This is a genomic window from Nocardia sp. NPDC049149 (assembly GCF_043197455.1).
Lineage (GTDB): Bacteria > Actinomycetota > Actinomycetes > Mycobacteriales > Mycobacteriaceae > Nocardia.
The window spans coordinates 55816-113486 of record NZ_JBICTD010000011.1 but is presented as its reverse complement, the minus strand read 5'-3'; the positions used below and the strand labels follow the sequence as shown (position 1 = coordinate 113486).

Genomic DNA, 57671 nt, shown 5'->3' with positions numbered 1-57671 from the left:
GGAGGTTCCGGCCGGATGGCGCGTCGTGTTCGGCGAGGACAGCCGGGCCGCCTGCGTCGAGTACGTCGAGAAGAACTGGACCGACATGCGTCCGAAGAGCCTGCGCGATGCGATGGCCGCGGACGACGCTGCCCGCCAGGGCGCCCAGTCCTGACCCGCGGTATCTGATACTGCGCCGGGACATTCGATCGACCGCCGCTGCGTGACGCCGAAAGCCGGTGTCACGCAGTCGGCGTGCCCGGTTATGATGGGCAACGCTTTTCCCGGTGTCCCCGGACACCACCCGCCTCCTTAGCTCAGTGGTAGAGCACTCGCCTTGTAAGCGAAAGGTCGTCAGTTCAATCCTGACAGGGGGCTCAAAGCAAGAGCGCGTCCTTCGGGACGCGCTCTTTTGCGTCAATGGGTGCTGTCGTCGCGGAAGACGAGGCGGATGAAGGTTTCGGCGTGGCGACGGATGTCGTCGCTGGCCTGGGCGCGGTCGTGGGGGGTCGCGTCGGCGTGTAGGTGCAGTATTCGGGTCAGGCCGATGAAGCCGGTGAAGGTCATTGCCAGGTCTTCCGGTGTGGCGAGATCTGCCGGGATCAGGCCTGCGGTGATCCAGCGGTCGAACAGGAGGCTGACCTGGATTCGCATGGCCGACACCGCATTTCGCAGGGTGGGGCTGTGCAGCAGGCCATCACGCGCCATCACGCTGATGAGTAGCCGGTCGTCTTCGCGTTCCCATTCGTCGAGTGCCGCGCGCACGAGTTCGCGCAGGTATTGCGGTGGGTCGGTGTCCGCGAGGGACGAGTCGTAGCCTGCAACGTCGAACGGGGTCTTGGGGCCGAGCGTGGACAGCACGGCATCGAAGATCGCCTGTTTGCTGTCGAAGTGTGCGTAGAGCACGCTCTCGCTCAACCCGACCTCGCGCGCGATAGAGCGGATCGAGGTCCCCGCGTAGCCGTTGCGGGCGAAGAGCCGCAATGCGGCGCTCAGTAAAGCGGCCTTGGTGTCGCCGGCGTCCGCCTTACGCGGCCGCCCTGGTCCGCGTCGAGGTGCCGTCATGGGGTTCCCTGCCTCCCGCTCTGGGTTTAGAATTAATCGATCGATCGATTATTTTACGTTGAAAGAAGGATCACATGACCACTGACCAGCGAACCCATACCAATCCTCCCGCCCCGTACGTCGAGCCTGCCCCATACGGCTACCTCTACCTCGGATTCCGCGCCGACCCGCCGCGTCGGGTCCCGTTCGTGCTCCGCAGTTCCCGGCGTCGCGAGGTGCTGCGCCGGTGTCAGGACCTTGCGCGCCAACTGAAGGCAATGGACCAGGTGATCTCGGCCAGGGTCTATCGAGCCGTGGCGATCCAGCCATCCAGTACCAGCCCGCGGTTCGACGTGATCGTCTTGATCGAGACCGCCGCGCCGGATGCGATCGCGGCGGTGGAGGCGGCACCGGCATGCCAGCAATTCGGTGCTGACTTCGTCATGGCCGCCCGCAACATCCGGCGCATGGGCGATATAGATGCCTCGCCGTCGGGCACCTTCCTGTTCAACCACTTCACTGCCGACGACGCGGACCGCGCATTGCGGTACTTCGACTCCGTCGCCGGTTGGTTCAGTCATGACGCCAAGGTGGACGACATCGCACTCCTCGGCCCCCTCGAGGCTGGCCCATACGTCTTCGTCAATCAAGTACGGCTGCCGGGAACGCTGGCCGCTTTCGTGTCCCACCTGCTGCATCCGAACTTCCGGCGGTCGGTGTCCCACAAGATGCACGCGAACCGGGTCGGATTCGCATCGATCATCTGCAAACCCTTGTAGGAGAAGATCGTCCGCTAGAGCCGGACGGGGCCCAGCGTAAGAGCGCGCACGAGGGGGCGCGCTCTTACGTGTCAGCGGCTGACCAAAACTGTGGCCGGTGTTCTTCTTTCGAGTCCCGTACTCACTCCGGAACGTTCGACCCGTACCCGAGGTCACGCAGCGCCTGCTTGATCTTGGTTTGCGCCTCGTCCAGGGATTCCGGGCTCGGGTCGGTGTCCGCGCCCGAGATGTCGAAATCGCCCATGGTGTAGGCGGGGAAGACATGCACGTGCAGGTGCGGTACTTCGAGGCCCGCGATCAGCAGGCCGGCACGCGGTGCGTCGAACGCCTGACGCACCGCCTGGCCGATCTTCTGCGCGACACCGTTCAGGCGCGCGAAAGTGTCGGCGTCGACGTCTTGCCACTGGTCGATCTCTTTGCGGGGCACCACCAGGGTGTGACCGGTGGTGACCGGTGCGATGGTGAGGAAACCGACGAAATCGTCGTCCTCCCATACGAATCGACCGGGAAGCTGACCTGCGATGATCGCGCTGAAGACAGAAGCCATGCCTCGCAGACTAGCCGCGCGCCGGGCATAGGTGCGCGCCGGTTCCGGCGCGCACCTCGACGGCCCTACACCGCCGCGAAATGCGAAAGGATGCCCTGCACTTCGTAGATGTCGACCTGACGATTGAACCGCTTCTGCAACGGTTCGTGGCTGCCCGAGATCCAGATGGACAGCTCGGCGTCCAGGTCGAAGGTGCCTGCGGTCTCCACCGAGAAGTGCGTGATCGCCCGGTAGGGAATGCTGTGATAGCTCACTTTTCGGCCGGTCACACCCTGCTTGTCGACCAGGATCAGGCGCCGATTCGTGAACAGGATGGCGTCGCGGACCAGCAGGTACGCGGCATAGATCTGTTCACCGTTGCCCATCAGCTTCGCGTATTCCTGCTGCGCCTGGCCGGGATCGATCCGTCCGGCATTGCCCATCAGTCCATCGATCAGACCCATTGTCTGCCATCCTTTGCGCGGTCTGTGCTGGCGTGGCCGAGCTGCGGTATGCCCGAACCATCCCTTTCCATCATCCCCTTCGCCGACCGGTGTGGCTGCGCCCTTTAGGCTGTCTGCCGTGCGCGTACTCGTCATCGGTTCCGGAGCCCGTGAACATGCCCTCGTCCTGGCGCTGCGCCGGGACCCAGCGGTGACCGCGCTGGTCGCCGCACCAGGCAACGCGGGTATCGCGCAGCACGCGCGGACCAGGCCGGTCGATCCCTGCTCGGCCGAGGCGGTGGTGGCGTTGGCCATCGAGTCGGAGGCCGATCTCGTGGTGATCGGGCCGGAGGTGCCGCTGGTCCTCGGCGTCGCCGACGCGGTGCGTGCGGCCGGGATCGCCTGCTTCGGTCCGTCGGCCGCGGCCGCACGGATCGAAGGGTCGAAGGCCTTCGCCAAGGATGTGATGGCCGCCGCCGGTGTGCGGACCGCGCACAGCGAGATCGTGGACAACCCGGCTGAACTGGACGCTGCGCTGGATCGCTTCGGGCCGACCTGGGTGGTGAAGGACGACGGGCTCGCCGCAGGCAAGGGTGTTGTCGTCACCGCCGATCGGCGCGCGGCCCGCGATCACGGCGCCGAACTGCTCGAACAAGGCCATCCGGTGCTGCTGGAGTCGTTCCTGGACGGGCCGGAAGTGTCGCTGTTCTGCCTGGTCGACGGGGAGACGGTGGTGCCGCTGCTGCCCGCGCAGGACCACAAGCGAGTCGGCGACGGCGACACCGGGCCGAACACCGGCGGCATGGGCGCCTACACGCCGCTGCCGTGGTTGTCCGAGGACGCGCTGACCGCGATCGTCGAGGACGTGGTGAAACCCGTTGCCGCCGAACTGGTTCGCCGTGACAGTGGCTTCTCCGGCCTGCTCTACGCCGGTCTCGCGATGGGCGCGGCCGGTCCCGCGGTCGTCGAATTCAATTGTCGCTTCGGCGATCCCGAAACCCAGGCGGTGCTCGCGCTGCTGGACAGCCCGCTCGGCGAACTGCTCAACGCCACCGCCACCGGCACGCTCGCCCAGGTCGCCGCCCCGCGCTGGCGCGACGGCGCCGCGATCACCGTGGTGCTCGCCGCCGAAAACTACCCGGGACGCCCGCGCATCGGCGACGTGATCACCGGTGCAGGCGAAGGCGCCCTCGACGAGCCGACCGCGGTGCTGCACGCGGGCACCACGCTGCGCGAAGACAGCGCACTGGTCTCCGCGGGCGGCCGTGTCCTCAACGTCGTCGGTGTCGGCGCCGACCTCGCCGAGGCCCGCGTCAACGCCTACGAACGCATCGCCTCGATCAAACTGCCCGGCAGCCACTACCGCACCGACATCGGCCTCGCCGCCGTAGAGGATCGCATCGCCGTCCCCAGCTGACGTACTAGCCGAAGTTCAAGCCGTGTAAGGCAAGCCACTGGCGTGGGTCGACGTGCTGGCCGCCCATGATCACCTCGAAATGCAGGTGCGGGCCGGTGGAGTCGCCGCGGTTGCCCATGCGCGCGATCTGCATGCCCGCAGGGACGCGTTCGCCGCGGGAGACGAAGAAGTCGTACATGTGGCCGTACACGGTGATGGTGCCGTCGTCGTGGCGGATGCGCACCCAGAGCCCGAAACCCTCGGCGGGTCCCGCGTCGATGACGGTGCCGTTGGCGACCGCGTAGATCGGCGTGCCGATCGGGCCAGCGATGTCGATGCCGTTGTGGAAAGTGCCCCAGCGAGAACCGAATCCGGAGGTGAACGCGCCGCGCGCGGGCATGACATAACCGGTGATACCCGGCAGCACCGCGCCAGGCGTCGTCGCGCCACTCGTCATCCACGGCTGCCACTCGCCTGCGGTGGCCGCGGCGGCCTCCGCTTTGGCGCGTTCCAGCGTGGCGCGGGCCGCGGCCTGAACCACTTCCTGTTCGCGGAGCCGTTCGCCGTTGGCGATGGCATTCAGATAGCGACGCACCGACGAGGGCGCGGACTGCACCTGCGGGGGGTAGGCGACAGCGACGCGCTGCGCATGGTCTTGCCCTGGCGTGCTCGTGCTGATCGTGCCGTCGAACGAGGCATCACCCGCGGCGAAAGCCATGGTGACGGCCAGCCCGGCGAGGAGCACCCGATGTTTGCGGAGCAGGGCGAGCAGCTCGTCGCGATCCGGCCGCTTGTCCCATGTCGCACGCAACTCGGCTCGTCGCTCCCACAATTCCCGCGGATCGCGCCGCAGCGTCGCCGCCGCGGCCTTCAGTCGATCGAACACGGTACCGAAGCCGCGCGCGGGTCGTTCCCGCAACCGGGCACGCCAATCCGGCGGAATGACCCCGATGCCACCCACTCCGCGTATGCGGTCGAGCCCAGCCCGACGAGCCTTCTCGAGCATCAAGGCGACCCTAACCCCGGGACAAAGCTGGTGGTAACCCGGGCGCGACCGTATACCGTCCTTCGGGTGTCCAGAGAATCTCGCCGGTCGACCATTCCACCTTTCTACGTGATGGACGTCTGGAAAGCTGCCGCGCAACGGGCAAGGACGCACGGAGACGTGCTCGTGCTCGCCGCAGGCCAGCCGTCGACGCCTGCGCCCGTGCCCGTGCTGCGGGCCACCGAGGCCGCGATCGCCTCCGAATTGCTCGGCTACACCGAAACATTCGGCATCCTGCCGTTGCGCGAGGTCATCGCGGAGCATCACACCGCGACCTACGGCTATCCCGTCGACCCGGACGACGTGGTGGTCACGACCGGATCGTCGGGCGCGTTCTCCTTACTCTTCCTGGCCGCTTTCGACCCGGGCGACACCGTGGTGGTGGCCAGACCCGGATATCCCGCCTACCGCAATACCCTCACCGCACTCGGCTGCCGGGTCGTCGAATTGGACTGCGGCGCCGAAACCAGATTCCAGCCGACCGTTGCCATGCTGGACGCACTGCCGGAGCCGCCCGCCGGACTGGTAGTCGCGAGCCCGGCCAACCCGACCGGCACGATGATCGCCCCCGCCGAACTCGCCGCGCTGGCTCGCTGGTGCGACGCGCACGGCACGCTGCTCATCTCCGACGAGATCTACCACGGCATCACCTACGACAGCGGCCACACCGGAACTTCCTCGGCCTGGGAGACTTCGCGCGAATCGGTCGTCATCGGGTCGGTGTCCAAATACTTTTCGATGACCGGGTGGCGGCTCGGCTGGATGCTGGCGCCGAGCAGTCTGCGGCCCGCGCTGCAGCGGCTGGCCTCCAACCTCACGGTGTGCCCGCCCGCCATCTCCCAATACGCGGCGCTGCACGCCTTCGGCGCGGAGGCGAAGGCAGAGCTCGACGGCCACGTGCGCCGATACGCGGTGAATCGGCAGCTGCTGCTCGACGGTCTTCCCAAACTCGGCATCACCGAGTTGGCACCCGCCGACGGAGCCTTCTACGCTTACGCGAACATCGGGCATCTCACCGACGACGCGCGAACCTGGTGCGCGGACGTGCTTGCGAACACCGGTGTGGCACTTGCGCCTGGCATCGATTTCGACACCGTGCACGGAAATCGGACAGTCCGCTTCTCTTTTGCGGGAGCCACCGCGGATATCGAAGAGGCACTGGTCCGTCTAGGGCACTATCTGGCAGTCTGATCGTCGTGTCCGGCAACAACTTTCCGCAGTTCGGCACCGTGGCCGCGCGGATGCGGTAAAACAACGATGGTTGCTATTCCTCCCTGATTTCCCCTGGAAGAACTGATGACGACTGGCACGATGGCACGGTGATCACCGCGACGACCCCGAAAGGCGAACGGCGTCGCCAGGCTCTGGTAGCTGCTGCCGCCGAGTTGTTGCTGGAAGGCGGATTCGAGGCGGTGCGGCATCGTTCGGTCGCGACCCGGGCCGACCTACCGTTGGCGTCCACCACCTACTACTTCGAATCACTGGAAGATCTGATCGCGCGCGCGGTCGAGTTCAGCGGCAACGTGGAACTCGAGGCGATGCGCCGCCGGGTCGGCGAGGTCAGCCACCGCAGGCGGGGCGGCGAGGCGACCGTCGACCTGGTGCTCGATCTGCTGGTCGGCACCGACGGGCACGACGAGGGCGCGCGCGGGCAGTTGATCGCCCGCTACGAGCGCTCGGTCGCGTCGGCGCGGCATCCCGAATTGCGGGAGGTCCAGTTGCGGCTGCGTGCTCAGCTCGATGAGCTGCTCGCCGACGTGCTACGCCGTTCCGACCGCCTGGTGCGGCCTGAGCAGTTGCGCAGGCTGGTCGCGGTGGTCGACGGTGCGGTGGTCGCGGCGCTGACCGAACAGGAACCGGAACCGCGGCGGATGGCCCGCGGCGCGTTGCTCGAGGTGATCGATATCGTCGCACCGGCGACGCCCCAGCGAGTGGATGGTTTCCGCACACTAGACTGATACGACGTGAGCGCCGTCCCGAACGTCTTAGCCACTCGATACGCCAGCCCTGAACTGGTGCGTCTGTGGTCGCCCGAGAACAAGATCGTGCTCGAACGGCGGCTGTGGCTGGAGGTGCTCCGGGCCCAGTCCGAACTCGGAATCGACCTTCCCGCAGGCGTGCTCGCCGATTACGAGCGCGTGCTCGAACAGGTCGACCTCGCCTCCATCGCAGAGCGCGAGCGGGTCACCCGCCACGATGTGAAGGCGCGGATCGAGGAATTCAACGCGCTCGCCGGGCACGAGCATGTGCACAAAGGCATGACCAGCCGCGACCTCACCGAGAACGTGGAGCAGCTGCAGATCCGGCTCTCGCTCGAGCATGTGCACGCCCACGGCGTCGCGATCGCGGCCCGGCTGGCCGAACGTGCCGCCGAATACCAGGCGTTGGTGATGGCGGGGCGTTCGCACAATGTCGCCGCGCAGGCCACCACGCTCGGCAAGCGCTTCGCCTCGGCCGCCGACGAACTGCTCATCGCGCTCACCCGGGTGCGCGAGTTGATCGACCGCTACCCGTTGCGCGGCATCAAGGGCCCGATGGGCACCGCCCAGGACATGCTCGACCTGCTCGGCGGCGATCCGGCCAAGCTGTCGAAGCTCGAACAGCAGGTGGCCACGCACCTCGGCTTCGCGACCGTGCTCACCAGCGTCGGCCAGGTGTACCCGCGCTCGCTCGACCACGATGTGCTTTCCGCGCTGGTCCAGGTGGGGGCAGGGCCGTCCTCGTTCGCGCACACCATCCGGCTGATGGCCGGGCACGAGCTGGTCACCGAGGGCTTCCAGCCCGGCCAGGTCGGCAGTTCGGCGATGCCGCACAAGATGAACACCCGCTCGTGCGAGCGCGTCAACGGTCTGCAGGTGGTGCTGCGCGGATACGCGTCGATGGCCGCGGAACTCGCTGGCGCGCAATGGAATGAGGGCGACGTCTTCTGCTCGGTGGTGCGCCGCGTCGCGCTGCCGGACGCCTTCTTCGCGATCGACGGCATGATGGAGACCTTCCTGACCGTGCTCGCCGAATTCGGCGCCTACCCGGCCGTCATCGCCCGCGAACTCGACCGCTACCTGCCTTTCCTCGCCACCACCCGCATCTTGATGGCCGCGGTCCGCGCGGGCGTCGGCCGCGAAACCGCGCACGAGGTCATCAAGGAGCACGCCGTCGCCGTCGCACTCGCCATGCGTGAGCAGGGCCGCGAACCCGACCTGCTCGACCGCCTCGCCGCGGACGACCGTCTTCCGCTCGACCGCGCCGCCCTCGACACCGCCCTCGCCGACAAGTCGGCCTTCATCGGCGCCGCCGAAGCGCAAGTCTCCGACGTCATCGGCCAGGTCCAAAAACTCGTCGACCAGTACCCCGACGCCGCCCGCTACACCCCGTCACCAATCCTGTAGCGCCCGCTGCCATCTCGCAGCAATTCGATCGTTTGAGCGATAGCGAACGGGTATCGTCCCTCGGTGCCCTTCCACGCCTTCGTCGACGAGTCGATTCGCCGGGACCGCTACCTGTTGTGCGCTGTCATGGTGCCTTGCGATCGACTGCACCATGTTCGGACGCTGAGCCGCAGCTTCTGCCTGCCGGGCCAACGTCGATGGCACTTCAATCACGAGCCCGAGCCGCGTCGGCGGCAGATCTTGGGCGCGATGGCGCGGTCCGCCGGTGTCGGCGTAGCGATTTATGAGGGGCGCGGCACAGAAGTTGAGACGCGAGCGGACTGCCTTGTCGAGTTGGTGACGGATCTGGTCGATGCAAAAGCTTCCCGGTTGGTGATCGAGTCGAGGGAAAGTCAAGATCATCGTGATCGGCACTGCATCGCCACGGTGCTCCGGAAGGCTTCTGCTCAGCTTCCATACGTTCATCTTTTGCCGCACACTGAGCCTGCATTGTGGTGGCCGGATGCGGTGGCCTGGGCGTATGGGGCAGGCGGTGCATGGAAGACGCTGGTTATGCCCTTGGTGCGAGCAGTAATTGATGTTGATGCCCCGCCCGAAAAGCGCGAAACCCGACTGCCCACCGTCCGGTGAAGAGTCGGGTCCACTTCTTCCAGCTAGTGCCGGAAGCTGTGTTCAGGATACTGCATGCGTTGGGTGGTGACTATGCGATTGTGTTGATGCGACACAATGTGGGCGTCCGAAAAGCGCGAAACCCAGCTGCTCACCGTCCGTAGAGGAGCCGGGTCCACTTCTTCCAGCTAGTGCCGGAAGCTGACGCCCAGCATGGGGGTGGCCAGGCCTGTGCGGTACTGATTTCCCGGAGGAGGGGCGCTGGGGTCGGGATAGGGTTTCGGGGTGAATCCGTACACGATTTTTGGGGACATTGTTGCTGGGCGGGCGCCGGCGAGTGTGGTGTATGAGGACGATGATGTGTTGGCGTTCATGGATATTCGGCCGATGACGCCGGGGCATCTGTTGGTGGTGCCGAAGGTGGCGGCGCGGAGTCTCGCGGAGTTGGATCCGGCGGTCGGCGGGAAGTTGTTCCAGGTGGGGCAGCGGTTGGCCGCGGCGTTGCGGGACAGCGAGGTGGGTTGTGACGGGGTCAACTTCTTCCTGGCCGACGGGGTGACGGCGGGGCAGGAGGTTTTTCATGTGCACCTGCATGTGATTCCGCGGACGGTGGGGGACGGGTTCGGGTTGCGGGGGCGTCCGACCAGTCCGCAGCGTGCTGACCTGGACTATTTGGCAGGTTCGATCAGGGGTGCGCTCGATCGCTGATCGGCACGATTGGCTCGTTACGGGTGGGTCCGGAGTGACGCGCGGTACGGACTGGACGGTTTGCTGAAAGAGCGCCGAAGATCACTTTCTCTTCCCCGATGACGCTGGCTGGGTTACGTTGAAGGGCCATTGTCATGCGGTGATGGAGGTGGTGACGTGCGGCTTTCCTTGATTGCTGTGTCGGTGCTGACCTTTGTTGCGGTGAGCGGGCCCGCGATCGTCGGACCTGCGACGGCCGCCGCCGCGCGGCTCGAGCGGATCGACGAGCTGAGTCCAACGCGCGCAGCGGTATTCATCTATTCGCCCGCGATGGGCCGCACCGTCCAGGTGCAGGTGCTGCATCCGGCGGGCGGCGGCCAACGCCCCGCCTACTACCTGCTCGACGGGCTCGATCCCGGTGTCAGCCAGAGCACCTGGACCAATGCCACCGACGCCGAGCGGTTCTTCGCTGGCCAGCAGGTCAACGTGGTGCTGCCGGTGGGCGGGCAGGCCAGCTACTACACCGACTGGCAGCAGGACGATCCCCGATTCGGCCGCTACCGGTGGGAGACCTTCCTGACCGAGGAACTGCCGCCGCTGATCAATGCCGCGTTCAACGGCAACGGCGTCAACGCGATCGGCGGCCTCTCGATGGGCGGTAACGCGGCCTTCATCCTTGCCGCCCGCAAGCCGTGGCTCTACCGTGCCGTCGCGGGCTACAGTGCCTGCCCTGACACAGGTTTGGCGATGGGTGCGGTGTTGTTCTCCATCACCAATCGCGGCGGCAACCCGCTCAACATGTGGGGCCCGCCCGGCAGCCAGGGCTGGGCCGAGCATGATCCGGCGCAGCTGGCGGAAGCCTTGCGCGGCAAGACGATCTACCTGTCCACCGGCACCGGCATCCCCGGCCCGCACGAGACGGAGATCAAACCCCAACTGGCCGAGAACGTCTTCCTCGGCGGCCCGATCGAGCTCGGCGTCAATGGCTGCGTGATCGCCTTCGAGCAACGCCTGCGCGGGATGGGCATCCCGGCCCGAGTCGACCACAGTGCCACCGGAACTCACTCCTGGTCCTACTGGCAGGACACCCTGCACGCGTCATGGCCGACGATCTCCTCGGCCATCGGCGCCTGATTGCGCACCGGCACAGGCGATCTCGTCAGCGCTGTCCCGCGTGCAGCACAACAATCGCGATCTGGACCCGGTTTTCGGCGTCCAGCTTGAGCAGCAGCCTGGTGATATGCGACTTCACGGTCGCGACGCTGAGGTGCAACTCCTTGGCGATATCGGAGTTGGACAGGCCGCGGGCGATCGCGTCGGCGATATCGCGTTCCCGCTCGGTGAGGGTGTCGAGCGCCTCGTTGGCGCGGGCGCGGGCCTCGTCCTCCCGACTCGGCGCCGCGGTGGCGACTGAGATCAATTGCGCAGTGACGCTGGGCGAGAGCATCGGCCTGCCCGCCGCGACCTGCTTGACGGCGGCGACGATCTCGGCGGGCGGAGTGTCCTTGAGCAGGAACCCGTGCGCCCCGATCCGCAACGCCTGCAACACCATCTCGTCGGCATTGAACGTGGTGAGCACGACAACCCGTGGCGGATCGGCGCGGTCGAGCAGTTCCCTGGTGGCGTCGAGCCCGTCGCGCACCGGCATCCGGATATCCATCAGCACGATGTCGGGTGCCTGCGCACGCACCACCGCGATCGCCTCCGCGCCGTCTGCGGCCTCGCCGACCAGCTCCAATTCCGGATCGCCGCCGAGGATCAGCGTCAGCGCCGAGCGGGCCAGCGGCTCGTCGTCGACGACGACCACGCGAATGCGCGAGGTCATCGGTCGCTCGTCGTCAGCGCGGGCCACGGCAGCACGGCGCGCAATCGAAAGCCGCCGTCGGCGTCTGGACCGTAATCGAGAGTGCCGCCGACCAATTCGGCCCGCTCGGTGAGCCCGAGCAGGCCGTAGCCGGACGACGGCATCGCGAGGCCGGGTCGCCGCGGCGCCGAGTTGCCGACGTCGACGATCAAGTCCTGACCGGGCCCGCCGTCGATGCGCACCAGCACCGTGGCGCCGGGAGAGTGCTTGCGCGCGTTGGTGAGTCCCTCCTGTGCGATGCGGTACGCCGTGCGCGCGCTGGTCGCGGGCAGGTCGGCCGTGGTGGTGTTGCTGATCGACACGTCCATGCCCGCCGAGCGCGCCTCGTCGACCAGGCGAGCGAGGTCGGTGAGCGTTGGTTGCGGCGGCTCCGGGGTGTCGGTGAGCGCGGCGTCGTCGCTCGCACGCAGCACGCCGAGCACCTCACGGAGTTCCTGCAGTGCCAGATGGGCGTTCTCGGCGATGGTTTTCGCGGTCGCCGCGGTCTGTTCCCTGGTCAGGTCCGTGCGGAAACCGAGTGCGCCCGCGTGCATGGCCACCACCGAGATCCGGTGTGCCAGCACATCATGCATCTCCCGTGCGATGCGGTGCCGTTCGAGCAACCGTGCCTCGGCCGCCCGCGCGTGCTGCTCGCGTTCGGCGGTTTCGGCCCGCCAGCGCAACGACCACACCAGATCTCGCCGCGCACCGACCGCGAAGCCGATCGCGACGATGGCGGCGACGATGGCCGTGAGTATCACGACGTCCGACCAATTCGGCTGTGGGCCGGGCTGTTTCGGATAGATCAGGTTCTCGGTGAGCAGGCCCGTCGCCACCGAGACGATCGCCATAGCAATCGTCTCGGGGTAGCGCCGCCTGGTGGCCAACGAACACAGCACCAGCGCGGCCGCACCGTTGGAGGTCACCGACACGGTGGAAGCCAGTGTCACGACCGCAGCGATCGTGACCGGGTACTTGCGCCGCCACAGGGTCAGGGCGACGCAGATCACGCCGATCAACGGATCGCCGACCAGGAACCACCTCGGCAGCGCGTCGCCGATCGCCGCAAGCTCCCCCCGCGCCGTCGACCAGGCCAGCGCGCCGATGGCTGCGGCCAACGCCAGTCGCCAGGCGTGTGACCACGGCCGAAGCGGCGGCGCCGACGACAGGGGTGCTGAGGGCATGGGGCTGACTGTAAGCGCCGGTTATCGGGCGGCGCATCGGCCTGCAGGGCGAATTCGGTTCGACCAAAGGATGAACTGCCCGTCGACCGCCGACCGATGTGCGTGCACCCGCACCAGGACAACCATGGGAAATGGAGAACTACGGGGCTGGATCACGAAGGAGACGGTGATGGACAAGAACGTGTGGGTCGCGCTGCAGATTGTCGGGATGGTGGTGACGGTCGTCTCGGCGCAGGCCGTGATTCGCTTGCTCATCGACCATCGCAAGTCGCAGTTGTGGGGCCTGTTCGATTGGGTGCCCGGCGGATGGACCGGCCAGCTCGTCGCGTTTGCCGTGACGACCGTGCTCGGGATCGTCGTGGCCGGGCGCGCGAATGACAAGGTGAAGGCGCTCGAGGCCTAGCGACCGCTATTCGGGTTGTTTGCGGAGGGTGCGGACGAGCGCGAACAGCACGCAGGCCGCGGCGAGCGCCGCCGGCGCGAGGATGACCAGGCCCGCCGGCATGCCGAAGAATTGCACGTGTTCGACCAGGGTGACGCGCGCCCGGACCGGATCGTCGGTGGGTGCGGCGGCGAAGGTGACGTCGGTGGTGACGGCGGAGGGTTCCGGAACCGACACCGACATTTCGGTCAGATAGTCCTGGCCGCCAGCGGTCAGTTCCCGCAGTGTCGGATTGTCGCTGCCTGCAATGCGTCCGGCGAAGTCGACGTCGACCGTCTGCCTGTGCATATCGGCGTCGGAACGCGTGACTCGGTGTTCGCTCAGTACATACAGCCGCACTTCCTGCGGAGTGGTCGACCCGATCCGCATCGGATAGACCAGCCGATCGGTCTCGAAACTGAGCCGGATCGGGTCGAGCGGCCCGGTCAGCGAGTCGCGACGGGACAGCCGGATGGCGACGAACGACCAGCCGTCGCGACGGTACATCTCCAGTGCGGCACGGGATTCCGCGCCGACCGCATACCCGGTGCTGCCGAGCCAGGTGTGCAGATCGGTGAGTTGGTCACCGGGGAAATTGGTCAGCTCCAGCGGGCCGAGCGGCGAGGTGAGCACGGAATACCGCGCGTCGGGTGTGCCCGTAGGCTGCTCGGGCGAGCCGAACCAGCGGCGCTCGGTCGCGATCTCCGGCACGGTCAGCTGACTCAAGGCGAGGAAGGTGGTTTCCGAGACCGGTGTCAGCGTGGCTCGGGTCGGCGTCGGCACGACCAGCACGGCATTGTCGGTGTCGGCCAACAGATTCAGGTCTAGGACGAGCGTTTCCCGTCGCCCGTCCCAACTGAGCAACGCCGCCTCGTGATCGACCGATGCGTGCCTGCCCGGCGGCGCCGCAATGGCGCCCGAGCCTGCCGACGCCGGGGCCGCCGCGCCGATTCCGGCGACCGCGCACAGCATCGCCGCGGCAGCGGCCACCCGACTGCCCACGGCGATACCCATGCGTTCGAGCCTACGACACTCCGACGACACGCTGACGCGTGTCCGTTTCGCTGGCCTCCCAGCGGGGGTAGTCGCTGTAGCCCTCGGCCGTGCGGCCGTACAGCAGGTGCTCGCGGATGTCGGCGAGCGGGAGGTCGTGCGTAATGCGGTGCACCAGATCGGGATTCGAGATGAACGCGCGCCCGAACGAGACCAGGTCGGCATGGCCGCGCTCCAGCGCCGCGGTGGCGCTCGCGGCGGAGGTCGGCTCGCGGTTCTCGCCGACGTTGGCGACGAGGGTGCCGTGCCACCGCGGTCGCAGGTCGGCCAGGGCCGGATAGTCGTCGTTATCGATCAGATGCAGGTACGCGAGGCCGCGGCGATCGAGTTCGGTGACGAGCTCGCGATAGAGCGGGCCCGGATCCGCCTCGACCATGTTGAACTGCGGGTTGCCGGGGGACAGGCGAATGGCGGTGCGGTGCGCGCCGATGGCGCCGGCCACCGCATCGACGATGGCGAGCGGCAGCCGCATCCGGTTCTCGAGCGACCCGCCGAATTCGTCGGTCCGCAGATTGGTGTTGTCGGCCAGGAACTGATGGCTGAGATAGCTGTTGGCCCCGTGGATTTCGACGCCGTCGAAGCCGGCGGCGATGGCATTGTGCGCGGCCGAGGCATGGTGTTCGATCGCGGCCGCGATGGCGGCGTGGTCCATGACTTCGGGGACGATCGGTTCGGCTTTGCCGCCTGCGATCAGGTGGACCCAGTCCTCATCGAGCACCGCCGACGGACCCGCGGGCATCGAGCCATCGATGCGGCCGAGCGGATGTCCTTTGCGGCCACCGTGCATCAGCTGGGCGACGATGCGTCCGCCCGCCGCGTGCACGGCATCGGTGACGCGGCGCCATGCCTGCACGTGCTTTTCGGTCTGTATCCCCGGTGCCCATGCTTCGCTCTGTCCGCTCGAATGCGGCCAGATGCCCTCGGTCACGATGAGTCCCGCCGCTGCCCGCTGGGCGTAGTAGTCGGCGACGTCGGTGGTCGGCGACCCGTCGGGCTCGGAGCGCAGCCGGGTCATCGGTGACATGACAATCCGATTGGGCAGGGTGAGCAGTGGAGTGCGGTATTCGGTCAGCAGCGTCATTCCTGTACCGTAAAACCTGACATCAATGTCAGGTCAAGGAGCGAATCGTGCGCATCGGTGAACTGGCCGACCGGACCGGAGTCAGCGTCCGGTCGCTGCGGTACTACGAGACCAAGGGACTGCTCGCCTCCGAGCGCACCTCCGGCGGGCAGCGCGAGTACCCGGAGGCGGCCGTCGACCGGGTCAGGCGCATCCAGGAGATGTTCGCCGCAGGCCTGCACAGCGACACCGTCGGCGATCTGCTGCCCTGCATCCACGATGTGGACGGCACACCGACCGAGACCGCCACCCCCTACCTGGTGGCGAAGCTCACCGAAGAACGCGAGCGCATCGAACAGGCCATGCGCGACCTACACCGCACCCGCGACGTCCTCGACGGCGTCATCGCGGCCGCCTCGGACACCAAGACAAAAGGCTCGACCGATCACCAATGATCTTGCCGCGCTTCGCAAAAATAACTACAACGGAGCGAGTCTTACGAGCGCCCCGGTCGTGGCCCGTCTCGCGTGTCAGCACTCGAAGCGCACGCGCCGAAGGCGCAAGTCTCGAGTGCTGACACGCGAGACCAAGGGGGCCACGACCGCGCCGCGGCCACGCGGCCAAGAACACTGCCGGGTCCTGCCGGGACGGGCAGTCCGTGCGCCGCTACGGTGGAGCGCATGGCTGTGGACAGTGGTACCGGAACGATCTCCAACCTCGACGGGGTTTCGGCCCCGATCGCCAAGACGGTGCCGACCGAACGCGTGCACCACGGCGATGTGTTCGTCGACGAGTACGAATGGTTGCGGGACAAGGAGAACCAGGAGGTCATCTCCTACCTCGAGGCCGAGAACAGCTACACCGAGGCGCAGACCGCGCACCTGGCACAGCTGCGCGACACGATCTTCGACGAGATCAAGTCGCGCACCCAGGAGACGGACCTGTCGGTGCCAACCAGGATGGGCGACTACTGGTACTACTCGCGCAGTTTCGAGGGCAAGCAGTACGGCGTGCACTGCCGGTGTCCGATCGCGGCCGACGCCGACGGCATCGACGCGTGGACCCCGCCGCAGCTGGAAGCGGGCACCGAGGTGCCCGGCGAGCAGGTGCTGCTCGACAGCAACGAGGTCGCTGAGGGCCACGACTTCTTCGCGCTCGGCGCGTTCTCGCTGAGCCATGATGGCAATCTGCTGGCCTACTCGGTGGACACCGTCGGCGACGAGCGCTACGTGCTGCGTTTCAAGGATCTGCGCACCGGGCAACTGCTGCCCGACGCGATCGCCGAGACCGCGCCCGGCGCGACCTGGTCGCTGGACGGCACGCACGTCTTCTATCAGACCGTCGACGAGTCCTGGCGGCCCGACACCGTCTGGCGGCACCGCCTCGGCAGCCCGACCGTCGCCGACGTGAAGGTGTTCCACGAGCCCGACGAGCGCTACTGGGTGAGCATCACCTCGACCCGCTCGGAGAAGTATCTGATGATCTGGGTCGGCTCCAAGATCACCACCGAGGGCTGGGTGCTCGAATCCGACGACCCCGAGGGCGAATTCCGGGTCATCCTGCCGCGGCGCGAGGGCGTCGAATACTCGGCCGAGCACGCGGTGGTCGCGGGCGAGGACCGATTCCTGATCCTGCACAACGACGTTGTCGACGGCGTGAAGGCGGAGAACTTCGTGCTCGCCGACGCACCGGTCGCCGACCCGTCGGCGCTGACCCTGCTGATCGGGCACCGGGACGACGTGCGGCTCGAGGATGTCGACGCCTACGCCGATCACCTGGTGCTGAGCTACCGGCGCGAGGCGTTGACCAGGGTCGCGGTCTGGCCGTTGACTGCCAGCGGCTATGGCGAGCGCAAAGAGCTGGACTTCGACCTGGAGCTGTTCGCGGTCGGTGCCGGCGCGAACCCGGAGTGGGCGCAGCCGACCCTGCGCATCGGGTTGACCTCGTTCATCACCCCGGTCCAGGTGTTCGACTATGTGCCTGCCACCGGCGAGCTGCTGCTCCGCAAGGAGCAGCCGGTGCTCGGCGGCTATGACGCCAACGACTATGAGCAGCACCGGGATTGGGCGATCGCCGAGGACGGCACCCGGATCCCGATTTCGCTGGTGTGGAAGAAGGGCGTCGCCGCGGCCGAGTCGCCGAAACCGTTGCTGCTCTACGGATACGGCTCCTACGAGGCGAGCATGGATCCGTCGTTCTCCGTCTCGCGGCTCTCGCTGCTGGATCGCGGCATGGTGTTCGCGGTCGCGCACGTGCGCGGCGGCGGCGAGATGGGCAGGCTCTGGTACGAGAACGGCAAGACGCTCACCAAGAAGAACACCTTCACCGACTTCGTTTCGTGCGCACGGCATTTGATCGACACCGGGGTCACCGCGGCGGATCGGATCATCGCCGACGGCGGCAGCGCGGGCGGTCTGCTGATGGGCGCGGTGGCGAACCTGGCGCCGGAGCTGTTCGCGGGCATCCTGGCCAACGTCCCGTTCGTCGATCCGCTCACCTCGATCCTCGATCCGTCGTTGCCGCTCACCGTCATCGAATGGGACGAGTGGGGTAACCCGTTGGCGGACAAGGACGTCTACGACTACATGAAGTCCTACGCGCCCTACGAGAACATCGAGGCCAAGGACTACCCGGCCATCCTGGCCATCACCAGCCTCAACGACACCCGCGTCCTGTACGTCGAGCCGGCCAAGTGGGTGGCGAAGCTGCGGGCCACCAAGACCGGTGATGCTCAGCTGCTGCTGAAGACGGAGATGAGCGCAGGCCACGGCGGCGTCAGCGGGCGGTACGAGAAATGGAAGGAAGTCGCCTTCGAGTACGCCTGGGTGCTGGATCGGGTCGGTCTCGCGGAAGCGTAGGTTCCGAGATATTCGGCCCGAAATACCCGATTCGGCTGATCCGGATTTCGGCGAGAACGTGTGACAGGGTGTTCGTCGCCCGGTCATACTTCCTGCACGCCTAGTACATCTACCCCTGCCACCGTTGGTTCATGAACGCTGAGCTGATCGTATCGATTTCCGGGATCAGGGACACCACTCGGGACGCGGCGATTCAGTTCGCCGCCGAGATGGATCAGCGTGGCGTGCCACTGTCGCTGCTCGTGGCGCCCCGGTTGAAGGGCAAGTACCGGCTGGTCGAGGATGCGGCGACGCAGGCGTGGTTGCGTGGCCGCCGGGCCAAGGGCGATGCCATCGTGCTGCACGGCTACGACCAGGCGGCGACCAAGCGTCGCCGCGCCGAATTCGCCACGCTGCCAAGGCATGAGGCGCGGCTGCGGCTCACCGCGGCGGACCGGGTGATGGAGCAGGTCGAGCTGCGGACCAGGCTGTTCGCCGCCCCGCGCTGGGACGCCTCGGCGGGCGCCATCGAGGCGCTGCCCGAGGTCGGTTTCCGGGTCTCGCTCGGTCTGACTTCGCTCCTCGACCTGGAACGCAACACGGTGCAGAAGGCTCGGGTGTACGGCATCGGCGAGGGCTTCCGCGCCGAGCCGTGGTGGTGCCGGGCGCTCGTGCTCGGCGCCGCGCGCACCGCGCGGCGCGGTGGCGTACTGCGCCTTGCGGTTTCGGCCGCACAGCTGCAACGGTCCGGCCCGCGCCAGGCGATGCTCGACGCGGTCGATCTCGCCATGTTCCACGGCGCGGTCGGCGAGGTGTATCGCTGGGAGCCGCCCGCCGTCGCGCGCGCGGCCTAGTGTTCCGCGGCGCGATGAGGTCGGGCATCGCGGCGCGTGCGGCCTCGCGCATTCGCGCCTCGCAAGCGCTCCCTGAAGAGATCGGTTTCGCCGAGCGATCCGATCGGCGCCGTCGCCCGGGAATGGCGTAAATCGGGCGGCGGCGTCTGGGCAGCTCAGTCCTTGTCGTCGGTGCGGCCCGGTATCGCAGCCGTCGCAGTGTGGGTGAAGCCGCCCGCTTCCTGCCGGGTGAGTGATGTCGAAAACGGGTGCAGCGCCAGCTGTTTCATGCATCGGTCGATGTCGGCGAGCAGCAGATCGGCCATGTCCATCGTGAAGCCGTGCCGGAACACCGCCCGCATGATCGTCTCGTCCGACCGGTCCGCAGGCAGTGGATAGGCGGCGATGAGCCAGCCTCTGCTGCGCAGCCGATCGGACAGGTCGTAGAGGTTGAACCCGGGATCGTCGGTCAGCCGCCAGGCCACGGCGGTGATGCCACGGTGCGGATCGCCGTCGTGGATCATCTCGAACCCGCCGAGCTCGCGCAGGCCTGCGGCCAGGTGCCTGGCCGCGCGATAGATCGTCGATTGGACGCGGGTGTAGCCGGTCCGGCCCAGGCGGATGAACTCGTAGTACTGCGTGATGGCCTGCCCGCCCGGCCTGGAGAAGTTGAGGTTGAAGGTGCCGATGCTGCCGCCGAGGTAGTCCACCTTGAAAACCAGCTCGTCGGGCAGGTCGGTGGCCTCGCGCCAGATCGCCCAGCCGACGCCGAGCGGCGCGAGCCCGGTCTTGTGGCCGGAGACGTTGATCGACTTCACCCGCGGCAGCCGGAAATCCCAGACCAGCTCCGGTGCCGTGAACGGTGCCAGGAAGCCGCCGCTCGCCGCGTCCACGTGGATCGGGATGTCCAAGCCGCGCTCCGCGTGCACCCGGTCGAGGGCCTGGCTGATTCCGGCGACATCCTCGAACAGTCCGGTGAAGGTCTGTCCAAAAGTGGGCACCACCATGATGGTTCGCTCGTCGCAGTAGGCCGCGACGTCGTCCGGGTGCATGGTGAGCCGGTCGCCGCGCAGCGGGATCTGCCGGATCTCCACATCGAAATAACGAGCAAACTTTTCCCAACAGACCTGGACAGATCCACACACGAAGTTGGGTGTTCCGGTGCCGCCGCGCTGCCGCCAGCGGAACTTGGCGGCCAGGCCGCCGAGCATCGCGGCCTCGCTGGAACCGGTGGTCGAGGTGCCCCTCGTCGCGGCGGAGTCGGGTGCGTGCCACAGGTCGGCGATCATCTGGACGCAGCGCCGCTCCAGCTCCGCGGTCTGTGGGTACTCGTCCTTGTCGACGATGTTCTTGTCCAGCGATTCGGCCATCAGCCTGCGCGCCTTGTCGTCCACCCAGGTGGTGCAGAAGGTCGCCAGGTTCATCCGGGAGACGCCGTCGAGCATGAGCTCGTCGTGCACGATCTCGTAGGCGACCTCGGAAAAGAGCTCGTGCTGCGGGAATCCGTGCCGCGGTGCGACGCGGTTCATTCCGGGTAGGGCGTACAGGTCGTCGGAGTCTGCGCTGTGGGACATCGGATGGCCTCCGGAGTCGCGTCGTGTTACCGAACTGCGGTCATCCAACACAATCACACAACCGCCCGCTCGGGTTCGCACCGCAACGTGTCGACTCGGGTCACGCCGACGGTCGAGATCGGATAAATTCGACTTTTCGTACTGATCAGTTCGTGCCATGGTGGATGAGCTGTGTTGTCGGACCGGGAGCGCGACATCGAGCGCGCCGAGACGAAGAAGTGAGGCGCTGGCAATGGGCGAAGACCCCCGTACCGCCGAGTTGCGCGCGGCGGTCGCCGCGCTCATGCCGCAGGCGAAAACCGATCTGGCACAGCTTGTTTCGTTCAAGTCGGTGGCCGATCCGCGCCAGTTCCCGGCATCGGAATGCGACCTGGCCGCACAGTGGGTCGCCGACGCCTTCGCCGCGGTCGGGCTCACCGACGTCGGCCTGCACGAGACGCCGGACGGCAGCAAGGCGGTGATCGCCACCCGCCCCGCGCCGGCCGGCGCACCGACGGTGCTGCTGTACTGCCACTACGACGTGCAGCCGCCGCTGGACGGCGCCGCATGGCGCACGCCGGTGTGGGAACTGACCGAGCGAGACGGCCGCTGGTACGGCCGAGGCAGCGCCGACTGCAAGGGCAACATCGTCATGCACCTGACCGCGCTGCGCGCGCTCGGCGCCGACCTGCCGCTCGGCGTCACGCTGGTCGCCGAGGGCTCCGAGGAGCAGGGCACCGGCGGGCTGGAGCGTTTCGTCGAGGCCAACCCCGAGTTGTTGCGCGCCGACGCGATCGTGATCGGTGACTGCGGAAACTTCGCCGCGGGCGTTCCGACGCTCACGGAAACCTTGCGCGGCAGCGTCAATGTCGTCGTCACCATCCAAACACTTTCCGGCCCTTTGCATTCCGGCATGTTCGGCGGACCGGCGCCGGACGCGCTCGCCGCCCTGATCCACGTGCTCGCCACGCTGCGCGACGAGCACGGCAACACAACGGTGGCCGGGCTGCCGAACGATCAGCGGTGGTCGGGTGTGCAGTACCCCGAGGAGCAGTTCCGCAGGGACGCAGGCGTATTGCGCGGCGTCGAGTTCACCGGTGACGGCACGGTGGCCGACATGCTCTGGGCGCGACCGGCTTTGACGGTGCTCGGCATCGACGCACCGCCGGTGGTCGGCTCGGCGGGCGCCATCCAGCCCGCGGCGCGGGCCAGGCTCAACCTGCGCATCCCGCCGGGCACCGACCCGGACCAGGCGCACAAGGCGTTGGTCGCGCACCTGCAGGCGAACACGCCGTGGAACGCGGAGCTCACCATCGAACCGGAGGGCAAGGGCGCACCGTTCCGGTCCGGCAGCGGCGGCCCGGCCCGCGAGGCGATGGAGGCGGCGCTGGCCGCCGCCTACGGACGCGCGGCCACGACACAGGGGCAGGGCGGTTCGATTCCGCTGTGCAACGTCTTCGCCGACACCTACCCGGAGGCCGAGATCATGCTGCTCGGCGTCGAGGAACCCGCGTGCCTGATCCACGCCCCCAACGAGAGCGTGGATCCGGCCGAGATCGAGCGGATGGCATTGGCCGAGGCGCTGTTCCTGGCCACCTACGCCGACGGGCTGTAGTGCCCCGTCCAGGAACCTCGGCACGACCTTCCTGGACGACGCACTAGAACTCGCGCTGGTCTTCCGGTGCCACGACAGTGAATTCCGTACCGGCAGGCCCCATTTCGGCCAGCCTGCCGAAGTAGATGCCCTGCGCTTCCTGCGCGATGATGCCGTAGTGGATGGGCAGCGCGGTGCGTGGCGCGACCGCGCGCAGATAGTCGACCGCCTCGCTGATCCGCATCCACGGTGCGGCGGCAGGCAGGGCGAGCACACCGACCTGGACGGGCGGCACCCACAGCGAATCGCCGGGGTGCACCAGCTGTGCGGGGTCGTCCGGAGTGCCGAGCTGGAAGACGGTGTTGTCGATCACCGGCAGCTCGGGATGGATCACCGCGTGCCTGCCGCCACCGCCGGTGATCTGGAGCTCGCCGAGCGCGAGCACGTTGCCCGCGTGCACCGCCTCCCACCGCCCGCCGCGCTGCTGCGCGGTCTGCGGATCGGCGAGCAGCCTGGCGCCGGGATTCGCCTCGACCAGCGCATCGATCCGGTTCGGATCGATGTGGTCGGGGTGCTGATGGGTGATCGCGATCGCGTCCAGATCGGTGAGGCCCTCGAAGCCGTGCGCGAAGGTGCCTGGATCGAACAGCACCTTTTTGCCGTGTAGCTCGACGAGGAGACAGGAGTGGCCGAAGTGAGCTATGCGCATTCCGCCATGGTATTTGGCCCACCCCGCGGATGCCGTGGCCGAGCAGCACAACTACGCTGCTCAGGTAACCCCCCACCACCACATGAGGAGCAACGCGTGGCACGAGTCGTGGTCGAGGTGATGCCGAAGGCCGAAATCCTGGACCCCCAGGGACAGGCCATCGTCGGCGCGCTCCCGCGCCTGGGATTCGAGGGCATCTCGGATGTACGGCAGGGCAAGCGATTCGAACTCGACGTCGATGACAATGTCGGGGACGCCGAGCTCGAGCAGATCGCAGAATCGCTGCTGTGCAACACGGTGATCGAGGAGTGGAAGGTGGTTCGCCTCCCATGACCGCCCGCATCGGGGTCATCACTTTTCCCGGCACACTCGACGATGTCGACGCGGCACGGGCAGCGCGGCTTGCCGGTGCCGAGGCGGTCAGCCTGTGGCATGCCGACGCCGATCTGAAGCAGGTCGACGCGGTCATCGTGCCCGGCGGATTCTCCTACGGCGACTACTTGCGGGCCGGCGCGATCGCCCGGTTCGCGCCGGTGATGGGCGAGGTCGTGCGTGCAGCGAAGACCGGACTCCCGGTCCTCGGCATCTGCAACGGCTTTCAGGTGCTGTGCGAGGCCGGTCTGCTGCCCGGCGCGCTGACCGGCAACGTCGGCCGGCATTTCATCTGCCGTGACGAGTGGCTGCGGGTCGAATCGACCGCTACCGCCTGGACTTCACGCTATGAGGTCGGCGCTCAGCTGCTGATCCCGCTGAAGTCCCAGGACGGCCGGTTCCAGGCGTCCACCGCCGTGCTCGACGAACTCGAAGGTGAAGGCCGAGTGGTCTTCCGCTACGCGGGCGAGAACCCGAACGGTTCGCAGCGCGGCATCGCGGGCATCGCCTCGGCCAACGGTCGCATCGTCGGCCTGATGCCGCACCCCGAGCACGCGACCGAGCCACTGACCGGTCCGAGCGACGACGGCCTCGGCATGTTCCTTTCGGTGCTGGACACTTTGGTCTCGGCCTGACCGAGCCGATCACTCGGTTCGCAACCACGACAGCGCGAGTTTTGCGAGCGCCGTTCGCGGCCCGCAAGACTAGGGGGCCGCGAACAACTCAGGTGATTCGGGCGACGATGTCGAACTCGACGCCGTTCGCGCGGGCGATGTAGCCGTGCTGGATGGCCTGGTTGCCCTGGAAGGCCCGCGGGCCGCTCGGGGTTTCCAGCAGCACGCCGTGGTCGAGCGCGCCGAGCACATCGGGCACGCGCAGTGATCCGACCGCGTGCGCGATCCCGGCCAGCGTGTGGATGGCCTCGTAGGTCATGTTGCTGAAGCTGGTGAGCGCGGGCGCGAATTCGCCGTGCAGCCTGCGATAGCCGGCCACCCGCTCGCGACCGTCGGAGGTCTGCTGGTCGATGAAGAAGCTGGAGGCCACGTAGAAGTTGTGGTTGGCGCCGGGACCGGCGGCCAGCAGCACGTTCTCGTCGGCGGCAGGGCTCATTCGCAGCTGTGCACCCGCGCGTCCGGTCGCGGCGAACTGCCGGTTGAATCGGGACACGTCCGCGCCGACCATCAGGATCACCACCCCGTCGGCCTTGTCGAGCGCGGGATGGGACAGGAAGTCGCCGAAGTCCGGCGAGCCGAGCGGCACGAACCGCTCGAGCACGATGGCGCCGGGATCGGTCAGGCTTTGGCGGATCGCCTTGGCCGACTCTCGCGGCCAGATGTAGTCGTTGCCGATGATGGCCCAGCGCCGCACCCCGTGCTCGCGTTCCAGCCAGCGCACCGCGGGCAACGTCTGTCCCGCCGGGTGTTCGCCGAGCATCAGCACCCCTGGCCGCTCGTTCGGCAGGCCCTCGTGCCCGGTGGCGAACAGATAGGGCACTCGGCTCTCGGTCGCCCGCGAGACGGCCAGCCGCACCGCGGAGGTGTGCCAGCCGGTGATCGCATCCACCATGCCGGTCGCGAGCAACGCGGAAACCTCACGCGCCACCTCGTGTGGCGCCCGCCCGCCATCGATATTCGTAGTACGAATTTCCCTGCCCAGAATTCCTGTGCCACGGTTGATTTCGTCGACGGCAAGGGAAATCGCCGCGTCGCAGGAGGGGGCCACGATACCGCCTGGTCCCTGCATCGGAACAATGTTCAAGATCTCGATAGTGCCCTCTGGGCTCTCGCCGAACGCTGACATTCGGTACTCTTCTTCTCGTTCGAGCGAAATTCATGGCAGGCAGGAATAACAATGACGACCATTGTAAGCGGATACTCGACGCTGCATGGTGCGCTGCGTGCCGCGGAACGCGGTTGGCTGCGTCACTTGGACGCGGCATTGTGTGCCAGGCAGCTCACGGCCGATCAGTGGTCGATGCTCTCGAATCTCTCCAGTGAGACGGGCATCACCATGAGCGAGCTGGCGGCCAGGTCGCAACTCGCGCCGTCCTCGGCGACCAGGCACGCGGACTACCTGGCCGAACGCGGCCTGATCTTCCGGCTCGCCGCACAGGACGACCGTCGCCGGATCCTGATCGGGTTGAGCAGGCTCGGCTCCGAGCTCGTCGCCTCGGTGCGGGCCGAGGAGGCGCGGGCGGAACAGGAACTGCGGGGGCGGATCGGTGCACGGCGTTATGCCGAACTGATGCGGCTGCTCGAGTTGGTTTCCACCAATCCGGAGTAGTCACGGCAATTCGTCCTACGAATATGCTGGACGTCTGATATTTTTCTTCTCGCGCTCCGCTGAGTGAGAAGCGGTAAAGCGCTGTGCGACACACCACGGCAGGAACCGGTATCAATTCCTGACCTGCGTAGAATCGTGCCGCTCGGAACTAACATCTCGAAAACATTGCACCGTCACGCGCGCTCGTCTCTGCCGAAACGGAAAGTGGTGTCCGATGCGATCGTTCGGTTCCTGGCGGCGCTTGGCCGTCGCTGCCGCAGTGTCGGCATCCTTCGCAATCGGGATGACCGTGGCACCGGCGAGCGCGGCGAGCGTGCCGGGAACCGTGATCGACGTGCTGCCCCAAGCCGACGGGTGGCGTGGCACCAACGGCAGTTCGGTCGTCGAGTACTGGACGACCGGCTCGGACGGCACCGCGCAACCGGTCAGCGGCGCGGTGCTCATGCCGGACGGACCCGCGCCCGCAGGTGGATGGCCGGTGCTCGCCTTCGCGCACGGCAGCTTCGGCCTCGGCGCCGGATGTGGCGGCCAGTCCGATCCGACGCGCGGCCCGTGGCCTGAGCGCAGGGCCATCGAGGACGGGTTTCTCCGCAGCTTTCTCGGCAAGGGCTTCGCCGTGCTCGCGACCGACTATCTCGGGCTCGGCCGGTTCGACACCGGGACGCATCCCTATCTGGAATTGAAGACCGAGGCCGCCGCGATCATCGACTTGGTGAAGGCGGCCAGGTCGCGCATCCCCGCGTTGTCCAAGACCTGGATGGTGTTCGGCGGCTCGCAAGGCGGGCAAGCGGCGCTCGGCGCGGCCTATCTGCAGCGCACCTATGCGCCGGAACTCGACTTCCGCGGCTCGATCGCGATCGACCCGGAATCCGAGGCGGAGAACCTCCTGCCGATGGCAGGGCCGTGGGGACCCGATCTACCCAGCTTCATCGGCGACGCACTCAACGTCTTCTTCACGAGCGTGCTCGCAGGCGTCCGCGTTGCGCGGCCGGACGCGGACATCGACAGCTTCCTCACGCCGCGCGGGCGGGAGATCCTCCACGCCATCGCCAGCCTCTGCCAGGACCAGATCGCCGAGGTGGTGCAAGGGGTCCGGGTCAGCGAGCTGCTGGCCAAGCCGCTGCTCGACGAGCGCCTGCACGCGGTGCTCACCGAGTACATGGGTGTGCCGACCCGCGACTACACCGATCCAATCCTGTTGCTGTTCAACGTCACTGACATCGCGGTGCCCGCGCCGCTGCACGCGGCCCTCGTCGGCAGGCTCACCGCGAGCAGGGTCGAGTTCAAGACGGTCGTCGGCACCGGCCAGCACCTCCAGATCAACCATGACATGCGGGTGGCCATCGATACCTTTCTGGCGCGCGTCCGTTCCGCGGCCGCTGGGTCGAATTAGCTTTTCGGATCGAGAGCGGTTAAGGTGCTCCGCGCGCCACTGAACTGTTGTACGGCAACAGATAGGCGGCGCGAATTCTCGGCCCGAATGCGCGACTTTCCAGTGAATGTCAAATCAGCGAAACCTCCAGAAGCAGAAGGGTTCCCGTTGTGCGTAGTCAGTGCCATATAAGTGCGTGTCGCTGCGTCGATAGACAACCGCAATGCTCGAAGCTGGACGCTATGAAATCGACCTTCCCAAGCGTAGTGAAACCTGTGTTCTCGCGCAGTACTGTCGCGGTCGGCACCGCGGTAGCTGGGCTGCTTGTCGGTGTTATGACTGGATTCGGCGCTGTTTCAGTTTCTGCTGAGCCGCTCACGCCCGTGCGTATCGCCACCAATGCGGTATCCGCGGACGGCTCGCGAATCGAAGGTGTCGAACAGATCGATGACCGTAATGTCCGGCTGCAGGTGCATTCCGCGGCGATGGACAAGACTTTCCCGGTCGAGGTGCAACTCCCCGCGAATGCCTCGAAGCCGCGGCCTGCTCTTTATCTGCTGAATGGCGCCGACGGCGGCGAGGGTCTCGCCTCGTGGCAGGTGCAGACCGACATTCGTCAGTTCATGGCGGACAAGGACGTCAACCTGGTCATGCCGATCGGCGGGCCGTTCAGTTACTACGCCGACTGGATCAACGACGATCCGGTACTCGGCCGCAACAAATGGAAGACCTACCTCACCGAGGAACTGCCGCCGCTGATCGACTCGGCGTTCAACACCAACGGCACCAACGGCATCGCGGGCATCTCCACCGCGGGAACCACCGTGCTGACGATGCCGATCGCCAAGCCCGGCCTCTACAAGGCCGTCGCTGCCTACAGCGGTTGCGCCCAGACCAGCGACAATCTCGGCACCGCCTTTGTCAGGGCAGTGGTCGGCATGGGCGGCGGCAACACCGACAACATGTGGGGCCCGACGGGCTCGCCCGAATGGGCGGCCAACGATGCGCTGGTGCACGCCGACAAGTTGCGTGGACTGGAAATGTACTTCTCGTCGGGCGACGGTAGCCCCGGCAAGTACGACACGATCAATGGTCGTAACGAGCAGCTCGGTGGAAACCGGACTCAGGTCGACAACGACGACAACCAGATCGGGCCGGAAGCGTTGGCCGGGCAAATGGCTGTCGGTGGCTTGATCGAGGCGGCCACCAACTACTGCACGCGCAATATGCAGCAGAAGCTGGAGTCGCTGGGTATCCCCGCGACCTTCCACTTCACCTCGGGTACGCATTCCTGGGGTTACTGGCAGGACGAGTTCAAGCGGTCGTGGCCGGTGCTCGCGCGCGGCATGGGATTGTCGGAGAAGTAGTTCCAACGCAAGAGAGTTGAACTGCCGGGAATTTACGGTGCGTGGCCGATAGCTAGCACAGGTATAGCGATCGGCCACGCGCCTACTCCGGGCGCGGCGTGCGTATTTCGACGCACGTCGATTTTGTGTACGTGTAATGCGAATTGGCTCAGCAACATTTGCGCCGCGTGCTGCCTGCGCTGACACGCCGAGCTGATCGGCATACCTGAGCTGTGCGCCCGTATATCCTGCCTGCATGGTATCTACAGAGCCCTTGATTACCGATGTTTCCGACACCGCGCGATGGGCAGCTGCATATCGGGCGATCGAATCTTCCCGAAAAGACGCACTATTCTGTGATCCATTTGCCGACCGCATGGCAGGCCCGAGCGGCTACGAGATCATCAACGCCGCGCCACGCAAAATGCGAACCGGATTGGGCGTCGTCGTTCGAACCAAGATCATCGATGATCTGATTCAGGACGCGCTTGCGCACGGGTGCCGGAAGGTGCTGAACCTGGCGGCAGGCCTCGATACGCGGCCCTACCGGCTCGACCTGTCGCCGGAGCTGCTCTGGGTCGAGGCCGACCTGCCTCGGCTGCTCGCCGAGAAGGAGCGGCTGCTTGCCGATGAGGTGCCGACCTGCCGCCTGCAGCGGCACACGGTCGACCTCTCCGATGCCGAGACGATGCGGGCGTTCCTGGCCGCGGAGGTCACCAGCCCGGCGAACACGTTGGTCATCACCGAAGGACTCGTCCAGTACCTGGACGACGATCAGGTCGGCGAGTTGTCCAGCGCGCTGCGCAAGGCGAACGTCAACTGGTGGATCGTCGACGTCATGAACGCGACGATGCAGAACGCCATGGAGAAGAGCTGCGGCACCCTCTTCGCGAACGCGCCGTTCCGGTTCGTGTCCGACGATCCGATCGCGTTTTTCGAAGAACGTGGTTGGACCGCAACGGATGTGGAGTCGGTGTACATGACCGCGCGCAAGGCCAACCGCCTGCCGTGGCATCTGAAGGCTCTTGCCCCGCTGCTCGAGCCGGACCCACGCAACACCGGGGGACGGCCATGGGGCGGCGTGCTTCGCCTGTCTCCCTCGTAACGTAGCGACACCACTGCGGCGGCCTGCCGGTCGGAAACGATCGGCGCGGCCGCCGTTTTCTATTTACCGGAAATCTCGTCGTTGCGACGTGCTCGACCTACGGCAAAATAGCTGCGAACCCGACTGCACATACTCCGGACATACGAAAAGCGGGCTCGAGCGCCTGCAGACGCTCGAACCCGCTTTTTCGTTAAAAGGCTTTGGTTACAGCAAGCCGAGCGCGGTGACAGCCAAAGCGACAACGGCAGCCAGGCCGGCGCCAAGGGGCAGAGTCACAGACAGCAGCACGATTTACTCCTTTGGTAGGTCGATCAGTGTGGGTGTAGCAACAGAACCTGAATCGGATTCGAACCAGATTCTAGTAATCAGAAATCGGGGCCAAGCGTCCCTCCTGCCGACGCTTGACCCCGAGTCCCGGAGGCTGTTACAGCAGGCCGAGAGCGGCCACAACCAGGCCGAGGGTAGCAGCGACACCGAGACCGAGGGGGAGAGTCACAGACAGAAGCACGAGTTACTCCTTTTCGTCAGTTGAGTGTGGTCTAGCAAGAGAGATCATGCCAAGTGTCACGTTGTTGACGTTGAACTGTCGCGGCGTGTCGGAAATTTCGCGACGACTTACTTTCTGGACATCTGCTCAATTGACCTGAATGTCGGCGATATTGCCGCCTTCGTGGGTCTGAGCGATGGAAAGACGCCGCCCCCAATGCTGATTTGACTTTACTGCATCGGGTAGATATAGCGATTGCGATCGTCTAACTCCGCGGTACTCGGCATCTCGAAAAGCTGGGCATAGCAACGAATGTGCCTGTCCAGGCACAGTCGATGTCTGCGCAGGTCAGAAGGTGTGGCAGGTGGCCGCGGCCTGGCGCATGACCGGACCGGCTTCGGGATTGAAGCCGTCCATCGTGCTGACCTGGTTCCCGTTGTCGGCCAGCATCTTGTACATTGCCGCGCGCTGTTCGGCCGGCTGCGAGATGGTCATTTCCAGTGCGGCTTTCTGGATCGGCGCCGCGTCGAGCCGTGCTGCCGCCTCCGGTGCCACCTGGTGAATTGCGGCGTCGATCTGACTGAATGAGCATGTCGTCGTCAGCAGCGGCGCCATGTCGTCGACCAGGCTCGCGGAAGCGGCGCCCGATCCGAACAGTGCGGCGGCCGTTGAGAATCCGCCGATCGCCAGTGCGGCGATGGTGTACCTGGTTTTGCGCATCGTCATGTAGCACCCTTCATGTAGTTCGTTCGACTATGTGGGTCAGCGACCCGGCGTGATGGTACTCAACAAAGCACTTGCGGTATGGGAAGACAGCGCAGATATCTGTCAGCGGGTTGTCGCGAAAGCTGTTGCGTCGTGCCCGAATGCGGTCGGTTCGTCGAATCCGCATCGGTCGTCGTCACCGTGACGATTAGAATGGTTCATCGGAGTACGGCCGGTTCTCGGAGTCGTGAACGGCAGGGCCGGTATTTAGGCGGAAGGTTGTGCGGTATAAACGTATTCGACCGCGCAATCATGCAAACGCCATAAGGTGACGAGCAGTGATTCACATTCGGCGATGGCCGAGCATTTCGGTGTGTTGAACGGGCGGAATACGTTGTTTCTGGCATGGTGTCGCCGTGCCCCGCAGCGGCGCTCGCCGGTGGAGTTCACGGCGACGGCGCGCCCGCGTGGACGCGAAGACAGTCGTGCGACGAACGGAAGGTAGCGAAGTTCGCGTGTTGGAGATTGCAGGTTTGAGCAAGCGGTACGGAGACTTTGTCGCGTTGTCCGACATGACATTCGATGTGCGCCCCGGTGAGCTCTTCGGGTTCGTCGGCTCCAATGGGGCAGGCAAGACGACGACGATGCGGCTCATCATGGGCGTGATGGCCGCCGACGCCGGCGAGGTCAGGTGGGAGGGGAAACCCGTGGATCTGGCCGCGCGGCGGCGCATCGGCTACATGCCGGAGGAGCGCGGGCTGTACCCGAGGATGAAGGTGGGCGCGCAACTGCAGTACTTCGCTCGGCTGCACGGTCTTTCGCAGTTCGAGGCGTCGTCGGCGGCGGAGCTGTGGATGATGCGACTCGGCATCGAAAAGCGGGCCGAGGACGATGTTTTGAAACTCAGCCTCGGCAATCAGCAACGGGTGCAACTGGCCACGGCGCTCGTGCACAATCCGGACATCCTGGTGCTGGACGAGCCGTTCTCCGGGCTGGATCCCGTTGCGGTGGACGTGATGAGCGCGGTGCTGCGCGAACGCAGCGTGGAACGTGGTAGCCCCGTGCTGTTCTCGTCGCATCAGCTCGATCTGGTCGAACGGATCTGTGACCGAGTCGGCATCGTCCGCAACGGCACCATGGTGGCGTGCGGGACTGTGGACGAACTGCGCAGCCGTGGCCCGGCGCGGGTCGTGATCGACGCACCCGGCCTCGACGACGACCTGATCACCCGCATGCCAGGCGTCTCCGTGGACGAGCGCGAGGCGTCCCGCTGGATCCTGCGTCTCGATGACCACGCCGAAGACCACTACATCCTCGCGACCGCGATGGCCGCCGGACCGGTGCGCGAATTCGGCCGAGTATTGCCCACTTTGACCGATTTGTTCCGGGACGCGACGGTGGACCCGAAGGTGGAGGCGGCGGCATGAGCAGTGCGCACGTTTCGTCGGTGCAGGCGATCCAGATCGTCGCAACGCGGGAGATCAACACCAGGGTCCGGTCGAAAGCCTTTGCCGCGATCACGGCGGTGCTGGTGCTCGCCGTCGTCGGCACGGTGCTGGTGTTCCACTTCCTCGGTCAGGGCAACGCCGCTGCGCCGGAAAAGGTTGGTATGACGGCGGATACGGCGCAGTTCCAGCCGTTACTCGCCGCCGCGGGTCAGGCGTCGGGGCAGCCGATCGAGACCGTGGTGATCGACCGCGATCCCGGCGAGCAGCAGGTGCGCGCAGGCGACCTTGCGGCGTTGCTCGTCGGCACGTCGAACGGGCAGCTGCAGGTGGTGGTGAAATCGTCGCTGCCGGACGGACTTCGGACCGCGTTCGGCCTGGTCGTGCGGCAGGCCGCGCTGCATCAGGAAATCAGTTGGCTCGGTGGGGATCCGGTGACGGTCGAGCAGGCGATCGCCGAGGCGAAGGTCGCCGTGCAGCCGCTGGAATCGGGCGAGGAGCATCAGGGCGCGCGAGTGGGTGTTTCGGCGGTGGTCGGCATTCTCACCTACGTGATGCTGCTGATCAGCATTCAGCTGACCGGACAGGGCGTGGTGGAGGAGAAGGCCAATCGCATTGTGGAGCTGTTGCTTGCGACGATCCGGCCGTGGGAACTGTTGGCCGGCAAGGTGCTCGGCATCGGGATCGTGACCATCATCCAGGTGGCGGTGCTCGCGGCGGTCGGTCTCGGCACCGCCTTCGCCACTGGCGTGCTTGATCTTTCGGCGACGGTGATCGGCGGCGTCGTCGGCTGGGCGGTGCTGTGGTACCTGCTCGGCTACTTCCTCTATGCCCTGGTGATCGCGGCGGCCGCGTCGCTGGTGTCGCGGCAGGAGGATCTCGCGGCGGTGGCGGTTCCGGTGTCGGTGTTGGTGATCGCGGCGTATCTGATCGGGCAGACGATGGTTCCGGCGGATCCGCACGGCACGTCGCTGACGGTGCTGTCGATGATTCCGCTGTTCTCTCCGGTGCTGATGCCGATGCGGGCGGCCTACGAGGTGCCCGGCTGGCAGGTGCTGTGCGCGCTGGGTCTGATGGTGCTCACCATCGCGCTGGTCGCGCGGCTCGCAGGCCGGATCTACGGCAATGCCGTGCTGCTCACCGGCGGCCGGGTGTCGTTGCGCACCGCGCTGGCCGCCCCCGCATAACAGCGACCGGTTCCGCCGACACGCGACGGGACCGTTTGGTCCGTTTTGTGACTGGTGTGACTATAGCATCAGCGGCTGTCCCACTGTCGTGTTCGTCAGGAGGCAGCTCGAATGGAGTTCGGTACCCGTGCGCGCCGTGCGGCGCTGGGTTGCTGTGTCGCACTAGCCGTGGCCGGATCGGTCGGATACCCCGCTTCGGCGGTCCCGGAACCCGATTCGGCCACGCTGCCACAGGGTCTGATCGACGCCGTGAAACGGGACCTCGGCATCGACCCCGCCGAATACCTGCAACGGGTCGACATCACCCAGCGACTTGCCGAGTTCGCCAAGACCGCCCGGCTCGCGCACCCGGCCGCCTTCGCCGGAATCCGGATGGACGGCGGCCGTCCGGTCGTCTCGCTCACCGACGGGGTGAGCGCGGAGAACGCGCGGGCGGCCGCGGAGGCGGCGGGATTCGCGGTGGAGTCGGTGGCCGACAGCGAGGCCACCCTGCGTAACCGCCGCAGCACCTTCGAGCGCTGGCTCGGCACGCAGTCCACCACCGTCGCCGCATCGATTGCCGGATACGGCATCGACGTGGCCGCCAACAGTCTCGCGGTGCGCCTGGCCAAAGACGTGCAGTTTCCGGCCGAGGTGGGACCGGTCCGGTCGGTGAACGCGCTGCCGCTGGAAGCTCGGCCGGACAACACACCACTCACGGCGCAGGCCATCGCAGGCCAGGAACTGGCGGGCGGCGACATCGTCGGCGGCCAGTCCTACGCCATCGTGGTCGGCAGCGAAACCCATCGCTGCTCCTACGGTTTCAACGGCACCGATGCCGACGGCAACACGGTGAACATCACCGCGGGACATTGCGATCCGAACAACCTCGTCGAAGAGGCCGACCGGACGAAGGAAGCCCAGCGGGTCTTCGCCACCTTCGCCACGCAGGACGGCATGAAATTGCCGCAGGGTGAGAAGGTCAAGCACGGCGCCGAGCTCGGTCATTTCGAGAGTTCCAGCTTCGCCCCGCACGACTACGGGATCCTGCGCATCAACAAGGAGTCCGCGAAGCGGTTCCAGAACAACCTGGTCTCGGCGGGCCAGCTCTCGCCTGCCACGCCGTCGGTCGCCACCGGAAGCAGCAACGAGGAGCTGGAGGCGGGCAGCAGCGGCAGGCCGCGCTCGCCGGTCAGCGTCGGCGCCGACGGGCGACAGGTCGTGCACATCGACGGCACGACCGAACCGATCGCGGGCAGCGCCATCTGCAAGTCCGGATTCCGGTCCGGGTACTCCTGCGGCATTGTGATCGCCGCCAACCAGACCGCCATGCTGCGCGGCATCCCCGGCCACGACGCCGAAGTGGTCCGGGTGGAGGACATGTTCTACACCACCCTGTGTGGTCATCAGGGCGACAGCGGCGGGCCGATCATGGCAGGCACCAAGGCGGTCGGGATCAACAGCGCCATCATCACGCACATCACGCCGCTGGACGGCAGCTGTGGTCACCTCCCCGTGCTGCTCGGCCAGCCGATCAGCACTGTGCTGCGGGACAATCCGGGCCTCACCCTCCGCACCAAGTGAGCACGCGCCGACGGGTAGCGAGACCCGTCGGTGCCTAGGATTCAGGGATGCCCGTTTCCGCTACCGCCGCCACCGCCGCCGGACTCTGCGCCTTCATCGATGCCTCGCCCTCGCCGTTCCACGTCTGCCAGACGGTGGCGGGCGAGCTGGCGGCGCACGGATTCACCGAGCTCGCCGAGGGGCAGCAGTGGCCGTCGGACGGCCCGAGCAAACACTTTGTGGTGCGCGGTGGCTCGCTGATCGCCTGGGCGACGGCGGACGCGGCGGGACCGACCCCGTTCCGCGTGGTCGGCGCGCACACCGACAGCCCGAACCTGCGCGTCAAGCAGTATCCCGACCTGGCATCGGCCGGCTGGCAGCTGGTCGGTCTCGAGCCGTACGGCGGCGCCTGGCTCAATTCCTGGCTGGACCGGGAGCTCGGCATCTCCGGGCGGTTGAGCGTGCGCGACGGAGACACGGTGAGCGAGCGGCTCGTTCGCATCGATGAGCCGATCCTGCGGGTGCCGCAGCTGGCCATCCATCTGTCCGACGACCGCAAGGGCGTCACGCTGGATCCGCAGCGGCACGTCAACGCGGTGTGGGGAGTCGGCCGCGAACCGCGCTCGTTCCTGCGGTTCGTCGCCGAGCACGCCGAGGTCGATCCGGCGGCGGTGCTCGGCTGGGAACTGATGACCCACGATCTGACGCCGAGCGCGATCGTCGGGCGCGACCGCGATCTGGTCAGCGCGCCGCGACTGGACAACCAGGGCACCTGCTACGCAGGCCTGCATGCCTTCCTCGCCGCGATCGACGAGCCGGGCGCGGCCATTCCCGTGCTCGCCATGTTCGACCACGAGGAGGTCGGCAGCCAGTCCGATCGCGGCGCCCAATCCGATCTGTTGTCGACGGTGCTGGAACGGATCGTGCTCGCGCGCGGTGGCGGCCGCGCCGAATTCCTTGCCGCGCTGGCCGGTTCGGTCTGCGCGTCCGGCGACATGGCGCATGCGACGCACCCCAACTACGCGGACCGGCACGAGCCCGCGCATCGCATCGCGGTGAACGGCGGACCGGTGCTCAAGGTCAATCAGAACCTGCGTTACGCCACCGACGCGGCGGGGGCAGGCGCGTTCGCGCTGGCCTGCGCGCAGGCCGGAGTTTCGTTGCAGCGCTACGTGCATCGCGCCGATCTGCCCTGCGGATCGACCATCGGCCCGATGACCGCGGCAGGCACCGGCATGACGACCGTCGACGTGGGCGCGGCCCAGCTGGCCATGCACTCGGCGCGCGAAATGATGGGCGCCGCAGACGTTCCGGCCTATGCGGCGGCGCTGGCCGCCTTCCTCACCCCGGCGGTCGCCGGGCGATAGGTGGCGACGGCGACGACGAACACCGCGAGGGTCGCGAGCACATAGCTGCTGCCGATGAGCTGCTGCCACCACGCCCAGTCGAGCTCCTTGTCGCCGGCGTGCGGCAGCAGCCACTGCGGCCCGATGATGAACATCACCGTCATCGCCCCGACCGCCCAGAGCAGTCGCGGGTTGCGCCTGCCGCGCACGATCGCGTCCGCCGTCACCACGAGCGCAGGTGCGATCCACACCCAGTGGTGCGACCAGGAGATCGGCGAAACCAGCAGCACCGCCGCGGCATTCACCATCAGCGCGGCCACCGTCGCGCCCGCGCCGATCAGCCGGTGCATCCATACCGCCGCGAGCGCGACGGCCACCAGCGACAGCGCGATCCACAGCAGGGTGGCCAGCGAGTCGTCGAGGCCGAGGCGGAACACCATGCCCTTGATCGACTGGTTGCCCGCGAAATAGGGCGGGCCGATCCGCCCGGTGTCGGCGAGCGTGTGGAACCAGTACTCGGCCGAATCCTTGGGAAACAGCAGGAATCCGAGGCCGATCGCGGCGATCGCGGACCCGATCAGCGTGCCAGCCGCCTTCCAATCCCTGCGCAGCAGGAAGTACAGCAGATACCCACCGGGAATCAGCTTCACCGACACCGCGATGCCGATCAGCATGCCGCGCGGCCAGAACGGCTTGCGCACCAGGCAATCCAGGGTGATCGCGGCCATCAGCACCAGGTTGATCTGGCCGAAGCCGAAGGTCTGACGCAGCGGCTCGAAGGTCTGCAGCACCGCGATCGCGCCGATGACGATGGTCATGGTGCTGACGCGGGACAGTTCGGGCCGGATCCTGGCCAGCACCAACCACAGGGTGACGCCGAGGCTCACCAGTGAGGTCACCAACACCAGCACCTCGGCCACGGCCAGCGGTATCAGCGCGAGCGGCGCGAAGAACAAGGCGGCCAGTGGGGGATAGGTGAACGGCAGCCCGATCCCGGCGACCGGCGGCATCGGCCCGTACAGCTCGCCGTCGTCGAGCCAGACGCGGGCGCCGTTGCGGTACACCTGGAGATCGATGTAGCCCGACCACCAGTGGGCAAGTAGCGAGACGACCGCAGACACCGCGAACAGGCCGATCGCGACGAGCAGCCAGCGCAGCTGTTCGCGCGACATCGGAACGCGCGGCGGCGCGGCAGGCTCGGAGGTCGCGGCGGGCCGCTCGTCCTTCGAGACAACCGGCTCAGCGGAATCCGCAATCCCCGATCGTTCGTTCACGGGCCCAGGGTATCTGTGACCGGTGGTGTGATCGCCGTCGGCGCGCGATTCTACCCGCGCCATCTGTGACCTGAGGCACAGGAATCCGGCGAACCGGGCGTGAGTCCGATCCGGCCCGGTGATCGTCAACGGTCACAGCTAGACTTCCAGGCGAATCCCCAGCTTCGCGCTCCCGGCCCGAGAGGACCCTGACACGATCGGGTCGAGCGTGGAGGCGGCAGCGCAGCGTAACCACGTAGCGCTCCCGATCATGTCGAAAGGACACTGCACCCCGTGACTCCGCAGGTCGACACCGTCAGCGCAGCCGCAGCATCTCCCGACGTGCCGCAACCCTATAAAGAGCTGGGTCTGAAGGACGACGAGTACGCGCGCATCAAGGAAATCCTCGGCCGCCGCCCGACCGACGCCGAACTGGCGATGTATTCGGTGATGTGGAGCGAGCACTGCTCCTACAAGTCGTCGAAGGTGCACCTGCGCTACTTCGGGCAGACCACCACCGAGGAGATGCGGGCCTCGATGCTCGCAGGCATCGGCGAGAACGCGGGCGTCGTCGACGTCGGCGACGGCTGGGCGGTCACCTTCAAGGTCGAGAGCCACAACCACCCGTCTTATGTGGAGCCCTACCAGGGTGCGGCCACCGGCGTCGGCGGCATCGTGCGCGACATCATGGCGATGGGCGCCAGGCCGATCGCGGTGATGGACCAGCTGCGCTTCGGCGCGGCGGATGCGCCCGACACCCGGCGCGTGGTGGACGGCGTTGTCCGCGGTGTCGGCGGGTACGGCAACTCGCTCGGCCTGCCGAATATCGGCGGCGAGACTGTGTTCGACGCGTCCTACCAAGGCAACCCGTTGGTGAACGCGCTGTGCGCCGGCGTGATGCGGGTGGAGGACCTGCACCTCGCCTTCGCCTCCGGCACCGGCAACAAGATCATCCTGTTCGGCGCGCGCACCGGCCTCGACGGCATCGGCGGCGTCTCCGTGCTCGCTTCGGACACCTTCTCCGGCGACGAGTCGGGCACCGGGCGCAAGAAGCTGCCGAGCGTGCAGGTCGGCGACCCGTTCACCGAGAAGGTGCTCATCGAGTGCTGTCTCGAGCTGTACGCGGCCAAGCTGGTGGTCGGCATCCAGGACCTCGGCGGCGCCGGGCTGTCCTGCGCCACTTCGGAACTGGCGGCCGCGGGCGACGGCGGCATGCACATCGCGCTGGACCGGGTTCCGCTGCGCGCCGAGGGCATGACCCCGGCCGAGGTGCTCTCCAGCGAATCGCAGGAGCGCATGTGCGCGGTCGTCACCCCGGAGAACGTGGACGCGTTCATGGCGGTCTGCCGCAAGTGGGATGTGATCGCCACCGACATCGGTGAGGTCACCGACGGCGACCGGCTGGTCATCACCTGGCACGGCGAGACCGTCGTCGACGTGCCGCCGCGCACCGTCGCCCACGAGGGCCCGGTGTACGAGCGCCCGGTGCGGCGTCCGGACGAGCAGGACGCGCTGATCGCCGACAGCACAGCCGCATTGACCCGCCCGAAGACCGGCGACGAACTGCGCGCGACCCTGCTGCAGCTGCTGGCCAGCCCGCAGCTGTGCAGCCGCAAGTGGATCACCGAGCAGTACGACCGCTACGTGCGCGGCAACACCGTGCTCGCCGAGCACGCCGACGCGGGCGTCATCCGGATCGACGAGCAGACCGGCCGCGGCATCGCGCTGGCCACCGACGCGTCCGGCCGCTACACCAAGCTGGATCCCTACACCGGCGCGCAACTGGCGTTGGCCGAGGCCTACCGCAATGTCGCCACCACCGGCGCCACCCCGAAGGCCGTCACCAACTGCCTGAACTTCGGTTCCCCCGAGGATCCCGGCGTGATGTGGCAGTTCCAGCAGGCCGTCCGCGGCCTCGCGGACGGCTGTGTCGCCCTTGGCATTCCGGTCACCGGCGGCAACGTGAGCTTCTACAACCAGACCGGGCAGACCGCCATCCTGCCGACCCCGGTGGTCGGTGTGCTCGGCGTCATCGACGACGTGCACCGGCGCATCCCGACCGGCCTCGGGCTCGAGCCGGGCGAGACGCTGATCCTGCTCGGCGACACCGCCGACGAGTTCGACGGCTCCATCTGGTCCCAGGTCGTGCACGATCACCTCGGCGGCGTGCCGCCGAAGGTCGACTTCGCGCGCGAGCAGCTGCTCGCCGAGGTGCTCACCGCTGGCTCGCGCGACGGCATGATCAGTGCCGCACACGACCTTTCGGAGGGCGGGCTGATCCAGGCCGTCGTCGAGGCCGCGCTGGCGGGCGAAACCGGGTGTCGGGTGCTGCTTCCCGAGGGCGCCGATCCGTTCGTCGCGTTGTTCTCCGAGTCGGCGGGTCGCGTGCTCGTCGCGGTGCCGCGTTCGGAGGAGACCCGGTTCACCAAGATGTGCACCGCGCGCGAACTGCCGTGGACGCGCATCGGCGTTGTCGACCAGGGCGCGGATTCCATTGAGGTGCAAGGGCAGTTCTCCGTCCCCATGGACGAGCTGCGTGCCGCGCACGAGGGCACGCTGCCGAAGTTGTTCGGGGCAAGTGTGGCGTGACAGGCGCTGAGGCTCAGCAGGTCTCAGTGCGCGAGGGCGCCGGCCGGGTGGTCGGCGCCGTCGAGCGTTTCTTTCGCCCGAACTATGTCGGGGTGGTCGGCGCGACGCTGTTCTTCGCGTTGTCGCTGACTCCCTCGCTGCTGCCGCGGGATTGGTTGTTCGAAGGCCTCATCGGCGGCGTCAACGCCGCGATCGGCTACGGCGTCGGCTGTCTGCTGGAGTGGTTGTTCCGCCGGTGGATTCGGCCGCGGATACCGGTGCCCGCCGGCGCCGCACAGGTATTCGCCGAGCTGCCCCGCTGGCTGCCCACCGCGGGCAAGGTCGCCGTGCTGATCGGCTGCGTGGTCACGGTGCTCGTCATGCTGGTGCAGTCGGCGCGGTGGCAGCGCGAGATCACCACGCTGATGGGGATGGACGACATCACCACCTCCGGCTTCCTGCGCACCGGTGCGCTCAGTGTCGCGGTGATCGCCTTGGTGATCGGGGTATTTCGCGGCGTCCGCTGGTTGGTCCGGTGGGTGGCAGGCGAACTCACCGAGTGGGTGCATATTCCGCGCCGATTCGCCTTGCCGATCGGCTTCCTCGTCGTGGCCGTCCTCGCGGTAACGCTCTTCAACGGCGTGCTGGCCAAAGGCTTTTTCGCCGTGGCGAATTCGGCGTTCAGCGTGCGCAACAGCCACACCTCGCCCAACGCCGCCCAGCCGCAGCTGCCGGAACGCTCGGGCAGCCCGGCCTCGCTGGCGAAGTGGGAGACGCTCGGCTCGGAAGGCCGCTGGTTCGTCTCCTACGTGCCGAGCGCCGCCGACATCGCAAGGGTCACCGGCAAACCCGCGCGCGAGCCGATCCGGGTGTACACCGGATTGGAATCGGCCGACGGCCCGCAAGCCCAGGCCGAGCTCGCCGTCGCGGAACTGGAACGCACCGGCGCCTTCGACCGCAAGGCGCTGGTCGTGGTGACGACGACCGGCACCGGCTGGGTCGATTCCACCAGCGCCGAATCCGTCGAGATGATGTACGGCGGCGACACCGCGATCGTCGCCACCCAGTATTCGTATCTGCCCAGCGTGCTTTCGTTCCTTTCGGACAAGGCGAAGGCGACCCGGATGGGAAAGCTGGTGTTCGACAAGGTGTATGAGCACTGGTCGGCGCGCCCCGCCGAGGCCCGCCCGAAGCTGCTCGTCTACGGCGAGAGCCTCGGCTCGCAGGGCTCCGAGGGCGCGTTCACCGGGTTGGCCGATCTGCGCGCGAAATCCGACGGGGTGCTGTGGGTCGGGCCGCCCAACTCGAATCGACTGTGGGGCGAATTCACCGCCCGCCGCGATCCCGGCTCCCCCGAGGTGCTGCCGACCTACGCCGACGGGCTGGTTGTTCGCTTCGCCGACAGCCGCGGCGACCTGTGGCAGCCGGGCAGCACCTGGCTCACCCCGCGCATCGCGTATCTGCAGCACGCGTCCGATCCGGTGGTCTGGTGGTCGCCGGATCTGCTGTTCAGCGAACCGGATTGGCTGCGGGAGCGCCGCGGCGCCGACGTGTCGCCGACCATGGCGTGGTATCCGATCGTCACGTTCTGGCAGGTCGCCGCGGATCTGCCGAATGCGCAGGGCGTCAACGACGGGCACGGGCATCGGTACGGCACGCTGGTGCTCGATGCATGGGCCGCGCTCGCCGAGCCACCGGAGTGGTCCGCCGACCTTTCGGATCGAATCCGAAACTACTTGGCGGAGTCGGCGATTCGCGAACGCTCACTCAAGTGAGTGCCGAAACTGAGCGGGCCGGGACCCCTCGTGCACCAGGCCCGCCCAGCTGGCGTCAGGCGACGGTGTTGAACGGATCGTGCTCGGCGAGCAGCTTTTCCATCCGTGCCTGATCGATGCGACCGTGCACGGTCGCAGCCTCGTGCTGGTCACGCACCACCTTCGCCAGGGTGAAGGTGCTGGTTACCAGGAAGAGCAAAGACATTGCGAGGAACCCGCGCTGCCAGATGTCCAGTGGCAGATAGCAGAGGCCGATGCCGGTCCCGATGAAGCTGGCGCCGAACGCGATCGCCGACTGCACGATGAAAGCCGACGTGGTCTTCGACTGGCCGTTGCTGGTACTCATGGCAAGAATTCTGCTGACATCCGTTCGCGGGCAACCGCGTACAACTACTCGAGCGCCGTGGGTAGTTGCCGACGCCGTCAACGTGGGTTTCGGCCCGGGCGCCGCGTGGTCGGTGACCGCGAACACGCATGGCGCAGGGCGCTGGAAAACGACCACAACCGCCATACTGTTCGGGTGATGATCACCGACCCGCCGCCAGCGCCCGAACCCCGCGCGCGCTGAGCTCTCGTGTTCGACACCGCATCCACCCTGACGAAGCTGCGTGCGCGCGGCGTCGTCCTCGTGCGGCGCGTGGAAGACATCATCGATCTGAACTACGTCGGCCTGGTCGTCGCGACCGTGTTCTTCGCGCTGTCGGTGACGCCGTCGCTGCTGCCGCGGGACTGGCTGTTCCAAGGATTGATCAGCGGGATCAACGCCGCACTCGGCTACGGGGTCGGCTGCGTGCTCGAATGGCTGTTCCGGCTGTGGGTGCGGCCGCGGCTGAAGATCACGCCGCCGCCGACCTGGGTGCGCTACTCGGTGAAATCCGCGATCCTGCTCACCGCCGCGGTGAGTGCGGCGTTGATGCTGGTGCAGTCGGCGCGCTGGCAGCGCGAGATCACCGCGCTGATGGGCATGGCGGGCACCACCACCCCGGCGTACCTGCGCACCGGGCTGCTGAGCATGGCGGTCGGCGCGGCGGTGGTCGCCTCGTATCGGACGGTGCGCGAGATCATTCTGTTCCTGGCCAGGTTGCTCAACCGCTGGGTGCGGGTGCCGAGGGAGCTGGCGCCCGCCGCCGGACTGCTCGTGCTCATCGTGCTGACCGTGACGGTCTTCAACGGTGTGGCCTCGCGGGCCTTCTTCGCCGTCGCCAACTCGGCGTTCAGCGTGCGCAACGATCACACATCGATGAACGCGGTGCAGCCGGTGCAGCCGGAACGGTCCGGTAGTCCCGGGTCGCTGGCGAAGTGGGAGACGCTGGGTTACGAAGGGCGGTGGTTCGTTTCGCACGGACCCACCGCGAGCAAGATCGGCGAGGTGACCGGCAAGCCCGCCAAGGAGCCGATCCGCGCGTACGTCGGCCTGGAATCGGCTGAAGGAGAGCAGGATCCGGCCGAACTCGCGGCGGCCGAGCTCGAGCGCACCGGAGCCTTCGACCGCAAGGTGCTGGTGGTGATCACCACCACCGGCACCGGCTGGGTGAATGCGATGGCGGCCGGGGCGATCGAGTACATGTATGGGGGCGACAGCGCGATCGTCGCCTCGCAGTACTCGTATCTCCCGAGCGTGCTGTCGTTCCTCGCGGACCGAGGCAAGGCGACGACCGCGGGGCGCAACCTGTTCGACGCGGTGTACCGGCACTGGAGCGTGCGGCCGCGGGATCAGCGGCCGAAGCTGCTGGTGTACGGGGAGAGCCTCGGCTCGCAGGGTTCCGAGGCGGCCTTCGACGGGCTCGCCGACCTGCGCACCAAGGTGGACGGCGCGCTGTGGGTCGGCCCGCCGAACTCGAATCGACTATGGGAGCAGTTCGTTTCGCGTCGCGACCCGGGCTCGCGGGAGGTCGCGCCGGTGTATGCCGACGGTCTGGTCGTGCGATTCGCTTCGGACAGCGCCGATCTCGCGCGGCCATCCACCGAGTGGCGGCCGCCACGAATCGCCTACCTGCAGCACGCATCGGACCCGATCGTCTGGTGGTCGACCGATCTCATCTTCTCGCAACCGGATTGGCTGTCCGAGCCGCGCGGCGCCGACGTGTCCTCGCAGATGCGCTGGTGGCCGTTCGTCACCTTCTGGCAGGTCGCCGCCGATCTCACCAATGCCCAGGCGGTCACCGACGGGCACGGGCACCGCTACGGCAACCTGGTCCTCGACGGCTGGGCTGCCATCGCCGCGCCGCCGGATTGGACGGCGGACATGTCCGACCGGATCCGGACGGAGATCGAGGCGGCCGAGGATTTCGAACGGAAGATCAAGTGAGCCGAGTCCCGCAAGTCGTTGCCGCCGTTGGTATTCCGATGGTGTGGAGCAATTGGGCGCTGCCTGCCCTCGGCCTCGGGGTGCGGGGCAGGACCGTCGTCAATGCGGGTTTCGCGACCGCCTACGGCTTCGCCTTTCGTGGCGAGCCGAACTGGTTCTCCGCAAAGGGATTTCGCTTCGGCACTGGGTCGGCCGCGCTCGTCGTCGCCGGTTACGCGGCAGCACTCGCGATCCCCTCTGTGCGAAAGGGCTTGCGGGACTACACCGATCGCGGCCCCGACGTCTCCACCACCGAGTGGGTCGCAGTGCACATCCCGATCGGCACCGTCTACAGCGAAGAACTGATCTTCCGCGCCACCCTCGACCCTGTGCTGGACAATGCTTTCGGCTCCCGCATCGGCTCCGTTCTCAGCGCGCTCACCTTCGGCCTCTGGCACATCACCCCGGCCCGTTCGGTTGGCGACAGCGTCCCGGTGGCGGTCGCCGCCACCGCCGCGGGCGGCTTCGCGCTCGGCTGGCTGCGCCGCCGCACCGCGAGTGCCACTGCCCCGGCCCTGCTCCACCTGGCCATTAATGCGGGTGGTGCCATCGCGCCCCGGCTGGCCCGCAGCCTCCCGACCGCGCGATAACTCCGCAGCGCTCTAGAACCAACTCTTCCAGGCAAAACAGCAGGTTCGCTCGCGCACTTGCGCACACCGTTCCCAAATGAGTACAGTGTTCGCATAACGAGAACGGCGTACGCGCCAACGGATCTTCAGCGGGAGAACGAGATGTCGAACAACGTGAACTGGGACGCCACCGGCGAGTGGAAGGCGCAGGGGGAGTGGGGCAGCGCCACGACGGGCCGGACGTTCTCCGTGGCCAAGTGGCGGCAGCGGCTCGATGAGCTCCGTGCGACCCACCACGTGCCAGGGGCATCGCTGGCGATCCTGGTCGACGGTCAGGTGTACGAAATCGCCAGTGGCGTACTGCATCGCGGCACCGGGGTCGCGGTCACCACCGATTCGGTGTTCCTGTGCGGCTCGACCGCCAAGGTCTATACCGCGACGATGATCATGCGGCTCGTCGACCAGGGCAAGATCGACCTCGACGGCGCCGTCGTCGACATGCTGCCCGAGTTCGCGACGCCGGATCCGGAAGCTACCGCGCAGATCACGGTCCGGCAGCTGCTCAGCCACACCGGCGGCGTGACCAACGACTTCAACTACGACGCAGGCCGCGGTGACGACTGCCTCGCCGAATTCGTCAAGGCGGCAAGGGAAGTCGCGCTCGACTGCAAGCCGGGAACGGGCACCTCGTACGGCGGTCTCGGCTTCGTTGTGCTCGGTCGTCTCATCGAGGTGGTGACCGGCACGACGTGGGACCAGGCCGTGCAGGACCTGCTCGCTACCCCGCTCGGTCTCGACCACCTGGTCACGCTGCCGGAACAGGCGCTGCGGTTCCGGGTCGCGATGAGCCACCTGGGCGATCCGGGACAGTATCCGGACCCGGCGCCCGCCTGGGACATCATGCCGCGCGCGGTCGCGCCCGCGGCCAGGGTCATCAGCACGGCGGGCGACATGGTTCGCTTCGCCAAGATGCACCTCGATGGCGGCCGCGCCGCCGACGGCACCTCGGTGCTGTCCGCGGAAACCGTTGCGGCAATGCAGCATCAGGAGATCGAGGTGCCCGACAAGTGGACCGTCAGCGGCGACGGCTGGGGTCTCGGCTGGACCTTGTACAACTGGGACGGCATCAAGGGCTTCGGTCATGACGGAGCCGCCATCGGGCAATACGCCTACCTGCGCGCCATTCCCGAGGCCGGCGTCGCGGTCGCGCTGCTCACCAATGGTGGTGGCGCCCGCCAGCTTTACGCGGCGCTGTTCCGTGAACTGCTCGCCGAGTTGGCAGGCGTGCGCATGCCGGAGCCTTTCGCCCCTGCTGACCCGCCCATCGAGGTCGACATCGAACCGTTCGTCGGCACGTACAGTCGCGCGGGCGTCGTCATCACCGTCAGCAAGCGCGACGACGGCTCCGCCCACATGCTCTACGAATTCGTCGACGAGATGAAGGACATGTCCCCGCCGCTCAGCATGGACCTGACTCCCGTGTCCGACACTGTCTTCGCCGCCTCCGGTGCGGGCCCGTCCTTCAGCGAGGACTACATGCCCGTGGTCTTCACCACCCTCACCGACGGCACCCAAGCCTGCTATGTCGGCATGCGCACCACGCCGAAGCGGCCGGTGGCCGCCCACTGATTGCTTGCGAAACCATAGGGCCGAGCGACAACTCGGCCCTATCGGCGTTTCTGCGTGTCTACGCCATGCGACTCGGCGAACCTCCCGAAGTCGCAGGCCGGGCCGTCGGCGAATAGCCCTGTCCGACCACCCCGGTAACCTCGCCGAGGTGGCACGACAATCGGTGAGTGCGGCCGAACTCCGATCGGCGGTCGACGCGGTCAGCGCGTGGTTGAGCGACGAGTCGCTGCCGGCGCCCGGCCGCACCGAGCTCGCGGCAGCGGTCCGGGCCACCGCCCGCGCCCTGGCCGCCTCGGCCCCGGGCCATTCGGTGGAGGTGCGAGTGCCGCCGTTCGTCGCGGTCCAATGCATCGAGGGCCCGCGTCACACGCGAGGCACCCCGCCCAACGTGGTGGAGACCGACCCGCGCACCTGGCTGCTGCTGGCCACCGGCCTCCTCGACTTCGAGACCGCCATGCACTCCGGCGCACTCACCGCCTCCGGCAGCCGCGCCCCCGAAGTCGCCCACTGGCTCCCCATCGCCCGCCCGGCCACGGACTGACCCGACTTCACGCCACGGTCATCGGTACGGGCACCTGGCCTGCTCGTCCCCGAATTCCGCGCTGGTTCTGAGAATCCGCACTAGTTCTGTGGATCCGCACTCTCTCTGGACGCCCGGAACGAGTGCGGATCCACAGAACGGGTGCGAATCCTGGCGCGAGCCAACGTCAGTGCGCGACGGCAGGGCCTGCCAGCCGGTCGAGTAGGGCGCTCTTGATCGTCGGACGTGAACCGAACACGAGCGTGAACGCGGCTTCGCGCAGCGACCGTTCGGCGAGGGTGCCGCGGGTGATCGCGGCGCTGCCGGTGGCGGTGACGAGTGCGGAGGCGGCGCGCATCGCGAGCTCGGAGGCGCGGGCCCGCGCGAGGTAGACATCGGACTGTCCGAGCAGCGCGGCGTCCAATTCCTTACGGATCGCCGCGGATTCGTCGGCGAGCGCGGCGGGGTCGACACCCAATCGGCCCAGTTCGGCGAGGCAGCGGCGCACGATGCCGAGCGCAAGCGAGCCGTTGCGCCATGCCGCGATGATGTAGGACGCGTGGAACGACTTCATCGAAACCCGGTTGTCCACCGCGGCGTCGGCGACCCGCACCCCGTCGAAGGTCGCGGTGACGGTCCGGCTCGCGTCGGCGGCGGTCAGCGGTATCGGCCGGACCCGGAGCGCCGCGCTCTCCTCGGCGGGCACGATCACGCTGATCAGCGATCCGTCGTCGTCGGCATCCCGCGCCATCACGCCGACGATGTCGACCAGCCCCCATCCGGTGATGAACGGCGCTGTGCCCTCGAGCAGGTAGCCGCCGTCGGTCCGGCGGGCGATCAGCGCGGGCTGGTCGGCGGCGCCCGCGTACGAGACGCCCGACCGCACGCGCCCGGTGCGCAGATCCTCGGTGAACCGCTCGCGCAGTTCATGATTCGGCGAGGTAGCGACGCGCCTGGCGACACCGTGGTGCTGTGCCCAGACGAAGGAGGTGGCCAGGCAGCCCGCGATGAGAATCTCGCCGACCTCGGTGAAGGCGGCCAGATCGATGTCGTCGCCCATCGCGGCGCCGTAGAAACCGGCCTCGGCGAGCTGATCGAAATGCTCGCGAGGTATGTCACCGCTGCTGTCGACGGCGCTCGCGTGCGGCGCGAGCACCTCCTCGGCCAATCGTTGCGCGCTCTCGATCCACGAAGTCACCCGACCATCATCGCGGTCGATGCCGGGCGTGCGGTGTTCAGGCTGCGACGCGGTTGGTCCGGTGCAGACCCTTGTAGTCGTAGAAGCGGGAGACGACCGCGCCGACGAGCAGACCGATCGCCACACCGACTACCGCCATCCAGACGCCGCGGGCCAGGCCCGCCTCGAAACTGGCGTCGAAGTAGAGGATGGCGCGGATGCCGAGGAACACCTGGTGCATCGGCTCGAAGGAGGCAAGCCAGCCGAAGTACTTCGGAGTGGCCTCGATCGGCACGGTGCCGCCGGAGGACGGCAAGCCGAGGACGATGAACAGGATCAGGTTGACCAGCAGACCCGCCGAGCCGATCGCGGCCAGCGTGGACAGACAGGTGACGCCGACGGCGATGATGGCGAGCGCGCTGTAGAGGAAAAGCGCGAGCGGATGGTCGATCGGCATGTCGAGGATCGTGGCAACGCTGAGATAGACCGCGGAGACGATGTTCGCGGTCACCGCCATGACGCCCCATTTGATCAGCAAGGTGCTGAAGCGGGAGATCGGCGTCGGCGGGTAGTGCACGTACCACGGCCCGTACTCGGTGGGCACGAAGCCGAGCTGGGCGTCGATCATGGTGTGGATGACCATCGCGCCGACCACCCCGGCCAGCAGCAGCAACAGCGCGTAGAAGAACGCGCTGAGTCCTTGCCCGGTGCCGTCGGGCAGCGGGTGATACTGCTGCACCACCACATTCACCGGATCGGCGAGCGCGACCCTGGTCGCGCCGGACAACTCGGGCGCGGGCGGCCCGCCCGGCTGCGGCTTCAGCTGCTCGGTCACCTGATCCGTGAGCTGCTTGCCGACCTGCTTGTTCACCTCGGTGAGCGCCTGATCGCCGACCCGGAGCACGATCTGGGTGCCGAACGCGCCGGTGCGCGGATTGGTCTGCAGGGTGATGATCGGGCGTTCCATCTCGCCGGGAACCACGCTGCCGACGCCGAGGATGCCGAGCCGCTTGCTGAAATCGCCGGGAATGACGATCGCGCCGTACACCGCGCCGGACTGCAGCTGCCGTTCGGCCTCGCTGATGCTGATCACCCGCAGATCGACTTTGTCCGCAGGCACACCCTTTTCGAGCGCCTCGGTGATCTGGTTTCCGAAGTTCACCTGCCGCTGCTGACCGCCGGTGGCAATGACATCGCCCACATCTTGGTTCACCAGCGCGATCGGAAAGTCGTGCAGGTTCTTCTCCGGATCGACGACGTAATCCAGATACATGATGCCGAGCAGTGCGGTGAGCAAGGTCAGCACCGCGATGGGAAACAGCAGCATACGAGCCCAAGGCCGGCGCTGCGGCGCCGATGCCTGCGTGTTCGATCCCGCTTCGCTGCCGTGATCCGCGCTGTCGGTAGTCGTCACGGCTTCGCACGGTAACAGCTACCGATGCCGAATTCGCCGGACTCGCGCCGGGCCGGATTGCTACTCGTATGCGGTGGCGGTGATCGCGATCGAACATTCACCCGTAGAATGAGACCTGCCCCCAGCCCGCCCGAACAGGGAGCAAACGGTGACCAACGCCGAACTGCCGGTCGAAAGCACATCCGCCACCACCGATCAGGTCGAGAACGAGCCGCGCGAAGAGTGCGGCGTGTTCGGAGTCTGGGCGCCGAGCGAGGACGTGGCGAAGCTCACGTACTACGGCTTGTATGCGCTGCAGCACCGCGGGCAGGAGGCGGCGGGTATCGCGGTTTCCGACGGTTCGCAGATCTTGGTCTTCAAGGACCTCGGGTTGGTCAGTCAGGTATTCGACGAGCAGACCTTGGCCGCCATGCCGGGCCACATTGCCGTCGGCCACTGCCGCTACTCCACCACCGGCGGCGTGACCTGGGAAAATGCCCAACCCATCTTTCGAACCACCTCGGTCGGCTCCGGACTTGCCTTGGGGCACAACGGCAATCTGGTGAACACCGCCGAATTGGCGGGCCGGGCACGGGAACTCGGGCTCATCGGCGCGACGGTGGCCAACGGCCGCCCGCAGCCGATCGCCGCGACCTCCGACTCCGACGTGATCACCGCGCTGCTCGCACACGCCTCCGCCGACTCGAGCATCGAGCAGGCGGCGATGGAGTTGCTCCCGACGCTGCGCGGCGCGTTCTGCCTCACCTTCATGGACGAGCACACCCTCTACGCCGCGCGTGATCCGCACGGCGTGCGCCCGCTCTGCCTCGGCAGGCTGGACCGTGGCTGGGTTGTTGCCAGCGAAACCGCGGCGCTGGACATCGTCGGCGCCGCCTTCGTCCGCGAGATCGAGCCCGGCGAACTGCTGGCGATCGATGCCGACGGCGTGCGGTCGATGCGCTTCGCCAACCCCGAGCCCAAGGGCTGCGTCTTCGAATACGTCTATCTGGCCAGGCCGGACAGCACCATCTCCGGTCGCTCGGTGCACGCCACCCGGGTCGAGATCGGCCGCCGCCTGGCCAAGGAACATCCGGTGGAGGCGGACCTGGTCATCCCGGTGCCCGAATCCGGCACCCCCGCCGCGGTCGGCTACGCGCAAGGCTCGGGTGTGCCGTACGGCCAGGGTCTGATGAAGAACGCCTACGTCGGCCGCACCTTCATTCAGCCGAGTCAGACCATCCGCCAGCTGGGTATTCGACTGAAGCTCAACCCGCTGCGTGAGGTCATCCGCGGCAAGCGGCTCATCGTCGTCGACGACTCCATCGTTCGCGGCAACACCCAGCGCGCGCTGATCCGGATGCTCCGCGAAGCAGGCGCCTTGGAGATCCACGTCCGGATCGCGTCGCCGCCGGTGAAGTGGCCGTGCTTCTACGGCATCGACTTCGCCTCGCCCGCCGAGTTGATCGCCAACGGATCCGGTGCGGAAGGCAGCTTCGACGAGATGGTCGAGGGGGTGCGCCGCTCGATCGGCGCCGACACGCTCGGCTATATCTCCACCGAAGGCATGATCGCCGCCACCGAGCAGCCGCGGTCGCGGCTGTGCTGCGCGTGCTTCGACGGGGAATACCCGATCGCGCTGCCGACGGAAGCTGCCATTGGTAAGAACGTGCTCGAAGGCATGCTCACGGGTAAGTCGGAGGCAATCCTGTTGGCCGACAATGCGAATGCGAGCGCGCTGAGCCGTCCGTAGGGGGCGGCCTTCCTGTTCGGGGAAAAAGCCGTGCTGGCAGGGACGGGGTAGTCAAAGAGCCCGGCCATGCCGAGAAGAGCAAAGAACCCGGCCACGCCGGGAAAAGCAGAGAGCCCGGCCACGCCGAGAGGGCCCGGCCACGCAGGAAGCGAGAGGCCCGGCCACGCCGGGAAAGAGCCCTGCTACGCAGGGAAAAGTGGGGTCCGGCCACGCCGAGAGGGCCCGGCCACGCAGGAAGTGCACGGCCGGCCACGCCGAGACGGGCAACCGCCGCACCTTTTCGAAACCGCACCCTTTCCGTGGATCCGCACCCTTTCCGTGGATCCGCACCCTTTCCGTGGATCCGCACCCTTTCCGTGGATCCGCACCCACTGTGGGCTGCTAGAACGGGTGCGGATTCGCACAAGGAGTGCGGATCCGGAGGACGTGTGGTCCTCGTCGCTGATCCGTCCGCGACCATGTCCCGTTCGGCGCTCGTAGCTACGTCGAACGGGGACATGAGAGAGCTCTGACCGGCGTTTTGCCGCGGCTATGTCCCGGTCGCGCGCTGAGTTCAGCGGGTGGGACGTGGTCGAGGGCTGGGGCTGATCTTGGTGGGGGTTCGGTCGTTGGCTGTCGCATTCGTCGGATAGGTCCGATTCTGCTGTCGTCTTCGGGGCGACACGGCATGGCGACTTCTCATTGATTGGGAGTGTCGAGGTTAATGTCTGTGTCTGTGCCATGGCTTCCTCGAGACACCTCATGTCGTCAGCTAGTGCCTTGCTGGACATTCGTCCGGTGATCAGGCCTTGGTGCTGCGCTATTTGCAACGTCTGGGCGCACCGTGAAGTTTTTTTCTCTGAAAACGCAACGTGCCGGAAATGGTTCGTGGGTACGGTGCCCGTCAGATCGGAAGTTCATTGTGTCCGCACCACGCCTGCGATCCAGGCGAACGCGGTGCGGCGCTCGAGAAGTAGTGGGGCCCTGATGTTGGTTTCAAGAGCACCTGGGGGCCGGACCCGGACGCGAGCTATCGCGGCCGTCGGCCTGGCGACGCTGGTGGCGTCGGCATTGGCTGGTTGTGGTTCCGGCCGAACCGGTGATGGTGGTACTGGTGGCGGTTTGTTGGCCGGCACCACAGACAAGATCTTTTCGCTCGACCCGGCGGCTGCCTACGACAACGGCTCGCTGGTCGCGGAAACGCAGTTCTACCAGTACCTACTGAACTTCGCGCCGGGTGACGCGACGCCGAAGCCGGACGCCGCGGAGAAGTGCGAGTTCACCTCGCCGACGGTGTACACCTGCACGTTGAAGCCGGGCCTCAAGTTCGCCAACGGCAACCCGTTGACCTCCAAGAGCGTCAAGTTCTCCTTCGACCGGATGGTCAAGATCAACGACCCCAACGGTCCCGCCTCGCTGCTCGGCAACCTCGAGAAGACGGATGCACCCGACGACAAGACGGTGCAGTTCACGCTGAAGGTCGCCAACGACCAGACCTTCCCGGCGATCCTGCCGACCCAGGCCGGTCCGATCGTCGACGAGAAGGTGTACTCGCCGGACAAGGTGATGGCCGACGAGGAAGTCGTCAAGAACAAGGGTTACTCGGGCCCGTACACGATCGCGAGCTACGACAAGAACAAGCTGGTCGAGTACAAGGCGTTCCCGGACTACAACGGCATCCTCGGCAAGCCGAAGACCGAGACGGTGTCGACGAAGTACTACGCGACCACCGACAACATGAAGCTGGACCTGCAGAACGGTTCGCTCGACGTCGCCTACCGGTCGCTGACCCCCACCGACATCGAATCCCTGCGTGGTGACAGCAAGGTCACCGTGCACGAGGGCCCCGGTGGCGAGCTGCGCTACATCGTCTTCAACATGAACACCATGCCCGGCGGCACGCCGGAGCAGAAGCTCGCCGTGCGCAAGGCACTCGCGTCGACGGTCGACCGGGCCGCGCTGGCCAAGAGCGTCTACAAGGGCACCTACACCCCGGCGTACTCGTCTGTGCCGCAAGGCGTTCCGGGCGCGGCGGAGCCGTTCAAGGAGATCTACGGCGCCGACCCGAGCAAGGACAAGGCCGCCAAGTTCCTCTCCGATGCGGGCGTTGCCACCCCGGTCGAGCTGAACCTGCAGTACAACCCGGACCACTACGGTTCGAGCAGCTCCGAGGAATACGCGGCGATCAAGTCGCAGCTGGAGGCCAGCGGCCTGTTCCGAGTGAACCTGCAGTCCACCGAATGGGTGAGCTACCAGCGGGAACGCGCGCGTGACTCCTACCCGATGTACCAATTCGGCTGGTTCCCGGACTTTCCGGACCCGGACAACTACCTGACCCCGTTCTTCGCGCCGAACAACTTCCTGCAGTCACACTTCGAAAACCCCGGCATCAGCGCACAACTGGTCGCCGAGGCCACCGAGGGTGACAAGACCAAGCGGCTCGAGATCATCAAGGCCGTGCAGAAGGACCTCGCACAGAACTTCCTGCCGATCGTTCCGCTGTTGGCGGGCAAGCAGATTGCCGTCGCCGGTAAGGGCGTGCAGGGCGTCGAGCAGACGTTGGACGCGTCCTTCAAGTTCCGCTACACGGTGCTGAGCAAGTGACATCCGGCAAAGCCGGGCCCGGAACGATTGCTGCGCCAGAAACGAAGCCAGCGCCGGTCCGGGCCCGGCGCTTCGGCGTGCCACGAATAAGGAAGGGCGGGAGCGATTCTCGTCAGCTGGCGCTGCTCCGCTACCTGGGCGTTCGGCTGCTGTTGATCCCGGTGACCGCATGGATTCTGGTCACCGTCGTGTTCTTCCTGATGCGCGTGGCCGGTGACCCGATCAGCGCGGCCATGGGTGGCCGAATGACCCAGGAGCAGATCGAGATCCGCAAGGAGGCGGCCGGGCTGAACCGGCCGATCCTGTCGCAGTACTGGGATTACATCTCCGGTCTCGCGACCGGGGATTTCGGTCGCTCGCAAGACAATCGGCAGATCAGCGAGGTGGTGACCACCTACGGCGCCGCCTCGCTGGAGCTGATGTTCTGGGCACTCATCGTGGCCTTCGCGATCGGCATCCCGCTGGGCAGATACGCAGCGACACACCGTGATTCGGTGCAGGACACCGGCCTGCGGTTGTTCGCGATCCTGGCCTACGCGGCACCGGTGTTCTTCGTCGGTCTGTTGCTCAAGCTGATCTTCGCGGTGAAGCTCGGCTGGCTGCCGGTGGCAGGCAGGGCAAGCACGAATGTCGAACTGCAGCTGCAGCATGTGTCGCCGAAGACCAACATCATGTTGATCGACGGCATCCTGTACGGCGATCCCGGCTACATCGTCGACGTGCTCGAACACGCGGTGCTGCCTGCGATCGCGCTCGGGTTGCTGACCGCGGGCATCTTCCTGCGGCTGGTGCGGATCAACCTGATCCAGACCCTGCGCGCCGATTACGTGGACGCCGCGCGGGCGCGCGGACTGTCCCGGCGGGTGGTCACCGGGCGACATGCGTTCCGCAACGCGATGATTCCGATCGTCACCGTGATGGGTATGCAGATCGCCATGATGCTCGGCGGCGCGGTGCTGACCGAGACCACCTTCGAGTGGAAGGGCCTCGGCTATCAGCTTGCGACGTACCTGTCGGCCCGTGACTTCGTTGCCGTGCAGGGCATCGTCGCGTTCATCGCGCTGGTCGTCGCGGTGATGAGCTTCCTGGTGGATGCCCTGGTGGCCATGATTGATCCGAGGGTGAGGTTCTGATGACCGCACCGGAATTGTTGAACGAGCCGGTGGTGCCGCCAGCGGTGCCGCCGTCGGCGCGCCGCGGGATCCCCGGTCTGAAGCTGTTCACGATGACCGCAGGCCTACAGCGCGCCACGTTGATCCTCGGGCTGAGCCTGGTCGGCATCTTCGTGATCGCGGCCATCTTCGCGCCGCTGATCGCGCCCTACGGTTTCGCGCAAAGCGCTGCCGACGGTGTCGATTTCGTCCGGCAGCAGGCGCCGTCGGCCGAGCACTGGTTCGGTACCTCGGTGCGTGGCGAGGACGTGTTCTCACGCGTGATCTGGGGTGCACGTACCGCACTGTTTGTCATCGCGATCTCGCTGGTGTTGTCGTTGTTCGTCGGTGTGCCGCTCGGCCTGCTCTCTGGCTACCTCGGCCGCTGGGTTGACCGGGTGCTCGTGCTGTTCATGGACGCGATGTACGCCTTCCCGACGCTGCTGCTCGCAATCGTGGTGTCCATCGTGGTCGCGGGTGGCCGCTCCACCAGCTTCGGTGGTGTGCTGTCTGCCGCGGTGGCGATCACGGCCGTCTTTGTGCCGCAGTACTTCCGGGTGGTGCGCAACGCGACGGTCGCGGTGAAGAACGAACCGTATGTGGATGCCGCCCGGGTCACCGGCGCGTCCACCGCGCGAATCCTGTTCCGGCACATCTTCGCCAACGTCACGCAGTCGCTGCCGGTGATCGTCACCCTGAACGGGTCGGAGGCCATTCTCACGCTGGCAGGCCTCGGCTTCCTCGGGTTCGGCATCGAGCCGACCCAGGCCGCCGAATGGGGCTACGACCTGAACAAGGCGCTGTCCGATGTCTCCAACGGCATCTGGTGGACCGGCATCTTCCCCGGCTTCGCCATCGTGCTCGTCGTGCTCGGTATGACGCTGGTCGGCGAGAGCCTCAACGAGGTGCTCAACCCGATCCTGCGTACCCGTCGCGCGGTCGCCGCGGCGCCGGGCGACGCCATCACCGTCGCGGGTATCGAGGTTGCCGCCCCGAGCGAGCTCGACGGCGACACCGAAGCCGAGCCCGCGGGCGACGCACTGGTGAAGGACAGCACGGCTACCGGAAAGGAGACATCATGACTACGCCAACCACGGCGACCGACAAGAAGCGTCCTGCGCTGTCGATCGAATCGCTGTCGGTCACCTTCGCGACCGACGCGGGTCCCGTCTACGCGGTCACCGACGTCTCCTACGAGGTGTTCCCCGGTGAGGTGCTCGCCATTGTCGGGGAGTCCGGGTCGGGCAAGTCGGTGAGTTCACGCACCGCGATGGGCTTGCTGCCGCTGACCGCGCGGGTGCGCGGTCTGGTCACCCTCGGCACCGAGACCATCACCTCGATGAACGAGCGGCAGCTCACTGCCCTGCGCGGCGGTGCGATCTCGATGGTGTTCCAGGAGCCGGGCCTCGCGCTCGACCCGCTGTTCACCGTCGGCTTCCAGATCTGCGAGGCGCTGCGCGCGCATTCGGACATGAGCAAGAAGGCCGCGAAGGCGCGCGCGATCGAACTGCTGCGCATGGTCGGCCTGCCCGATCCCGAGCACCGGGTGGACTACTACCCGCACCAGCTCTCGGGCGGGCAGAAGCAGCGCGTGGTGATCGCCATCGCCATCGCCTGCGAGCCGAAGGTGATCATTGCCGACGAGCCGACCACGGCATTGGACGTGACGGTGCAGGCGGAGATCCTCGAGCTGTTGCGTGACCTGCGCGACCGGATCGGCAGCGCCATCGTCTTGATCACCCACAACATGGGTGTGGTCGCCGACCTGGCCGACCGGGTCGTGGTGATGCGCAACGGCGAAGTGGTCGAGCAGGCACCGGTGGACGAGCTGTTCGCCAGCCCGAAGGCGGATTACACGCGGGCGCTGCTCGCGGCGGTCCCGCATCTGGGCACCGAGCAACTCGCACACGGTCCCGCCGAAGAGGTGGCCGCGAGCGCCGAGCCGGTGCTCGAGGTCTGCGATCTGGTTGTCGAGTTCCCCGGCTCGTTCGGGCGGCCGCCGTTCCGCGCCGTCGACGATGTGAACCTGTGCATCGGGCCCGGCGAAACCCTCGGCCTGGTCGGCGAATCCGGGTCGGGCAAGTCGACCATCGGACGCTGCGTCGCCGCGCTGCAACGGCCGACCTCGGGCGTGGTGAAGATCCGTGGACAGGACATCGCAGGCCTGTCCGGCGGCAAGCTGCGCCCGATCCGCAAGCGATTCGGCTTCGTGTTCCAGGATCCGGCGAGCTCGCTGAATCCGCGGCTCACCGTCGGTGAGTGCGTGGCCGAGCCGCTGCTGGTGCACAAGAAGGGCAGCTCCGCGGAGATCAAGGCGCGGGTGCGCAAACTGCTCGACGACGTCCAGCTGCCCGCAGGCACCGAGCGCCGGTATCCGCACGAGCTGTCCGGCGGCCAGCGCCAGCGCGCGAGCCTGGCGCGGGCCCTGGTCCTCGACCCGGATCTGCTGGTTGCCGACGAGCCGACCAGTGCGCTCGACGTCTCCGTGCAGGCCGCAGTGCTCGAGCTGTTCGGGCAGCTGCAGCGCGAATGTGGTTGGGCCTGTTTGTTCATCAGTCACGACCTGGCGGTGGTCGATCAGCTGGCCGACCGAATCGTGGTGCTGCGCAACGGCGCCGTGGTCGAGCAGGGTGATCGTGATCGCATCCTGCGCGCGCCGCAGGAGGAGTACACGCAGCGGTTGGTGGCGGCAGTGCCGGTGCCCGATCCGGTCGAGCAGCGCAGGCGACGCGCGGCGACCGCCGACCTGTTCGCGACCGAGCGGAGTTAGTGACCAACACCATGC

General features: G+C 67.0%; 51 protein-coding genes and 1 tRNA gene (1 of these 52 running past the window's edge). 36 read left to right on the top strand and 16 right to left on the bottom strand.

All coding sequences use genetic code 11. The annotated features are described in order from the left end of the window. Positions 1-154: the 3' portion of an MbtH family protein gene (locus ACGFNJ_RS35700; RefSeq protein ID WP_011207082.1), read on the top strand. Its footprint begins 89 nt before the window's first position; only the last 154 of its 243 coding nucleotides appear in the window; its start codon lies off the left edge, out of view; it ends in the stop codon at positions 152-154. Between the two features lie 131 nt (positions 155-285). Beyond that, positions 286-357, top strand: a tRNA-Thr gene (locus ACGFNJ_RS35695). A gap of 39 nt (positions 358-396) precedes the next feature. Here the strand turns inward: ACGFNJ_RS35695 and ACGFNJ_RS35690 are convergent. Then, positions 397-1044 carry a TetR/AcrR family transcriptional regulator gene (locus ACGFNJ_RS35690; protein WP_393458758.1) on the bottom strand — a complete coding sequence of 216 codons (648 nt, stop codon included), beginning with the start codon at positions 1042-1044 and terminating at the stop codon, positions 397-399. A 74-nt stretch (positions 1045-1118) separates the two neighbouring features. On the opposite strand from ACGFNJ_RS35690, the gene ACGFNJ_RS35685 reads away from it, so the two are divergent. Then, a complete protein-coding gene (locus tag ACGFNJ_RS35685; protein WP_393458756.1) occupies positions 1119-1802 on the top strand; it encodes a hypothetical protein in 684 nt (227 codons plus the stop codon). A gap of 121 nt (positions 1803-1923) precedes the next feature. Here the strand turns inward: ACGFNJ_RS35685 and ACGFNJ_RS35680 are convergent, their stop codons facing one another. Both ACGFNJ_RS35680 and ACGFNJ_RS35675 read right to left on the bottom strand, forming a co-directional pair. After that, entirely contained in the window at positions 1924-2349 is a 426-nt protein-coding gene (locus ACGFNJ_RS35680; RefSeq protein ID WP_393458753.1) for an HIT family protein, read from the bottom strand. Between the two features lie 65 nt (positions 2350-2414). Then, a complete protein-coding gene (locus tag ACGFNJ_RS35675) occupies positions 2415-2792 on the bottom strand; it encodes a PH domain-containing protein (protein WP_393458750.1) in 378 nt (125 codons plus the stop codon). 118 nt (positions 2793-2910) lie between these two features. On the opposite strand from ACGFNJ_RS35675, the gene purD reads away from it, so the two are divergent. Then, positions 2911-4188 carry a phosphoribosylamine--glycine ligase gene (gene purD, locus ACGFNJ_RS35670; protein ID WP_393458747.1) on the top strand — a complete coding sequence of 426 codons (1278 nt, stop codon included), beginning with the start codon at positions 2911-2913 and terminating at the stop codon, positions 4186-4188. A 4-nt stretch (positions 4189-4192) separates the two neighbouring features. Here the strand turns inward: purD and ACGFNJ_RS35665 are convergent, their stop codons facing one another. After that, positions 4193-5173, bottom strand: a complete 981-nt coding sequence (locus ACGFNJ_RS35665; RefSeq protein ID WP_393458744.1) for a M23 family metallopeptidase — start codon at positions 5171-5173, stop codon at positions 4193-4195. Positions 5174-5239: 66 nt separating this feature from the next. Between ACGFNJ_RS35665 and ACGFNJ_RS35660 the strand changes: the two genes are divergently transcribed. From ACGFNJ_RS35660 to ACGFNJ_RS35635, 6 genes are all read left to right on the top strand, one after another. Next, the gene (locus ACGFNJ_RS35660) at positions 5240-6403 is read left to right on the top strand and encodes a pyridoxal phosphate-dependent aminotransferase (RefSeq protein ID WP_393458741.1); all 1164 of its coding nucleotides are present in this window, start codon (positions 5240-5242) and stop codon (positions 6401-6403) included. 128 nt (positions 6404-6531) lie between these two features. Beyond that, the gene (locus tag ACGFNJ_RS35655; protein WP_393458738.1) at positions 6532-7170 is read left to right on the top strand and encodes a TetR/AcrR family transcriptional regulator; all 639 of its coding nucleotides are present in this window, start codon (positions 6532-6534) and stop codon (positions 7168-7170) included. Positions 7171-7176: 6 nt separating this feature from the next. Then, entirely contained in the window at positions 7177-8598 is a 1422-nt protein-coding gene (gene purB, locus ACGFNJ_RS35650; protein WP_393458735.1) for an adenylosuccinate lyase, read from the top strand. A gap of 63 nt (positions 8599-8661) precedes the next feature. Next, on the top strand, positions 8662-9228 hold the full coding sequence (locus tag ACGFNJ_RS35645) for a hypothetical protein (protein ID WP_393458732.1): 567 nt from the start codon (positions 8662-8664) through the stop codon (positions 9226-9228). Between the two features lie 264 nt (positions 9229-9492). Next, entirely contained in the window at positions 9493-9915 is a 423-nt protein-coding gene (locus ACGFNJ_RS35640) for an HIT family protein (RefSeq protein ID WP_393458729.1), read from the top strand. A gap of 156 nt (positions 9916-10071) precedes the next feature. Then, the gene (locus ACGFNJ_RS35635) at positions 10072-11028 is read left to right on the top strand and encodes an alpha/beta hydrolase (RefSeq protein WP_393458726.1); all 957 of its coding nucleotides are present in this window, start codon (positions 10072-10074) and stop codon (positions 11026-11028) included. 25 nt (positions 11029-11053) lie between these two features. Here the strand turns inward: ACGFNJ_RS35635 and ACGFNJ_RS35630 are convergent, their stop codons facing one another. Together ACGFNJ_RS35630 and ACGFNJ_RS35625 are read right to left on the bottom strand one after the other, a co-directional pair. Beyond that, positions 11054-11719: a response regulator gene (locus ACGFNJ_RS35630; RefSeq protein ID WP_393458723.1), complete on the bottom strand. Its 666-nt coding sequence runs from the start codon at positions 11717-11719 to the stop codon at positions 11054-11056. Further along, positions 11716-12921, bottom strand: a complete 1206-nt coding sequence (locus ACGFNJ_RS35625; RefSeq protein WP_393458720.1) for a sensor histidine kinase — start codon at positions 12919-12921, stop codon at positions 11716-11718. The genes ACGFNJ_RS35630 and ACGFNJ_RS35625 overlap by 4 nt, the downstream gene beginning before the upstream one ends. Before the next feature lie 169 nt (positions 12922-13090). Between ACGFNJ_RS35625 and ACGFNJ_RS35620 the strand changes: the two genes are divergently transcribed. Further along, on the top strand, positions 13091-13324 hold the full coding sequence (locus ACGFNJ_RS35620) for a hypothetical protein (protein ID WP_393458717.1): 234 nt from the start codon (positions 13091-13093) through the stop codon (positions 13322-13324). Positions 13325-13330: 6 nt separating this feature from the next. Here ACGFNJ_RS35620 and ACGFNJ_RS35615 read toward each other — a convergent pair whose 3' ends face one another. Both ACGFNJ_RS35615 and ACGFNJ_RS35610 read right to left on the bottom strand, forming a co-directional pair. Continuing rightward, positions 13331-14356, bottom strand: a complete 1026-nt coding sequence (locus ACGFNJ_RS35615; RefSeq protein WP_393458714.1) for a DUF2330 domain-containing protein — start codon at positions 14354-14356, stop codon at positions 13331-13333. A gap of 10 nt (positions 14357-14366) precedes the next feature. Beyond that, positions 14367-15476: an alkene reductase gene (locus ACGFNJ_RS35610; RefSeq protein ID WP_393458711.1), complete on the bottom strand. Its 1110-nt coding sequence runs from the start codon at positions 15474-15476 to the stop codon at positions 14367-14369. A 47-nt stretch (positions 15477-15523) separates the two neighbouring features. Between ACGFNJ_RS35610 and ACGFNJ_RS35605 the strand changes: the two genes are divergently transcribed. From ACGFNJ_RS35605 to ACGFNJ_RS35595, 3 genes are all read left to right on the top strand, one after another. Then, complete coding sequence (locus tag ACGFNJ_RS35605; RefSeq protein ID WP_393458708.1) at positions 15524-15910, top strand: MerR family transcriptional regulator; 387 nt, start codon at positions 15524-15526, stop codon at positions 15908-15910. Between the two features lie 225 nt (positions 15911-16135). Beyond that, positions 16136-18313, top strand: a complete 2178-nt coding sequence (locus tag ACGFNJ_RS35600) for a S9 family peptidase (protein ID WP_393458705.1) — start codon at positions 16136-16138, stop codon at positions 18311-18313. A gap of 131 nt (positions 18314-18444) precedes the next feature. Next, positions 18445-19146, top strand: a complete 702-nt coding sequence (locus ACGFNJ_RS35595; protein WP_393458702.1) for a DUF2334 domain-containing protein — start codon at positions 18445-18447, stop codon at positions 19144-19146. A gap of 155 nt (positions 19147-19301) precedes the next feature. On the opposite strand, the gene ACGFNJ_RS35590 is transcribed toward ACGFNJ_RS35595, so the two are convergent. Then, positions 19302-20699, bottom strand: a complete 1398-nt coding sequence (locus tag ACGFNJ_RS35590; RefSeq protein ID WP_393458699.1) for a glutamate decarboxylase — start codon at positions 20697-20699, stop codon at positions 19302-19304. Positions 20700-20931: 232 nt separating this feature from the next. Between ACGFNJ_RS35590 and ACGFNJ_RS35585 the strand changes: the two genes are divergently transcribed. Beyond that, complete coding sequence (locus tag ACGFNJ_RS35585; protein WP_393458696.1) at positions 20932-22293, top strand: dipeptidase; 1362 nt, start codon at positions 20932-20934, stop codon at positions 22291-22293. A gap of 43 nt (positions 22294-22336) precedes the next feature. Here ACGFNJ_RS35585 and ACGFNJ_RS35580 read toward each other — a convergent pair whose 3' ends face one another. Continuing rightward, positions 22337-22981: an MBL fold metallo-hydrolase gene (locus ACGFNJ_RS35580; RefSeq protein WP_393458693.1), complete on the bottom strand. Its 645-nt coding sequence runs from the start codon at positions 22979-22981 to the stop codon at positions 22337-22339. A 96-nt stretch (positions 22982-23077) separates the two neighbouring features. On the opposite strand from ACGFNJ_RS35580, the gene purS reads away from it, so the two are divergent. Both purS and purQ read left to right on the top strand, forming a co-directional pair. After that, entirely contained in the window at positions 23078-23314 is a 237-nt protein-coding gene (purS, locus tag ACGFNJ_RS35575) for a phosphoribosylformylglycinamidine synthase subunit PurS (RefSeq protein WP_069165686.1), read from the top strand. Further along, the gene (purQ, locus tag ACGFNJ_RS35570; protein WP_393458689.1) at positions 23311-23988 is read left to right on the top strand and encodes a phosphoribosylformylglycinamidine synthase subunit PurQ; all 678 of its coding nucleotides are present in this window, start codon (positions 23311-23313) and stop codon (positions 23986-23988) included. Before purS ends, purQ begins: the two co-directional genes overlap by 4 nt. An 88-nt stretch (positions 23989-24076) precedes the next feature. Here purQ and ACGFNJ_RS35565 read toward each other — a convergent pair whose 3' ends face one another. Beyond that, complete coding sequence (locus tag ACGFNJ_RS35565) at positions 24077-25111, bottom strand: substrate-binding domain-containing protein (RefSeq protein WP_245746296.1); 1035 nt, start codon at positions 25109-25111, stop codon at positions 24077-24079. A gap of 93 nt (positions 25112-25204) precedes the next feature. On the opposite strand from ACGFNJ_RS35565, the gene ACGFNJ_RS35560 reads away from it, so the two are divergent. The 4 genes from ACGFNJ_RS35560 to ACGFNJ_RS35545 all read left to right on the top strand — a co-directional run bounded on the left by ACGFNJ_RS35560 (position 25205) and on the right by ACGFNJ_RS35545 (position 29459). Continuing rightward, positions 25205-25636, top strand: coding sequence for a MarR family winged helix-turn-helix transcriptional regulator (locus ACGFNJ_RS35560; protein WP_069165683.1), 432 nt, complete (start codon positions 25205-25207; stop codon positions 25634-25636). 283 nt (positions 25637-25919) lie between these two features. Continuing rightward, the gene (locus ACGFNJ_RS35555) at positions 25920-27029 is read left to right on the top strand and encodes an alpha/beta fold hydrolase (protein WP_393458685.1); all 1110 of its coding nucleotides are present in this window, start codon (positions 25920-25922) and stop codon (positions 27027-27029) included. Between the two features lie 314 nt (positions 27030-27343). Further along, a complete protein-coding gene (locus tag ACGFNJ_RS35550) occupies positions 27344-28375 on the top strand; it encodes an alpha/beta hydrolase (protein ID WP_393458681.1) in 1032 nt (343 codons plus the stop codon). A gap of 235 nt (positions 28376-28610) precedes the next feature. Beyond that, complete coding sequence (locus ACGFNJ_RS35545; RefSeq protein ID WP_393458678.1) at positions 28611-29459, top strand: class I SAM-dependent methyltransferase; 849 nt, start codon at positions 28611-28613, stop codon at positions 29457-29459. Between the two features lie 835 nt (positions 29460-30294). Here the strand turns inward: ACGFNJ_RS35545 and ACGFNJ_RS35540 are convergent. Then, a complete protein-coding gene (locus ACGFNJ_RS35540) occupies positions 30295-30672 on the bottom strand; it encodes a hemophore-related protein (RefSeq protein ID WP_393458675.1) in 378 nt (125 codons plus the stop codon). Positions 30673-31223: 551 nt separating this feature from the next. Between ACGFNJ_RS35540 and ACGFNJ_RS35535 the strand changes: the two genes are divergently transcribed. The 4 genes from ACGFNJ_RS35535 (at position 31224) to ACGFNJ_RS35520 (ending at position 36192) form a co-directional block, all read left to right on the top strand. Then, entirely contained in the window at positions 31224-32078 is an 855-nt protein-coding gene (locus ACGFNJ_RS35535) for an ABC transporter ATP-binding protein (RefSeq protein WP_393459251.1), read from the top strand. Continuing rightward, entirely contained in the window at positions 32075-33283 is a 1209-nt protein-coding gene (locus tag ACGFNJ_RS35530) for an ABC transporter permease (protein WP_393458672.1), read from the top strand. Before ACGFNJ_RS35535 ends, ACGFNJ_RS35530 begins: the two co-directional genes overlap by 4 nt. A gap of 111 nt (positions 33284-33394) precedes the next feature. Then, a complete protein-coding gene (locus ACGFNJ_RS35525; protein WP_393458669.1) occupies positions 33395-34846 on the top strand; it encodes a S1 family peptidase in 1452 nt (483 codons plus the stop codon). A 47-nt stretch (positions 34847-34893) separates the two neighbouring features. Further along, complete coding sequence (locus ACGFNJ_RS35520) at positions 34894-36192, top strand: M18 family aminopeptidase (protein ID WP_393458666.1); 1299 nt, start codon at positions 34894-34896, stop codon at positions 36190-36192. Here the strand turns inward: ACGFNJ_RS35520 and ACGFNJ_RS35515 are convergent. Next, complete coding sequence (locus tag ACGFNJ_RS35515; RefSeq protein ID WP_393458663.1) at positions 36141-37445, bottom strand: glycosyltransferase 87 family protein; 1305 nt, start codon at positions 37443-37445, stop codon at positions 36141-36143. The two genes, ACGFNJ_RS35520 and ACGFNJ_RS35515, sit on opposite strands and share 52 nt — an antisense overlap. A gap of 273 nt (positions 37446-37718) precedes the next feature. Between ACGFNJ_RS35515 and purL the strand changes: the two genes are divergently transcribed. Continuing rightward, the gene (gene purL, locus ACGFNJ_RS35510) at positions 37719-40013 is read left to right on the top strand and encodes a phosphoribosylformylglycinamidine synthase subunit PurL (protein ID WP_393458660.1); all 2295 of its coding nucleotides are present in this window, start codon (positions 37719-37721) and stop codon (positions 40011-40013) included. A gap of 26 nt (positions 40014-40039) precedes the next feature. Continuing rightward, positions 40040-41767: an alpha/beta hydrolase gene (locus tag ACGFNJ_RS35505; RefSeq protein ID WP_393458657.1), complete on the top strand. Its 1728-nt coding sequence runs from the start codon at positions 40040-40042 to the stop codon at positions 41765-41767. Positions 41768-41822: 55 nt separating this feature from the next. Here the strand turns inward: ACGFNJ_RS35505 and ACGFNJ_RS35500 are convergent, their stop codons facing one another. Further along, positions 41823-42113: a YiaA/YiaB family inner membrane protein gene (locus tag ACGFNJ_RS35500; RefSeq protein WP_393458654.1), complete on the bottom strand. Its 291-nt coding sequence runs from the start codon at positions 42111-42113 to the stop codon at positions 41823-41825. A gap of 228 nt (positions 42114-42341) precedes the next feature. Here ACGFNJ_RS35500 and ACGFNJ_RS35495 point away from each other — a divergent pair, with 228 nt between their 5' ends. The 4 genes from ACGFNJ_RS35495 (at position 42342) to ACGFNJ_RS35480 (ending at position 46853) form a co-directional block, all read left to right on the top strand. Then, complete coding sequence (locus tag ACGFNJ_RS35495; RefSeq protein WP_393458651.1) at positions 42342-44075, top strand: alpha/beta hydrolase; 1734 nt, start codon at positions 42342-42344, stop codon at positions 44073-44075. Then, positions 44072-44704 (top strand): type II CAAX prenyl endopeptidase Rce1 family protein, encoded by a 633-nt coding sequence (locus ACGFNJ_RS35490; protein ID WP_393458648.1) that lies wholly within the window; start codon positions 44072-44074, stop codon positions 44702-44704. The genes ACGFNJ_RS35495 and ACGFNJ_RS35490 overlap by 4 nt, the downstream gene beginning before the upstream one ends. Positions 44705-44845: 141 nt before the next feature. Continuing rightward, positions 44846-46312, top strand: a complete 1467-nt coding sequence (locus ACGFNJ_RS35485) for a serine hydrolase domain-containing protein (RefSeq protein ID WP_393458645.1) — start codon at positions 44846-44848, stop codon at positions 46310-46312. Positions 46313-46460: 148 nt separating this feature from the next. Beyond that, positions 46461-46853: a sterol carrier family protein gene (locus tag ACGFNJ_RS35480; RefSeq protein ID WP_393458642.1), complete on the top strand. Its 393-nt coding sequence runs from the start codon at positions 46461-46463 to the stop codon at positions 46851-46853. A 166-nt stretch (positions 46854-47019) separates the two neighbouring features. Here ACGFNJ_RS35480 and ACGFNJ_RS35475 read toward each other — a convergent pair whose 3' ends face one another. Together ACGFNJ_RS35475 and ACGFNJ_RS35470 are read right to left on the bottom strand one after the other, a co-directional pair. Beyond that, entirely contained in the window at positions 47020-48030 is a 1011-nt protein-coding gene (locus ACGFNJ_RS35475; RefSeq protein ID WP_393458640.1) for an acyl-CoA dehydrogenase family protein, read from the bottom strand. Positions 48031-48067: 37 nt separating this feature from the next. Beyond that, positions 48068-49336 (bottom strand): YhgE/Pip domain-containing protein, encoded by a 1269-nt coding sequence (locus tag ACGFNJ_RS35470; RefSeq protein ID WP_393459248.1) that lies wholly within the window; start codon positions 49334-49336, stop codon positions 48068-48070. 235 nt (positions 49337-49571) lie between these two features. On the opposite strand from ACGFNJ_RS35470, the gene purF reads away from it, so the two are divergent. From purF to ACGFNJ_RS35445, 5 genes are all read left to right on the top strand, one after another. Then, positions 49572-51152: an amidophosphoribosyltransferase gene (gene purF / locus ACGFNJ_RS35465; RefSeq protein WP_393458637.1), complete on the top strand. Its 1581-nt coding sequence runs from the start codon at positions 49572-49574 to the stop codon at positions 51150-51152. A 966-nt stretch (positions 51153-52118) separates the two neighbouring features. Beyond that, the gene (locus ACGFNJ_RS35460) at positions 52119-53735 is read left to right on the top strand and encodes an ABC transporter substrate-binding protein (RefSeq protein ID WP_393458634.1); all 1617 of its coding nucleotides are present in this window, start codon (positions 52119-52121) and stop codon (positions 53733-53735) included. 122 nt (positions 53736-53857) lie between these two features. Beyond that, positions 53858-54868, top strand: coding sequence for an ABC transporter permease (locus ACGFNJ_RS35455; RefSeq protein ID WP_393459245.1), 1011 nt, complete (start codon positions 53858-53860; stop codon positions 54866-54868). Positions 54869-54960: 92 nt separating this feature from the next. Continuing rightward, on the top strand, positions 54961-55968 hold the full coding sequence (locus ACGFNJ_RS35450; protein ID WP_393459242.1) for an ABC transporter permease: 1008 nt from the start codon (positions 54961-54963) through the stop codon (positions 55966-55968). Next, positions 55965-57656, top strand: a complete 1692-nt coding sequence (locus ACGFNJ_RS35445; RefSeq protein ID WP_393458631.1) for an ABC transporter ATP-binding protein — start codon at positions 55965-55967, stop codon at positions 57654-57656. Before ACGFNJ_RS35450 ends, ACGFNJ_RS35445 begins: the two co-directional genes overlap by 4 nt. The last annotated feature ends 15 nt before the right edge of the window (positions 57657-57671 follow it).

Bases quoted from the DNA above. Each gene is read 5' to 3' on its own strand.
- ACGFNJ_RS35690 (WP_393458758.1), bottom strand. From the start codon at position 1,044: ATGACGGCACCTCGACGCGGACCAGGGCGGCCGCGTAAGGCGGACGCC.
- ACGFNJ_RS35685 (WP_393458756.1), top strand. From the start codon at position 1,119: ATGACCACTGACCAGCGAACCCATACCAATCCTCCCGCCCCGTACGTC.
- ACGFNJ_RS35680 (WP_393458753.1), bottom strand. From the start codon at position 2,349: ATGGCTTCTGTCTTCAGCGCGATCATCGCAGGTCAGCTTCCCGGTCGA.
- ACGFNJ_RS35675 (WP_393458750.1), bottom strand. From the start codon at position 2,792: ATGGGTCTGATCGATGGACTGATGGGCAATGCCGGACGGATCGATCCC.
- ACGFNJ_RS35665 (WP_393458744.1), bottom strand. From the start codon at position 5,173: ATGCTCGAGAAGGCTCGTCGGGCTGGGCTCGACCGCATACGCGGAGTG.
- ACGFNJ_RS35630 (WP_393458723.1), bottom strand. From the start codon at position 11,719: ATGACCTCGCGCATTCGCGTGGTCGTCGTCGACGACGAGCCGCTGGCC.
- ACGFNJ_RS35625 (WP_393458720.1), bottom strand. From the start codon at position 12,921: ATGCCCTCAGCACCCCTGTCGTCGGCGCCGCCGCTTCGGCCGTGGTCA.
- ACGFNJ_RS35620 (WP_393458717.1), top strand. From the start codon at position 13,091: ATGGACAAGAACGTGTGGGTCGCGCTGCAGATTGTCGGGATGGTGGTG.
- ACGFNJ_RS35615 (WP_393458714.1), bottom strand. From the start codon at position 14,356: ATGGGTATCGCCGTGGGCAGTCGGGTGGCCGCTGCCGCGGCGATGCTG.
- ACGFNJ_RS35610 (WP_393458711.1), bottom strand. From the start codon at position 15,476: ATGACGCTGCTGACCGAATACCGCACTCCACTGCTCACCCTGCCCAAT.
- ACGFNJ_RS35600 (WP_393458705.1), top strand. From the start codon at position 16,136: ATGGCTGTGGACAGTGGTACCGGAACGATCTCCAACCTCGACGGGGTT.
- ACGFNJ_RS35595 (WP_393458702.1), top strand. From the start codon at position 18,445: ATGAACGCTGAGCTGATCGTATCGATTTCCGGGATCAGGGACACCACT.
- ACGFNJ_RS35590 (WP_393458699.1), bottom strand. From the start codon at position 20,699: ATGTCCCACAGCGCAGACTCCGACGACCTGTACGCCCTACCCGGAATG.
- ACGFNJ_RS35585 (WP_393458696.1), top strand. From the start codon at position 20,932: ATGGGCGAAGACCCCCGTACCGCCGAGTTGCGCGCGGCGGTCGCCGCG.
- ACGFNJ_RS35580 (WP_393458693.1), bottom strand. From the start codon at position 22,981: ATGCGCATAGCTCACTTCGGCCACTCCTGTCTCCTCGTCGAGCTACAC.
- purQ (WP_393458689.1), top strand. From the start codon at position 23,311: ATGACCGCCCGCATCGGGGTCATCACTTTTCCCGGCACACTCGACGAT.
- ACGFNJ_RS35560 (WP_069165683.1), top strand. From the start codon at position 25,205: ATGACGACCATTGTAAGCGGATACTCGACGCTGCATGGTGCGCTGCGT.
- ACGFNJ_RS35555 (WP_393458685.1), top strand. From the start codon at position 25,920: ATGACCGTGGCACCGGCGAGCGCGGCGAGCGTGCCGGGAACCGTGATC.
- ACGFNJ_RS35550 (WP_393458681.1), top strand. From the start codon at position 27,344: ATGACTGGATTCGGCGCTGTTTCAGTTTCTGCTGAGCCGCTCACGCCC.
- ACGFNJ_RS35545 (WP_393458678.1), top strand. From the start codon at position 28,611: ATGGTATCTACAGAGCCCTTGATTACCGATGTTTCCGACACCGCGCGA.
- ACGFNJ_RS35540 (WP_393458675.1), bottom strand. From the start codon at position 30,672: ATGACGATGCGCAAAACCAGGTACACCATCGCCGCACTGGCGATCGGC.
- ACGFNJ_RS35535 (WP_393459251.1), top strand. From the start codon at position 31,224: ATGACATTCGATGTGCGCCCCGGTGAGCTCTTCGGGTTCGTCGGCTCC.
- ACGFNJ_RS35530 (WP_393458672.1), top strand. From the start codon at position 32,075: ATGAGCAGTGCGCACGTTTCGTCGGTGCAGGCGATCCAGATCGTCGCA.
- ACGFNJ_RS35525 (WP_393458669.1), top strand. From the start codon at position 33,395: ATGGAGTTCGGTACCCGTGCGCGCCGTGCGGCGCTGGGTTGCTGTGTC.
- ACGFNJ_RS35520 (WP_393458666.1), top strand. From the start codon at position 34,894: ATGCCCGTTTCCGCTACCGCCGCCACCGCCGCCGGACTCTGCGCCTTC.
- ACGFNJ_RS35500 (WP_393458654.1), bottom strand. From the start codon at position 42,113: ATGAGTACCAGCAACGGCCAGTCGAAGACCACGTCGGCTTTCATCGTG.
- ACGFNJ_RS35485 (WP_393458645.1), top strand. From the start codon at position 44,846: ATGTCGAACAACGTGAACTGGGACGCCACCGGCGAGTGGAAGGCGCAG.
- ACGFNJ_RS35470 (WP_393459248.1), bottom strand. From the start codon at position 49,336: ATGCTGCTGTTTCCCATCGCGGTGCTGACCTTGCTCACCGCACTGCTC.
- ACGFNJ_RS35460 (WP_393458634.1), top strand. From the start codon at position 52,119: ATGTTGGTTTCAAGAGCACCTGGGGGCCGGACCCGGACGCGAGCTATC.
- ACGFNJ_RS35450 (WP_393459242.1), top strand. From the start codon at position 54,961: ATGACCGCAGGCCTACAGCGCGCCACGTTGATCCTCGGGCTGAGCCTG.
- ACGFNJ_RS35445 (WP_393458631.1), top strand. From the start codon at position 55,965: ATGACTACGCCAACCACGGCGACCGACAAGAAGCGTCCTGCGCTGTCG.